The sequence below is a fragment of the Sphingopyxis sp. MWB1 genome (genome assembly GCF_000763945.1).
Lineage (GTDB): Bacteria > Pseudomonadota > Alphaproteobacteria > Sphingomonadales > Sphingomonadaceae > Sphingopyxis.
The window spans coordinates 905630-962518 of sequence record NZ_JQFJ01000002.1; the positions used below are offsets into that span (position 1 = coordinate 905630).

General features: G+C 63.2%; 52 protein-coding genes and 2 tRNA genes (2 of these 54 only partly in view). 16 read left to right on the forward strand and 38 right to left on the reverse strand.

Features of this window, described 5'->3' with window-relative positions:
* From JV18_RS0105165 to JV18_RS0105175, 3 genes are all read left to right on the forward strand, one after another.
* Positions 1-679 carry the final stretch of an FAD/NAD(P)-dependent oxidoreductase gene (locus JV18_RS0105165; protein ID WP_033073681.1) on the forward strand. Its footprint begins 704 nt before the window's first position, so only the last 679 of its 1383 coding nucleotides appear in the window; its start codon lies off the left edge, out of view; it ends in the stop codon at positions 677-679.
* Between the two features lie 81 nt (positions 680-760).
* Positions 761-1249 (forward strand): VOC family protein, encoded by a 489-nt coding sequence (locus tag JV18_RS0105170; protein WP_033073682.1) that lies wholly within the window; start codon positions 761-763, stop codon positions 1247-1249.
* 30 nt (positions 1250-1279) lie between these two features.
* On the forward strand, positions 1280-1684 hold the full coding sequence (locus tag JV18_RS0105175; protein WP_033073683.1) for a RidA family protein: 405 nt from the start codon (positions 1280-1282) through the stop codon (positions 1682-1684).
* A 91-nt stretch (positions 1685-1775) separates the two neighbouring features.
* On the opposite strand, the gene JV18_RS0105180 is transcribed toward JV18_RS0105175, so the two are convergent.
* The 19 genes from JV18_RS0105180 to JV18_RS0105270 form a co-directional block, all read right to left on the reverse strand.
* Positions 1776-1851, reverse strand: a tRNA-Phe gene (locus JV18_RS0105180).
* 121 nt (positions 1852-1972) lie between these two features.
* A complete protein-coding gene (locus tag JV18_RS0105185) occupies positions 1973-2167 on the reverse strand; it encodes a DNA gyrase inhibitor YacG (protein ID WP_033073684.1) in 195 nt (64 codons plus the stop codon).
* On the reverse strand, positions 2157-3134 hold the full coding sequence (locus JV18_RS0105190) for a ribonuclease (protein ID WP_033073685.1): 978 nt from the start codon (positions 3132-3134) through the stop codon (positions 2157-2159). The genes JV18_RS0105185 and JV18_RS0105190 overlap by 11 nt, the downstream gene beginning before the upstream one ends.
* Complete coding sequence (locus tag JV18_RS0105195; protein ID WP_081944686.1) at positions 3127-3729, reverse strand: Maf family protein; 603 nt, start codon at positions 3727-3729, stop codon at positions 3127-3129. The genes JV18_RS0105190 and JV18_RS0105195 overlap by 8 nt, the downstream gene beginning before the upstream one ends.
* Positions 3726-3944, reverse strand: coding sequence for a translation initiation factor IF-1 (infA, locus tag JV18_RS0105200; RefSeq protein ID WP_003049127.1), 219 nt, complete (start codon positions 3942-3944; stop codon positions 3726-3728). Before infA ends, JV18_RS0105195 begins: the two co-directional genes overlap by 4 nt.
* A 136-nt stretch (positions 3945-4080) precedes the next feature.
* The gene (locus tag JV18_RS0105205; RefSeq protein ID WP_033073686.1) at positions 4081-4947 is read right to left on the reverse strand and encodes a cupin-like domain-containing protein; all 867 of its coding nucleotides are present in this window, start codon (positions 4945-4947) and stop codon (positions 4081-4083) included.
* Positions 4944-6149, reverse strand: coding sequence for a GNAT family N-acetyltransferase (locus tag JV18_RS0105210; RefSeq protein ID WP_235302896.1), 1206 nt, complete (start codon positions 6147-6149; stop codon positions 4944-4946). The genes JV18_RS0105205 and JV18_RS0105210 overlap by 4 nt, the downstream gene beginning before the upstream one ends.
* A gap of 70 nt (positions 6150-6219) precedes the next feature.
* Positions 6220-8115 carry an XrtA/PEP-CTERM system amidotransferase gene (locus JV18_RS0105215; protein ID WP_033073687.1) on the reverse strand — a complete coding sequence of 632 codons (1896 nt, stop codon included), beginning with the start codon at positions 8113-8115 and terminating at the stop codon, positions 6220-6222.
* A gap of 12 nt (positions 8116-8127) precedes the next feature.
* Positions 8128-9645, reverse strand: coding sequence for an exosortase A (gene xrtA, locus JV18_RS0105220; protein WP_052071749.1), 1518 nt, complete (start codon positions 9643-9645; stop codon positions 8128-8130).
* Positions 9642-10847: a TIGR03087 family PEP-CTERM/XrtA system glycosyltransferase gene (locus JV18_RS0105225; protein WP_033073688.1), complete on the reverse strand. Its 1206-nt coding sequence runs from the start codon at positions 10845-10847 to the stop codon at positions 9642-9644. Before JV18_RS0105225 ends, xrtA begins: the two co-directional genes overlap by 4 nt.
* A gap of 103 nt (positions 10848-10950) precedes the next feature.
* A complete protein-coding gene (locus JV18_RS0105230) occupies positions 10951-12039 on the reverse strand; it encodes a FemAB family XrtA/PEP-CTERM system-associated protein (RefSeq protein WP_033073689.1) in 1089 nt (362 codons plus the stop codon).
* A complete protein-coding gene (locus JV18_RS0105235) occupies positions 12036-12896 on the reverse strand; it encodes an XrtA system polysaccharide deacetylase (RefSeq protein ID WP_033074974.1) in 861 nt (286 codons plus the stop codon). Before JV18_RS0105235 ends, JV18_RS0105230 begins: the two co-directional genes overlap by 4 nt.
* Positions 12897-12942: 46 nt before the next feature.
* On the reverse strand, positions 12943-14148 hold the full coding sequence (locus JV18_RS0105240; RefSeq protein WP_033073690.1) for an XrtA/PEP-CTERM system-associated ATPase: 1206 nt from the start codon (positions 14146-14148) through the stop codon (positions 12943-12945).
* A 27-nt stretch (positions 14149-14175) separates the two neighbouring features.
* Positions 14176-15888 (reverse strand): hypothetical protein, encoded by a 1713-nt coding sequence (locus JV18_RS0105245; RefSeq protein ID WP_033073691.1) that lies wholly within the window; start codon positions 15886-15888, stop codon positions 14176-14178.
* Complete coding sequence (locus JV18_RS0105250; RefSeq protein ID WP_033073692.1) at positions 15885-16910, reverse strand: AAA family ATPase; 1026 nt, start codon at positions 16908-16910, stop codon at positions 15885-15887. Before JV18_RS0105250 ends, JV18_RS0105245 begins: the two co-directional genes overlap by 4 nt.
* Before the next feature lie 14 nt (positions 16911-16924).
* Positions 16925-18469, reverse strand: coding sequence for an XrtA system polysaccharide chain length determinant (locus tag JV18_RS0105255; RefSeq protein WP_033073693.1), 1545 nt, complete (start codon positions 18467-18469; stop codon positions 16925-16927).
* A 58-nt stretch (positions 18470-18527) separates the two neighbouring features.
* On the reverse strand, positions 18528-19193 hold the full coding sequence (locus JV18_RS0105260; protein WP_033073694.1) for an XrtA/PEP-CTERM system exopolysaccharide export protein: 666 nt from the start codon (positions 19191-19193) through the stop codon (positions 18528-18530).
* Positions 19194-19361: 168 nt separating this feature from the next.
* A complete protein-coding gene (locus tag JV18_RS0105265) occupies positions 19362-20591 on the reverse strand; it encodes a pyridoxal-dependent decarboxylase, exosortase A system-associated (RefSeq protein WP_033073695.1) in 1230 nt (409 codons plus the stop codon).
* Positions 20588-22135, reverse strand: coding sequence for an acyl-CoA ligase (AMP-forming), exosortase A system-associated (locus tag JV18_RS0105270; protein ID WP_033073696.1), 1548 nt, complete (start codon positions 22133-22135; stop codon positions 20588-20590). The genes JV18_RS0105265 and JV18_RS0105270 overlap by 4 nt, the downstream gene beginning before the upstream one ends.
* Positions 22136-22170: 35 nt before the next feature.
* On the opposite strand from JV18_RS0105270, the gene JV18_RS0105275 reads away from it, so the two are divergent.
* From JV18_RS0105275 to JV18_RS0105290, 4 genes are read left to right on the forward strand one after another with little or no spacing between them, the layout of a single operon-like run.
* Positions 22171-23160: a GNAT family N-acetyltransferase gene (locus JV18_RS0105275; RefSeq protein ID WP_033073697.1), complete on the forward strand. Its 990-nt coding sequence runs from the start codon at positions 22171-22173 to the stop codon at positions 23158-23160.
* Positions 23157-23429 (forward strand): acyl carrier protein, encoded by a 273-nt coding sequence (locus JV18_RS0105280; protein WP_033073698.1) that lies wholly within the window; start codon positions 23157-23159, stop codon positions 23427-23429. Before JV18_RS0105275 ends, JV18_RS0105280 begins: the two co-directional genes overlap by 4 nt.
* 17 nt (positions 23430-23446) lie before the next feature.
* Entirely contained in the window at positions 23447-24121 is a 675-nt protein-coding gene (locus tag JV18_RS0105285) for a hypothetical protein (protein WP_033073699.1), read from the forward strand.
* Positions 24106-24921 (forward strand): hydrolase 1, exosortase A system-associated, encoded by an 816-nt coding sequence (locus JV18_RS0105290; protein ID WP_033073700.1) that lies wholly within the window; start codon positions 24106-24108, stop codon positions 24919-24921. Before JV18_RS0105285 ends, JV18_RS0105290 begins: the two co-directional genes overlap by 16 nt.
* Positions 24922-24945: 24 nt before the next feature.
* Here the strand turns inward: JV18_RS0105290 and trxB are convergent, their stop codons facing one another.
* From trxB to rpoB, 3 genes are all read right to left on the reverse strand, one after another.
* Positions 24946-25911: a thioredoxin-disulfide reductase gene (gene trxB, locus JV18_RS0105295; protein WP_033073701.1), complete on the reverse strand. Its 966-nt coding sequence runs from the start codon at positions 25909-25911 to the stop codon at positions 24946-24948.
* A 329-nt stretch (positions 25912-26240) separates the two neighbouring features.
* On the reverse strand, positions 26241-30476 hold the full coding sequence (gene rpoC / locus JV18_RS0105300; RefSeq protein WP_033073702.1) for a DNA-directed RNA polymerase subunit beta': 4236 nt from the start codon (positions 30474-30476) through the stop codon (positions 26241-26243).
* A gap of 52 nt (positions 30477-30528) precedes the next feature.
* The gene (rpoB, locus tag JV18_RS0105305; protein WP_033073703.1) at positions 30529-34707 is read right to left on the reverse strand and encodes a DNA-directed RNA polymerase subunit beta; all 4179 of its coding nucleotides are present in this window, start codon (positions 34705-34707) and stop codon (positions 30529-30531) included.
* A gap of 504 nt (positions 34708-35211) precedes the next feature.
* Here rpoB and JV18_RS0105310 point away from each other — a divergent pair.
* Complete coding sequence (locus JV18_RS0105310; protein ID WP_052071750.1) at positions 35212-36048, forward strand: hypothetical protein; 837 nt, start codon at positions 35212-35214, stop codon at positions 36046-36048.
* Between the two features lie 115 nt (positions 36049-36163).
* On the opposite strand, the gene JV18_RS0105315 is transcribed toward JV18_RS0105310, so the two are convergent.
* Positions 36164-37945, reverse strand: a complete 1782-nt coding sequence (locus JV18_RS0105315; RefSeq protein ID WP_033073704.1) for a sensor domain-containing diguanylate cyclase — start codon at positions 37943-37945, stop codon at positions 36164-36166.
* A 54-nt stretch (positions 37946-37999) separates the two neighbouring features.
* Complete coding sequence (locus tag JV18_RS0105320) at positions 38000-38725, reverse strand: TetR/AcrR family transcriptional regulator (RefSeq protein ID WP_081944688.1); 726 nt, start codon at positions 38723-38725, stop codon at positions 38000-38002.
* Positions 38726-38777: 52 nt separating this feature from the next.
* Between JV18_RS0105320 and JV18_RS0105325 the strand changes: the two genes are divergently transcribed.
* The gene (locus tag JV18_RS0105325) at positions 38778-40220 is read left to right on the forward strand and encodes an 8'-apo-carotenoid 13,14-cleaving dioxygenase (protein WP_033073705.1); all 1443 of its coding nucleotides are present in this window, start codon (positions 38778-38780) and stop codon (positions 40218-40220) included.
* On the opposite strand, the gene JV18_RS0105330 is transcribed toward JV18_RS0105325, so the two are convergent.
* The 4 genes from JV18_RS0105330 to rplJ form a co-directional block, all read right to left on the reverse strand.
* Complete coding sequence (locus JV18_RS0105330; RefSeq protein WP_081944689.1) at positions 40141-41004, reverse strand: NTP transferase domain-containing protein; 864 nt, start codon at positions 41002-41004, stop codon at positions 40141-40143. The genes JV18_RS0105325 and JV18_RS0105330 overlap by 80 nt on opposite strands.
* Positions 41001-42029, reverse strand: coding sequence for a D-alanine--D-alanine ligase family protein (locus JV18_RS0105335; RefSeq protein ID WP_052071751.1), 1029 nt, complete (start codon positions 42027-42029; stop codon positions 41001-41003). Before JV18_RS0105335 ends, JV18_RS0105330 begins: the two co-directional genes overlap by 4 nt.
* 190 nt (positions 42030-42219) lie before the next feature.
* A complete protein-coding gene (gene rplL, locus JV18_RS0105340; RefSeq protein ID WP_033074979.1) occupies positions 42220-42594 on the reverse strand; it encodes a 50S ribosomal protein L7/L12 in 375 nt (124 codons plus the stop codon).
* Between the two features lie 54 nt (positions 42595-42648).
* A complete protein-coding gene (rplJ, locus tag JV18_RS0105345; protein WP_033073706.1) occupies positions 42649-43164 on the reverse strand; it encodes a 50S ribosomal protein L10 in 516 nt (171 codons plus the stop codon).
* A 527-nt stretch (positions 43165-43691) separates the two neighbouring features.
* On the opposite strand from rplJ, the gene JV18_RS0105350 reads away from it, so the two are divergent.
* Both JV18_RS0105350 and JV18_RS0105355 read left to right on the forward strand, forming a co-directional pair.
* Complete coding sequence (locus JV18_RS0105350; protein ID WP_033074980.1) at positions 43692-44234, forward strand: PadR family transcriptional regulator; 543 nt, start codon at positions 43692-43694, stop codon at positions 44232-44234.
* Positions 44234-44566 carry a DUF2218 domain-containing protein gene (locus JV18_RS0105355; protein WP_033073707.1) on the forward strand — a complete coding sequence of 111 codons (333 nt, stop codon included), beginning with the start codon at positions 44234-44236 and terminating at the stop codon, positions 44564-44566. The genes JV18_RS0105350 and JV18_RS0105355 overlap by 1 nt, the downstream gene beginning before the upstream one ends.
* Before the next feature lie 223 nt (positions 44567-44789).
* Here the strand turns inward: JV18_RS0105355 and JV18_RS0105360 are convergent, their stop codons facing one another.
* Complete coding sequence (locus tag JV18_RS0105360) at positions 44790-46193, reverse strand: amino acid permease (RefSeq protein WP_033073708.1); 1404 nt, start codon at positions 46191-46193, stop codon at positions 44790-44792.
* A gap of 733 nt (positions 46194-46926) precedes the next feature.
* A complete protein-coding gene (locus JV18_RS0105365) occupies positions 46927-47214 on the reverse strand; it encodes a 4a-hydroxytetrahydrobiopterin dehydratase (protein ID WP_033073709.1) in 288 nt (95 codons plus the stop codon).
* Between the two features lie 53 nt (positions 47215-47267).
* Here JV18_RS0105365 and JV18_RS0105370 point away from each other — a divergent pair, with 53 nt between their 5' ends.
* The 4 genes from JV18_RS0105370 (at position 47268) to JV18_RS0105385 (ending at position 49610) form a co-directional block, all read left to right on the forward strand.
* On the forward strand, positions 47268-47717 hold the full coding sequence (locus JV18_RS0105370; protein ID WP_052071752.1) for a metallopeptidase family protein: 450 nt from the start codon (positions 47268-47270) through the stop codon (positions 47715-47717).
* The gene (gene ccmA, locus JV18_RS0105375) at positions 47714-48307 is read left to right on the forward strand and encodes a heme ABC exporter ATP-binding protein CcmA (RefSeq protein ID WP_033073710.1); all 594 of its coding nucleotides are present in this window, start codon (positions 47714-47716) and stop codon (positions 48305-48307) included. Before JV18_RS0105370 ends, ccmA begins: the two co-directional genes overlap by 4 nt.
* A 118-nt stretch (positions 48308-48425) precedes the next feature.
* On the forward strand, positions 48426-49073 hold the full coding sequence (locus tag JV18_RS0105380) for a heme exporter protein CcmB (protein ID WP_033073711.1): 648 nt from the start codon (positions 48426-48428) through the stop codon (positions 49071-49073).
* 300 nt (positions 49074-49373) lie between these two features.
* Positions 49374-49610 (forward strand): hypothetical protein, encoded by a 237-nt coding sequence (locus JV18_RS0105385; protein WP_033073712.1) that lies wholly within the window; start codon positions 49374-49376, stop codon positions 49608-49610.
* A gap of 499 nt (positions 49611-50109) precedes the next feature.
* Here the strand turns inward: JV18_RS0105385 and rplA are convergent, their stop codons facing one another.
* The 7 genes from rplA to JV18_RS0105420 all read right to left on the reverse strand — a co-directional run bounded on the left by rplA (position 50110) and on the right by JV18_RS0105420 (position 53967).
* Positions 50110-50805, reverse strand: a complete 696-nt coding sequence (gene rplA, locus JV18_RS0105390) for a 50S ribosomal protein L1 (protein ID WP_033073713.1) — start codon at positions 50803-50805, stop codon at positions 50110-50112.
* 4 nt (positions 50806-50809) lie between these two features.
* Positions 50810-51241 (reverse strand): 50S ribosomal protein L11, encoded by a 432-nt coding sequence (gene rplK / locus JV18_RS0105395; protein ID WP_033073714.1) that lies wholly within the window; start codon positions 51239-51241, stop codon positions 50810-50812.
* A gap of 200 nt (positions 51242-51441) precedes the next feature.
* Positions 51442-52374, reverse strand: coding sequence for an acyl-CoA thioesterase (locus JV18_RS0105400; protein WP_052071753.1), 933 nt, complete (start codon positions 52372-52374; stop codon positions 51442-51444).
* Between the two features lie 98 nt (positions 52375-52472).
* Positions 52473-53009 (reverse strand): transcription termination/antitermination protein NusG, encoded by a 537-nt coding sequence (gene nusG / locus JV18_RS0105405; protein WP_033073715.1) that lies wholly within the window; start codon positions 53007-53009, stop codon positions 52473-52475.
* Positions 53010-53047: 38 nt separating this feature from the next.
* Positions 53048-53245 carry a preprotein translocase subunit SecE gene (gene secE / locus JV18_RS0105410; protein ID WP_033073716.1) on the reverse strand — a complete coding sequence of 66 codons (198 nt, stop codon included), beginning with the start codon at positions 53243-53245 and terminating at the stop codon, positions 53048-53050.
* A 226-nt stretch (positions 53246-53471) separates the two neighbouring features.
* On the reverse strand, positions 53472-53792 hold the full coding sequence (locus JV18_RS0105415) for a DMT family transporter (protein ID WP_033073717.1): 321 nt from the start codon (positions 53790-53792) through the stop codon (positions 53472-53474).
* Positions 53793-53891: 99 nt separating this feature from the next.
* Positions 53892-53967, reverse strand: a tRNA-Trp gene (locus JV18_RS0105420).
* Between the two features lie 93 nt (positions 53968-54060).
* On the opposite strand from JV18_RS0105420, the gene JV18_RS0105425 reads away from it, so the two are divergent.
* On the forward strand, positions 54061-55056 hold the full coding sequence (locus JV18_RS0105425) for a DMT family transporter (protein WP_081944690.1): 996 nt from the start codon (positions 54061-54063) through the stop codon (positions 55054-55056).
* Positions 55057-55093: 37 nt separating this feature from the next.
* On the opposite strand, the gene JV18_RS0105430 is transcribed toward JV18_RS0105425, so the two are convergent.
* Positions 55094-56889, reverse strand: the 3' portion of a protein-coding gene (locus JV18_RS0105430) for a putative bifunctional diguanylate cyclase/phosphodiesterase (RefSeq protein WP_052071754.1). 280 nt of this gene lie beyond the right edge of the window; the window shows 1796 of its 2076 coding nt (coding positions 281-2076); its start codon lies beyond the right edge, outside the window; the stop codon is at positions 55094-55096.

Here is a 56889-nt window from a genome sequence, read left to right on the forward strand (position 1 = left end):
AAGCGGGGATGGCGACCATCTGGGCGCGGCTCTGACCGGCAAGGGGCGCGTCGAATGCGACGCCGCCGGGCTGTGCTTTGGCTTTGTGCCCCAATCGGCGCTGCCGCGCATGGCGGGGGCCGCGATGCGCCCTGCCGGTCCGGCGGGCGGCTGGGCGGTCATTCATGATGACTGGATGCGCACCAGTCTTCGCGGCCTTTATGCCGCGGGCGAAGCGGTCGGTGTGGCGGGTGCGGAGGCGGCGGCGGCAGGCGGCGCGCTCGCGGGCCTTGGCATAGCGCGCGACCTTGGCCTGATCACGCCGGTCGAGGCGGAACAAGCCGCGCAGAAAGCGCGCAAGGCCTTGGCCCGGCACCGCGCCTTTGCCGCCTTGCTGGACGCCATATCGGACCCGCGCCGCTATTTCCCGGCCATGGAGGACGATACGCTGGTCTGTCGCTGCGAGGATATCGACCGTCAGACCATCGACGCCGCGCTGACCGGATGCGGATCAGCCAACAGCGTAAAGCTTTTTACCCGCTGCGGAATGGGGGCCTGTCAGGGGCGTAATTGCGAACCGACGCTGCTGCGCTTGCTGGAGGCTGCGGGAAAAAGGGGCGATGGCGGGTTTACCGCGCGCTTTCCGGCCCGCCCCCTTCCCCTGGCGACGCTTGCGGCAGACGATTCATCCTTGCGATAAACGCAACGACCTTCCCATGACCCTTGCGTTGCGACGGCGCGGGGGGCGGGTCACTATGCCTTGCATCGCAAGGAGAAGATAATGAACGCAGCGCCTGAAAAGCCCCGTTTCCTGTCGGTCGATCATATTTCATGGACCGTGCCTGATCTCGACGAGGCGGTTGCTTTTTACCGCGATGTGCTGGGGGCCGAGGAATTGTTCCGCATGGGCCCGCTCGACGCCGCCGACATGCCGCGCGATGATCAGGGGCGTGACTGGATGGAAACCCATGTCGGGGTCGCCGGGGCGCGGCTGACTTTGGTGATGATGAAGCTCAGCGACAATATGAATTTCCAGCTTGTCCAATATGACAAGCCCGATGATCGCGCCCAGACCCTGCCCCGCAATTGTGATCGCGGCGGGCATCATCTGGGGCTGAAGGTCGATGATGTCGACAAGGCCATCGCCTATCTGGAAGCCCATGGCTGCCGCGCGCTGGAGGTGATCCATATCGACGCGGGGCCGCTCGCCGGAAAGAAGAATGTCTATGTGCTGGACCCTTTCGGGCACCAGCTCGAAATCGTCGACTGAACAGATTGAAGAACAAAGGGAGCAAGCCGCATGACCAATCGCCGGATCAACCCCGCCGCGCTTTATGACGCGCTGGGCTATGGATTTTCGCACGCTGCGATCCACCAGAGCGGACATATTCTGCAGCTCGCGGGCCAGGTGGCCTGGGACAAGGATTGCAATGTCGTGGGGGCGGGCGATGTCGCTGCGCAAACCCGGCAGGCACTTGCCAATCTTTCCGCCGTTCTCGCCGAAGCGGGGGCCACGCCCGCCGATGTCGTGCGGCTACGCACCTATGTCGTCGATCATCACCCCGACAAGCTGGGACCGATATTGGGAGAGATTGCGGCCTTCTATTGCGATGCGGTGCCCGCTCCGAACAGCTTCATCGGCGTTCAGGCGCTCGCGCTTCCCGATTTCCTGGTGGAAATAGAGGCAACAGCAGCGCTTCCCTGACGCTACCCAGCCCGCTTCAGACACTCTCTCAGCAGCCCCGTCGCTTTCCCGAGCGGCGGGGCGTTTCTATGCGTCTATCAAAGAAAGGAAATGGTGCCTGGGGACGGGATCGAACCGCCGACACTGCGATTTTCAGTCGCATGCTCTACCAACTGAGCTACCCAGGCGAGGCTCCGCCGGGTCGGGTGACCGGGCGGGCGAGCGGCGGCTATAGGCAGGCTATTCCGTCCTGTCCAGAGGCTATTGGGGGGTTTTTCGCGCTCTGTTTAATCTTTCTTTGTGCGGTGCTTAATCTTCCTCGCCCTGCTCGCCTGCCAGGCTGCCTTCGGGCGGTTCGACGGCGGGAACGCGATAGGTTTCGCCGAACCAGGAGAGGAGGTCGCGGTCGCGGCAGCCGCGGCTACAAAAGGGTTTGAACGCCTCTTCGCGGGGATCGCCGCACAGGGGGCAGGTGCGCCGGTCGGCCCTATTGTTATTGGGCATAGCCCGCTCCCTTCATCATTTCATCGCGTTCGATCATTACGGGGCGTCCCGTTCGCCGCTGAAGCAGGTCGATCCAGTCGGGCCTCTCGTCCAGCCGTGCAGCCACGGCGGGCCGTGCCCCGAGCCGGAGCGGCCCCGTCCCCTGCGCGCGTTCGGCCTGACGCAGCAAAAGCGCCGTATCGGTTGCGACGGGATCGAACAAGAGCTGCTCGATCAGCGAAGGGCGGCTGCGCCGCTGCACAATCTGCATGAAGCCGAACCCGTTGATCGCAGTGCGCTCATAGGGCTGCGGCAAATGAGCATCGAAGACTTCCGCAACGGCGACCCGGTCAGCGCGCCCCGCAAGCGAGGGAAAGTCGACGCCGCTGACGCCCCCGACGCCGCAGCAACGCAAAAGACGCGCAGCAGCGACGGCGCCCGCCCTGGCAAGCGAGAGCGCCTCCCCCTCCCCGTCGATGTCGATCACCAACATGGCAGGCGTCATGTCGAACCAGAGCTCGCCGCCCGCAAAGGGCCAGCGCCCGGCGCGCACCCGGTCGATCAGTTCGGACCAGCCCGCTTCCTCCAGCCGGTCGGGGCCGCGGGAATGAAGTTCGGTGACGGGATGGCCGGTGGATGTGATCTGGGCCCGCAAGTCCGGTCCGTCGGTGAGCGGCCTGTCGGTAAAAGCTGCCCGGGCGAGCTTGTCGCGGCCGCGTTCGCGCAGCGCCATGCGGGTGATTTCAACATGAAGCGAGGCGCCGATGGAGAGGCTGGGCGGAAGGGTCGCAAGCGTCGCCTCGGGCGCGCCGGACCAATCGAGCACGACGCGGGGACGCGCCCCGGCAGCGATCAGCTTGCCCGCCAGCACCGCCCCGAGGCGCGGGCCGTCGCTGTCGCGTTCGATCCGGGCTTCGACGATTTCGCCCCCCTCGACGAGCGCGGCGCGGTTTTCGCCGATCCCGGCTTCGAACAGCCACTCAGCCAAGCGGGACACCCACGCTGGTCAAAAGGGCGCGCGTTTCGAAAAGCGGCAGGCCGACGACATTCGAGTGGCTGCCCGACAGAAAGCGCACAAAGGTTTCGGCGCGCCCCTGAATGGCATAGCCGCCCGCCTTGCCCATGCCTTCGCCGCAGGCGACATAGGCGTCGATTTCCTCTGCGCTGAGCACCTTGAAAGCGACGATGGTGTCGACGATCCGCACGCGCACGCGGTCATCGCGTCCAATCACACAAATCCCCGACCAGACACGATGCCGTCGTCCCGACAGAAGCGCGAGCATATCCCGCAGATCGGCCTCATCAACCGGCTTTTCCAATATGCGCCGTCCGGCGGCGACCGTGGTGTCACCCGCCAGCACGACTTCATCGGACGCCCGGGAGACGGCCCGCGCCTTCCCTTCTGCCAGCCGCGCGACATAATCGCGCGGGCGTTCGCCTTTCAGCGGAGTTTCGTCGATGTCGGGGGCCGCAAGGCGCGCCGGAACAAGGCCGATACGGGCCAGAAGTTCACGCCGTCGCGGCGAGGTCGAGGCGAGGACCAATGCCGGCGCGGACGCAGGAGAGGTCGCCGCGCCGCTCACTTGAAGCGATAGGTGATCCGACCCTTGGTCAGGTCATAGGGGGTGAGTTCGACGAGCACTTCGTCGCCCACCAGAACGCGAATGCGGTTCTTGCGCATCTTGCCTGCGGTATGACCCAATATTTCATGGTCATTTTCCAGCCGGACACGGAACATCGCATTGGGGAGCAGTTCAACCACCTGCCCGCGCATTTCCAGAAGCTCTTCTTTTGCCATCAATCCTCTAAGCGATGAAATTAATCAATGCGCGCCCATAGCGGCAAATCTTGCCAAAAGAAAGCAATCTGTCGCTCCCCTGCCTTTCGCCGAAAATATCAGCAGGGATAAGGGATTGGCAAAGACGGCGCTGGTGTCAGGAAACGAGGCCGAGACGGCGCAAAATACGCCAGCCGATGGTGGTGGCGCGCGCATGGCGCGGCCAGCGCGGAGGCATGGAGGGATTGAAACCCAAGCGGCGCAGATGGGCATGGGCGGCATGCGCCTCGGACTCGCGATAGCTCCATTCGCTGCGCCAGGTGATCGACAGCGAAATGGAAGGCGCATCGCCATTGGTGACATAATGCGGCGCCATGACCGGAACGAGCACGGCGTCGCCGGGCGCCAGCGCAACCTTTTTCTGCGCGCCATCAAATGCGTCATCCCAGGGAAGATTACGGTGGCCGCCGGTGTGATAGCGTTCATGTTCGCGCCGATGGGCGAAGCGTTCGTCCCCGGCGGGCCAGACATTCATCACCTTGGTCCCGCGCAACTGGAGCAGAATATTATGCTCCGGATCGAAATGATAAGGGGTGATTGAGCCGGGCGAGGAAATGAAGATGAAGCCCTGCGGCGTCAGCATCGCGCCCGTGCGCGGTTCGACCACCTGTTTCAATTCGCCAAGCAAGTCCATCAGCAACTTTTCATAAGCCGGGACGGTTTCGATATTTTTGAGCACGGCCCAGCTGCCATTGCTGTCGATGGTGCGGATCGTTTCGCCGATCGAAAGGCCGTTGGTCGGCACATCTTCGGGCGCGATCCCCACGGGGAGATCGCCCGGATTATATTCGACCTGCGACGTCGGCAGCCCTTCAGCCAGGGTCGCCAGCGCTTCCAGCGAGAGCAGCGGATGATCGGGCAGATGATGGCGCAGCGGCCCTGCCTCGGCCGGATAGAGGGTCTTCATGGCGTCCAGCGTGTCAGCCGGAAAAACCGGCGCGCGGATGGGGTCGTGCAGGGTCATGATTGTTCCTGTTTATGAGAAGCGGTGAGGCGCTTCCAGCGCCGCCACCATCGTTCAATCTGCATAAGCCCCCCAAATCGGAGACGGTTCGACCGCCCAGCGAGCGGCGTGGCCACCCAGACAAGCTGGCGCCGTTCCCTCCAGACACTGTCGATCATCGGATGATCGGGCGCAGCGCAACTGTCCGTCCATTGAATCCGGGGATCGTCCAGCAGCGCGAGATTTTCCTGCTGAAGCAGCACTCCGGGTGAGTAGCGGGCAAAATCCTCATCAAAGGCAGTCTTGAACGAAAACGCGCCCGGCGGGGTAAGGAAATTGATCAATATCGCAAGCGGACGCCCGCCCAAGTCGAGCGCGCGCATATCGAGCCGTCCGGCCTCTGCCGCCGCGACAATGATCGCCCGAAACCAGGCGGCAGTGTCATTCTGGCTCGCGAGCGCGGATCCGGCGCGCCCTTTCCACCCGGCCGCTTCGAGCGCAAGGAAAGCCTCGGCCCATGGCTCCACCGGCTCCCCGGCCCGCCAATGGCGAAATTCGACCGTGCCCTGTTCGGCGAGGCGATTCGCCTGACGGCGCAATTCCTTGCGCTTTTTGGAACGCACCGAAGCCTCCCAATAGGCTTGAGGCGTGAAGTCGCTTTCCAGCAGCGCGCGTTCCTCGCGGTGGACAATCTCCAGACGGTCGCCGCGCATCCGCGCGACATCGACAAAAGCGCGGTGCAACGGGCCATTTTCGGTCAGGCGCCGCACAAGCAGCATGGTTTGCGCCCAAGCCGCCGCATCGCACCAGGCCAGCAGGATCGACCAGAAAAGATGTTCAAAGCCCGCGCGGACGAGCGGCGCGCCATGAAATTGATGATAATGGCTCCATCCGGCCACATGCCGCATCGGCAACCGCCCATAACGCAAGGCAAGCGCCAAAGGCATCACGCCGATCACCGGCCCGTCGGCTCCGTCGCGCACCAGCACGAGCCGGGTCTGCCGATCGGGGTCGAGCAGATGAAGCGCCGATTGCAGACACCAGCGTTCAGCGAAAGGATTGGGCTCACTGGCCTCATCGGCCAGCCGATCCCACGCCTCGGCAAGTGCAGGTGACAAAGCGAGCGGATCGACGATCCGTACCGTCAGCGGCGCAGGGCCCGATAGCGCGCGCGCGTCCGAAACATCGGCAGGAAAGGCAGGATGGAGCGTCATCGCCATCATTTTAGCCGCCAAGCGTTAAAAACGCGTGGCGTTCAAACGGCAAAGGAAGCGCGGAGGAATAGCTCACCCTTTACAGCCCGAAGAGCTTGGCCAGCGATTTTTCGAGCATGAAAAATTGCCAGATCAGCCGCCCATGGTCGCGCCGTCCCGACTGGTGCGCGGCGACGATGCGGTCGATTTCGGCCATGTCGAACCAGCCCGACCGCGCGAGCGTCGAAGAGGTGGCAAGGCCCCGCGCCTGTTCGGCGAGCGCGCCGCGAAACCATTGCGACACAGGCGTCACAAAGCCCATTTTGGGGCGGTAAAGAATGTCATGCGGCAGATAGCGTTCCATGGCGCGTTTCATCACCGCCTTGCCCGTGCTGCCCTTGACCCGCATCGACGCGGGCAGGCTCGCGGCAAATTCGACGAGGCGATAATCGAGCAAGGGCTCGCGCGCCTCCAGGCTGACCGCCATGCTCATCCGGTCGGTCTTGGTGAGAATGTCGCCGGGCAGCCAGATTTTGAGATCGGCATATTGCGCGCGGTCGAGCGGTTCGCGCGCCGGAGCCTCCGCCATGGCCTTCCAATAACGCGCCTCCGCAACATGATCGCCAAGGCCGCGCCGCGCCGCATCGTTGAACAGGCGCGCGCGCTGGCCGGGACCGGTGACGCCTACCGCCTCGGCATAGCCCTCCGCCCCGCTTTTCGACAGGCTGGCAAGCGTTGCGCGCGCGCGCAGCGGACGCGGCGCCCAGTCCATCTGCGGCCAGATTTTCGCGAGCGGCCCCAGAAGGTTGCGGCGCAGCGCCGCAGGGATCATGCCGCGCAGCCTTTCTTCCTGATGCTGGAACACCAGACGGCGATATCCGGCAAAGGCTTCATCCGCGCCGTCACCCGACAATGCCACCGTCACCTCTTCACGCGCCAGTTCGCACACGCGGTAGGTGGGGAGCGCGCTGGCATCGGCAAAGGGTTCGTCGAACATGTCGGCAATGCGATCGACCAACGCGAAATCTGACGCCGCGACGGTGCGGGTGCGATGATCGGTGGCGAAGCGTTCGGCAATCTGGCGCGCATAAGCGCTTTCGTCGAGCGCCGCCTGATCGAAACCGATGGTGCAGGTCTTGACCGCCTTTGCGCTCGCCTCCGCCATCAGCGCGACGACCGCGCTGGAATCGACCCCGCCCGACAGAAAGGCGCCGAGCGGCACATCGGCGACCATACGGTCGGTGACCGCGGTGCGCATCAAATGGGTGAGATGCTCCGCCGCCTCGCTTTCACTCGCGCGGATGCGGCGGGAGAAGTCGGGCGACCACCACTGGCTGGGCGCGGGCATCGGCTTGCCGCGTTCGCACAGCAGATAATGGCCCGCGGGAAGCTTCTGAACGCCCGCGACGATGCAATTATCGTCGGGGACATAGCCGAGCGCGAGAAAATCCTCGAGCGCGGTCAGATCAGCCTCGCGGCGCAGCAGCGGATGGCGCAGCAGCCCCTTGAGTTCGGAGGCAAAGGCGAGCGAGCCGTCGGAGAGGCGCGCATAATGCAGGGGCTTCACCCCCAGCCGGTCGCGCGCGAGGAAGAGGCAGCCGCGCCGATGATCATGGAGCGCAAAGGCGAACATGCCGTTGAGGCGCGAAAGACATTCCACGCCCCACTGGCGCCAGGCGGCGATGATCACCTCTGTATCGCCTTCGGTCCGGAAACGGTGACCACGTTCGGCGAGTTCGGCGCGCAAGGCGCGGAAATTATAGATTTCGCCATTATAGCTGAGCGTGATGGCTTCATCATCGCTCGCCATCGGCTGGGGGCTGCCGTCCAAGTCGATGATTGACAGGCGCAAATGGCCGAGCCCCACGCCGGGCGCGGTCCACACACCGCTTCCATCGGGGCCGCGATGCTGCATCGGATGAAGCATCGCGCGCACCCGCGCCGGATCGACGGGCTTTGCCGTTTCGAGATGGTAAAGACCTGCTATGCCGCACATATATCTGCGCGCTTAGCGGGTTTTGAGGGCGCGGTCAGCAATCGCCTGCGCTCCGCCCGCCGCAGACAGGAAAGCAGCGACCGCATCGCGGCCGCCCGCATCGGCTTCCGCCGAAACAATCAGGGAGAGCGCGCGCGGATCGCCGCCCAGCAGGCGCGCCCTGAGCTGCCCGAGCTTGGCGTGTCGGGCGCTGCCCGTCGCCTTGCCATTGACGACATAGAAGGTGGCGGCGTCGCGTAGCAGCGGGCCGGGGTGGAGCAGGCGCTCGGTCTTTGCACCATCAACCGGATCGAGCGTCGCGCTCCACGCCCAGCGGCTGTCGGGGTCGATGGCGCCCTGGCCGAATGCGGCGACCTCGCGCCCCTCGGCCTGCCGTTCATAGCCCGCGAGCGCGACGGTGACGCGCGCGCCGTCCGGTCCGGCGAAATGGCCGATGAAGCGCGCATCGGCACCGTCGAAGCGCGGGGTCCAGCCGGTCTGCGGCGGGGCGGTCACGCTCCACCCCGGCGGCGGTGCGACGCTGAAGGGATCGGCCAAGGGAGCGGCGCGCGCGCCGACGAGGGCGGACCAGCCCGTGAAGAAAAGCGGCACGGCAAAGGCGAGCGGGAGGATAATGCGCGCCGGGGCGGTGAAGCGCGGAGCGCTTTCCAGCCCGCTTGCATCCAAAGCGACATCATCGGCGGGGCGATCGAACCAGCGCCGCGCGACAAGCATCACGAGTAGGATGACAAGCCCGAAGAAGAACCAGCCATAGATGATATGATCCATGCCCCCGGCGCGCTCAATCCCCCAGATTTCGGCAGCGAGCATCGTGCCATAGGCGCGCAGCGCATTGGCAATAATGGTCGCCGCGAGCGCGCACAGGACAAAGATGACCCGGCGCCGCATCCCGCGAAAACAAAGATGCGCGGCAAACACCGCATAGGCGAGCATGGCGATAAGGAAATTCACCCCGGAGCATTCCTCCGCCACTTCGAAGAAACCCGCGCGGGTGGTGATGAACACCCCCTGCATGTCCGCCTCCAGCCCCGTCAGGTGGAGCAGCGCGACGCTGATATGCGCGGTAAAATTCTGGAGCAGCGGCACCAGCTCCTCGCCGAAAGGAACGAGGAGCAGCGCATAGGCCAGCGGAAAGAAGAGCCCGCGCACCAGCTTTTCGCCAAGGGTCGCCGCCACGGCGCCTTGCAGCATGAGGATAAGGCCAAGTTGGCGGAACAGTCCCACGCCCGCCGCCGCGCCGACCAGCCAGACCAGCCCCGCCCCCGCCATCCAGACAAGCGCGGGCCAGCACCAGCCCGGCGTCAGGCGGCGAAGCTGGGGCATGCGCTGATGCACCAGCCAACCGATCATCGGCAGCATGATCAGGCAATGAGTGAAGGTTGAACTGTCCCACCAGATGCCTGCCATATCGGTCGCATCACGCCAGAAGAGCAGCAGGATGAAGGCGGTGAGAAATACCAGCGCCGTCAGGTGACGCTGCCACAGGCTCCATGTCGCCGGAGCGCCGTGAGGGAGGGCGAAAGCCTTCACCCTGTCAGTCCAAGCAGGGCACCGAGCGGCGCAAGACGCGCATCCCAGCCATAACGCGCAATCATCCGTTCGCGCGCAGCCCGGCCCATTTGCGCGGCAGCAGCCGGATCGTCGAATATCGCCGCGACCGCAGCGGCCATGGCGGCGGCATCTTCGGCGACGCGCAAATGTGTGCCCTCCACCGCGTCAATGCCGGTGGCGGCGGCGCGGCTTGCGACCACGGGGCGGGCCATCGCCATCGCCTCGAGCAGCTTATTCTGTATCCCCCGCGCGAGCAGCAGCGGCGCGACCACCGCATCGGCGGCGGCAAGCCACGGACGCACATCGGGCACCTCGCCCGTGACATGGACGCCGGGAAGCGCGCCCAGCGCGCGCACCTCGTCGGTCGGGGCGCGGCCAACGATGGCAAAACGCGCCTGCGGATGACGTGCGCGGATGAGGGGCAGAATATCCCCGGCGAACCAGCGCACCGCGTCGATATTGGGGCGATAATCCATCTGCCCGGTGAAGATGGCGAGCGGTCCCTCCCCCTGCCCCACCGTCTCCAGCGGCTGGGCGGGATCGAAGCGCGCGGTGTCGATGCCATTTTCGACCGCATGGACTTTTGCCGCATCCAGCCCGCTGCGCGCGCGAAACAGCGCGGCTTCGGCCTCGCTGACAAACAACGATGCATCGACGGCGCGCGCGACTTTGGCCTCATAAGCGCCAAGCAATCGCGCCTCGCGGGCATGGACCCAGTTCAGCGGCTGGCGCTTGTCCTGCTCGGCATAAGTCGCAAATTTCGCCGAATCGACATCGACAAAATCCATGATCACCCGGCCATCGAAAGCCCCGGGCAGATATTGCGCCATCTGCCCCGAGAAGGCGATAATATGGCGGATTTCTCCGCCTGAGAGCAGCGCCTCGACATGGGCGCCAAGCGCCTTGCTGCGAAACAGAAGGTTAGAAACAGGCTCCCCACGCAAAAGCGCCCGTGCCAGCGCGGCTGGACGCGATGCCTTGCGAACTTCGACAACCAGGCTTTTGCAAAGCGGCTGCATTTTCTCGCGCGCCAACGCCGCGTCGGCGTCATTATCGGCGAGCGCGGCGACATGGACGGGAGCGAGCTTTGCCAGCGCCTCGAACATATGCCAGCTGCGGATACGGTCGCCGCGATCGGGCGGCCAGGGCGCGCGGTGGACGAGAAAAAGAATGTCGCTCATCGGGCGGCTTTCGCGGTGGCGCGCGGTGCCGGAGCGATGGCTGGAGATTGCTTCGTCTCCTTTGGCTCCTCGCAATGACCGGGGTGTTTGTGAACGGGGATCATCAGCCCAGCCCGCGCGCGATGAGGGGGCCGATGCGGTTGGCGGCCCAGAGCGGTAGCTTTTTCCACAAATCGACTTGCAGCCGATATTTGGCGCTGTCGGGATTGGTATCGCGCGGCTTCTCTCCCGGCGCGAGCCAGCGCGCATAGACGAGCGGACGCGGTTCGAATCCCCAATTTTTCTTGTAGGCGAAAGGCCCCGTGCCGCATTTGGAGCGCCCGAAGTCGAAACGGGTGCAGCCGCGCGCGCGGGCATGGTTCATCAGCGCATAATACATCAGCTCATTGGCGCGCAGCCGCCGCGCCTCGGCAAGGCCGCCGCCCCAATAGGGCATGACGGTGCCGCGCCAATAAAGGCTGAGCACGCTGGCCACTGCGCGTCCGCCTTCATCGCGCACGGTCAATATATCGGCATCATCGCCAAAGGCGTCGAGTACTGCGTCAAACAAGGCGCGCGGGAACACCGGCGTCCCCAGATTACGTACGCTGGTCGCATAGACGCGGTAATGGTCGCGGCGTTCATCCGCATCGCGGCCGGTTGTTACACGCAAACTGCTGGCGAGCGCCTTGCGCACCTCGGCGCGCTGCTTGCGCGGGATGGCGAGCAGTTCCGCCTCGTCATAGGCGGCAAGATCGCGCGCGAAACCGGCATAGACATCGCCCTCGGCGCGCCAGCCTTCATGCTGCGGGACAGTTCCGCCGCGGAGTTCCACCGAAGGTAGCTTGAGGTGGCGGGCAATATCCACCGCGTCCTTGGCGAGCGTCGCCGCAACCGCCGGATCATCGGCAAGCAGCCCGCCACCGACGGCGAAGCCGCTGCCTACCAGCGCCTCACCGAAAAGCGGCGAGCGGATATGGTGAAGCGGCAAAAGACCGGTAAGTTGCCCTGACCCATCGCGCGCCGACACGAGATGACATTGATGCCCCGTTGCCCGCGTGATCGCTTCGCACCAGGCGCGGCTGTGAAAAGGCGTCGCGTCGGGGTGCGCCGCGACATAGGCGTCCCAAGCCGCGCCATCGGAAAGCGGCGTCGCGCCCGCAGGGCCGGGCCGCGCCGAGACGGGCGCGTCGTCCGTCGGGGCGAGGATCATGCCGCTGCCTGCCAGGGCTGGGCGCGCTTTTTCTGGTCGGGCAGCAGGGCATCAGCGCGCGTCCACTCAAAATCGGCGAGCAATTGCCTGAGTTTCCCCGCCATGGCCGACAAGCCGCTGTAATGGCGGATTTTTGATTTGAGTGGCGCCTGATCGACCCGCGGCTGGCCGGGGTCGATTTCCCATGGATGGAAATAGAGGATAGCCGGATGGCCTTCGGCATTCATCCGCGCAATTGCCCAGCGGGTGAAGCCATAAGGCAGCATTCGCATGAAGCCCCCGCCCCCGGCCGCCAGCGTGCGCCCGGCGAGCCGCGCGGTGGTCACCGGCCACTCGATCAGGTCGCTGTCGGGTAAAGGCTTCCACACATGGCGCGGGCTTTGCGGCCAGCCATAATGATCGTGAACCACCGGCGCGACGCTGGAGGAATAGGCATAGCCCTGTTCGGCGAGCACCGCATGGGCCCAGGGGGTGCGGGTGTCGACCGAAAAGCTGGGCGCCCGATAGCCGCGCAGGCGCGCGCCACCGATATCCTCCAATATGGCTTGCGTTTTTTTAAGATCAGCGGCGAAGTCAGCGGCGCTCATCGTAAAGACGCGCTTGTGATCATAGCCATGGCTGGCAAGTTCATGCCCCGCCGCAACGATGCGGCGGATCAGCGCCGGATAGCGTTCGGCAATCCAGCCCAGAGTGAAGAAGGTGCCATGCACCCCGGCCTCGGCGAACAGTTGGAGGATGGCGTCGCAATTGGCCTCGACCCGGCATTCGAGCGCGGGCCAGTCGGCGCGGTCGATCGTGCGTTCAAAGGCGCCGACCTGAAACCAATCCTCGACATCGACCGACAGGCCGTTCTGCATCATCCCTCACCTTCCCCACCGCTATAGCATGGGATGCGCCGCTGCGTCAGGCCGCCCAGACTTCCGACGACGTCGGGTTGGGCGCATTGTCCGGATCACGCTCGACCCATTCGATGAGCAGATCGAGAATGCGGCGCAGCGCCGCATCCTGTTCGCTGATCCGCGCTTCCAGTCCTGCAATCTGGTCGCGCAGCGCCTGAAGGTCGGCTTCATTCGCAGCCGGCGCAGCGATAGCGCTGGCAGAAGTCGGCGCAGCGGTGGCAACAGCCGTGTCCGCGGTCAGTTCGAGCGTGTCGCCCAATTCTTCGGAGAAGGACGGCGCAGGGGTCGTTGCCTCGGCATAATCATTGTCGGCGCGCGGGCTGAGGGCGGGCTGCGGCGCCGGAGCGGACGCGGCCTGCTCAACCGGTGCGGGCGTCAGCGCCGCTTCGTCAATGCCGCGATCCGCCTCGATCTCGGCGATCACATTGCGGACATGCTGGCCGGTGATGCGGTTCAGTTCTTCAACCGCGCCGAACAGCAGCAGGCGGCTGACCAGCACGTTGAGCTTGCGCGGCACGCCTTCGCTATGTTCGAAAATCAGTTCGAAAGCATCGGGGCTGAAGCTGGGATTGCCGTCCCAGCCCACCTTGCCGAGACGATGGAGAATATAAGGCTCCACCTCTTCGGGCTCCATCGGGTCGAGATGATGGGTGGCAATCACGCGCTGGCGCAATTGCTCCAGCGTCGGCGAATGGAAAAGCGTCTGGCGAAATTCGGGCTGGCCCAGCAGGAAAATCTGCAGGAGCGAATGACCGCCAAGCTGGAAGTTGGAGAGCATCCGCAATTCTTCGAGCGCGGAAATCGCCAGATTCTGCCCTTCATCGACGATCAACAGGGTGCGCTTGCCCGCGCGCGCCTGTTCGCGCAGATACTGCTCCATCGCGCGCAGCAGCTCGGCCTTGCTTTCACCTTCCCATTCGATGCCAAATTGTTCGGCGACGAGGCGCAGGAGATCGTCGCCCTCGACCTGCGTCGACACCAGCTTCACCGCTGTCAGCCGATTGGGGTCGATGGTGTTCATCAAATGACCGACCAGCGTTGTCTTGCCCGCGCCGACGTCGCCGGTGATGACAATGAAGCCTTCGCCCTGTGCCAGCCCATAGCCGAGATAGGACATCGCCTTGCGATGCGTGCCGCTTTCAAAATAGAAATGCGGGTCCGGCGTTAGTTGGAAAGGGCGCCCGGTGAAGCCGTAAAATTGATCATACATCGCAATATTCCTGTTTCGGTTCCGGGATCAGAAGCTGTATCGCATGCCGACCATCGCCGATCCGATCAGCTGGCTGTTCAGCCCGTCCTGATCAAAGGCGTTGATGCTGGCCGCCGCGCTGCCGCTGAGCCCGCGCCAGAAGCGGCGCGAATAGGAAGCCGTCAGCCCCGCCGACTGGACATCGCCGACACCCGGCGCGCCATTGTCGAAATAATTGACATAGCCCGACAGAGTAACGTCCGAATCCGCGTCGAGGCGGCGACCGGCGGTTAGGAAGAGATAATAGCTTTCGTCGACAATGCCGTCGAGCGCAGCAATCGGCGAATTGGCCGGGATGAGCAGGCGGCGACGGTCATAGCCCACGCCCACACCATAACTCCAGCCGCCGAAGCGCGAGCTGAGCGTCGCCTGCACCCCGCGGTTGCGATATTGCGCCGCCGACAAATTGCCGAGACGGCTGGTGAGGCAGCTTCCGCCCTCCACGCCAAAGACACAGGGATCGATATCGCCGCCGAGCGGGTTGCGCGTCGGGTTAAACTGGGTCGGCAACGCCGCAAGGCCACCCGACAGGCCGCGCCCAAGGCTGGAGAGTCCATCATAGACGCCCACCTGAAGCTGGGTAGCGTGATGCGGACGATAGGTGAAGCTGCCCGTATAGATCATGTCGCCATAGCGGCGACCGACCTTGGCGGTGAGCGAAGTACGCTGGCTGGGCTGCCACATGACGCCCGCGTCCCAGATGAGGCCATCGACGTCAAAGGCAAGCTGGCGCGCGCTCGTGTGATCGGTGACATAGCGGCCATTGCCGTCGCGCACCGGAATCCCCTGATCATCGATCACGGGATCACGCTGGCTGATCTCGATATCCTCATAACCCACGCCGCCGAGCAGCGCGAGCGTCGGACCGACCGGCATGGTCACATCGGCGCGGGCATATTTGCCCTCATAGCGCTGATCGAGTTGGGTCGCATCTTCCCGCTCATAGCCGCCCGACACCTGCCAACCGAAGGGCAGATCGCCCGGACGCTGGCCGATGCTGCCCCAGGCGACATGATTGGTGGAGCTGTCGAAAATATCCTGCTGCACCGCGCCGGGCGCCAATATGGGCGGCGCATCGACATCGGCCTTGGTATAGCCGAAGCGATAGCCCGCGCCGACATCCAGCCCCGCAACCCGCTGCACGAGCGTCGGCCCGGCATAGACCGAGTAGAGATTGCCAACATTGGACGAACGGTCGTTGATGATGCCATTGTCAGCGCCTTGCCCATCGACGCGCGAGCGGGTGGCGAGCGCTCCGGCTTCGAGGTTGAGGCCGCGAGCAGCTTCCAGTCGTCCGCGCAGCAGGCCGCTGACGATATCCTGATCGCCAAGCCCGCCGTTCCAGCCGAACTGCCGCTCATAACGCACCGAGCCCGCCAACTCGACGCGGCGGGTGACGATGGCCGCATCTACGCCCGCGGCAACGGTCGTATAGGTCAGGACATCACCGCCATTTTTGAGGTCGGCGCTGAGCACCTGACCAACCTCAAGATAGGGTGTAATGTCGGCGCGGCGCTGCGAGCGTTCACCGTTACGCGCGGCGCTCGCGGTGGCTTCGGCGCCGGGCGTGCGGGCGCTACCCTCCCCCGGTCCGCTATCGGATGATCCTGACCATTGGGCCTGTGCGATGCCCGCGGTCCCGGCGAGCAGCAGCGCGGCGAGCGAAGCTGCCGCGCGCATTGATGTCGTGATGCGCTTCATGTCGCGCCCCCCTGTCCATAATAGGTGCCAAAACGGCGTCCGCCCGGCGAGAATTTCACTCCGTTGAGCAACAATTGAATATGCGGGCAGCCGCCCATCAGCCCGATGGCGTCGCGCAGCGACGATTCGAGTGTTTCGTCGGCGCGGACCACCATGATGAGCTGTCCCACATGGCCAGCCAGCACGCTTGCGGGCGAAGCGGCAAGCACAGGCGGCGAATCGAGGATCAAGATGCGCCCCGGCACGCCCTGTTCCAGCCGGGCGAGCAGGTTTTCGGTGCGCGCCGACGCCAGCAATTCGGTGTCGTGCATATGCTGGGTGCCAGCGGGCATGACCTTCAGCCCCGGAATATCGGTCTGGATCATGCATTCACCGAGCGGCAGATGCGGATCGGCAAGTGCATCCATCAAACCCGGCCCATCTTCCAGCCCCAGCGTGGCAACGACGCCCGGCTTGGCAATATCGGCGTCGATCAACAGCACGTCGTGATCCGCCTCGGTCGAAAGGCTGAGCGCCAGATTGACCGCCGAGAAAGTCTTGCCCTCGCCCGGATTGGCCGACGCGATCAGCACACGGTGCCCCCGCGGCACGACCGGACGGCTGGCGGCACCAGCCCCGGCGAAATTGCGGATCAGTTCGCGCTTTACGATGCGATATTCTTCCGAGATCCCCGTCACCGGCGCGCCCGGAACGATCATTCCGGCGGCGGCGAGACGGTCGCGGTCAATGCTGCCCTGGCGCTGCGGCACAATCGCCGGTTCGGCGCGGGCGATATCCTTGCGCGCCGAGATTTTCAGCGCAGGTTCCACCGCAGCGGCGGTTTCGACGGGGACGTCTTCGAGACTTTCCACATCCGCTGGCGCGGCTTTTGCGGCCTTTGCTTTCCTCCTTTTGCGTTCCGGCTCGGGGGGCAGCTGGGAAATGTCGATTGTCGGCGTCTTGCCCGCAGGGTCAAGGCCGAACATATCGGCGGCGCGCTCAAGCAGCGAGGGCTGGCGTTTCACGGGGCGCTTGTCTTTCATCTTCTTCTCCCCCGTCACGCGACCATGCCGCGCTGAACAAATTCAGCAATCAGCAGCAAGGCATAGAGTCCCACCAGCGCGGCCGCGCCGCTTCCCAGCCAGACCAGCTTCTTTCGGCGGTCGACCTGGCGTTCGGGCGTCACAATTTCGGTGATCGAGCCGATAACAGGCAGGCCGCTGGCGCGTTCGAGCTTGGCGGCGGTGGCATAGCTGGGGCGCACCTGTGACAAGGCAAAAGCGGTGCCCACCCCGGCACCAAGGCCGACGAACAGCACCAGCGTCAGGAACAACGGGCGGTTGGGCGCGGCGGGAGTGGTGGGTTTGGTTGGCGGATTGAGTAGCTCAACCCGGATAGCGTCGGCTTCGGTCTGCACCTCGCCGCGCAGCCGCACCTGTTCACGCTGTGTCAGCAGCTTGTCATATTGCGCCTTCAGCGCATTATATTCGCCGTTGATGCGGTCATACTCAGCAGCGATGCCTGGATTTTCAATCTGTTGCGCAGTGATCTTTGAAATTTCCTGCATCAGCTGCGCTTTGCGGGCCGTGAGCGCACTGACGGTCGCCTGACGCTCCGCGCGCATTGCGGCGAGTGAAGCATAAGCGGGGTTTTGAGCCGTGCCGCCACCGCCGCCGCCCGAGCCCTCACGCGAGGCCTGAGCCTGCAAGGAAGCGATCTGGCTTTTGATCGCGATCATGTCGGGATGGGCATCGGTCAGCCCGCGCGCGCGCATCGCCGACAATTCAGCCTGCGCCCCGGCAAGTTGTTGCCGAGCCACACCGCCTCCCGTCGCACTGATGCCGGGAATGGCGATTGTCGCCGGAGTGGAACCCAGCTGGCTGTTCGCCGCCGACAAGGCGGCTTGCGCAGCGACAAGCTGCGAATCAATCTGATTGACTTCCGCTCGAGCGGCTTCGACCCGCTGCGCCGGGGAACCGGAACCTGCGGGAACAAGGCCGACATTTTTTGCTTCAAAAGCAGCGCGCCGCGCCTCCACTTCGCGCAGCGCCTTTTCCCGGTCAGCAATTTGAGCATCGAGAAATTTGATCCCCTGCCGCGCATCAAGCCGCCCGCTGCGAAGCTGGTCATCGCGGAATACGGTGATCAGACTGTCGAGCACGCCTGAGGCAAGCTTTGCATTATCGGCGTCCGACAGGCTGGAAATGCCGATGCTCGACGTGATCTCGAAAATATTATCCTGCTGCGGCTCTACCTTTATGCTGGTACGCAAGGTCGCCACCGCTCCCGCCTTTTCCCGGTCGCTTGCCCCGGCGGGGATCAGCCCGGTGGTCACAGCAACCTTTTCCAGATTGCTGGCGCTGGTCAGCGTTTCGCGAATCTGGTCAATCTGGCGCCGCCCGCCAAAGCCGGACTGGGTTTCATCAGACAAAAGCTGATTGACGTCGACGAGCAGGCGCGCCTGGGAGTCATAGCGATTGGGAATGGACGCAATCGCCAGCCAGCCAAGGATGCACACGCCCCATGCCACCGCCAGAACCAGCCAGCGGCGGGTCCACACGCTGTGCAGCATCACACGGATTTCGTCGTAAAGACCGTTCATCGTCTGCTTTAGTCCCTGGCTGTCATGCGAGCGTTTGAAGAAATGGCATCAGGCGGTGTTAGAACATGCTTTCGGGAATGATGATCACGTCGCCCGGTTGCAGGCGGACATTGGCCTTTACATCCCCTCTTTTGATCAAATCGTTGAGGCGAAGCCCATATTCGCGCTGTTTGCCCGTCCCCTTGTCGAACCGGACGAGCCGAGCCTTGTTCCCTGCGGCAAATTCCCCCAGGCCGCCCACCGCGATCATCGCATCAAGCACCGTCATATTGGCGCGATAAGGAATGGACGCAGGCTTTTCGGTTGCCCCCACGATCCGCACCTGTTGAGAGAAGGTGCTGTTGAAGCTGGTCACGATCACGCTGACGATCGGATCATTGATATATTGGCCGAGCTGAAGCTTGATATCCTGTTGGAGCATGGTCGGCGTCTTGCCGACCGCTGGCATATCAGTGATCAGCGGCGTAGTGATGCGGCCATCGGGGCGCACCTGAACCTTGCCGCCTAGCTCGGGGTTGCGCCAGACGAAAATCTGCAACTCATCGAGCGGGCCGATGATATATTCCTCACCCGGGCCTTCACGATTTTCCACGAAATTGGCGCTGGGGAGTTCCGGGGCATTACCGCCCACACCTGCACAGCCGGCAAGCGCGGTCGCGGCAATGCCAGCAACCAATGCGGCGCGGGCGACACCAAGGGCGCGGGGCGAAGCAGAGGAAATCATAATCCATCAAACCTTTCGAGCGGCCGGCGGGGCGCGTCCGACCATCGGCACGCCCTTTAATTTGCGTCAGGATCGCCATTGCTCGAAAAGGGTGAACATAATGTTAGTCGTGGGGCTCGACTCGGCCCATCGAACGCCATTTGTCCCATCACGGGACAGGGCGCAGCCTTAAACGAGCATTTCCTTGGCCGGGCCCTGCCCCAGGAATGTGGCCGGACTGGCGGAGGCTCCATAGGCGCCCGCCTGAAAAATCGCAACCAGATCGCCGACATCGGCGCGGGGCAGCGCGACCTGATCGCCCAGACGGTCGAGCGGCGTGCAAAGGCAGCCCACGACGCTGACGCTTTCGGCGGGCTCGCGTCCGAAGGCATGAGCGACGGCGATGGGATAGTTGCGGCGGATCACCGTGCCGAAGTTGCCGCTCGCGGCCAGCTGATGATGAAGCCCGCCGTCGGTGACCAGAAAAGTCTCGCCATGGCTGACCTTCCGGTCGACGATCCGCGTCAGATAGACCCCCGCTTCGGCGACGAGCCAGCGGCCCAGTTCCATGGCGAAATGGCTGTTCTTCAGAACCGGCGCGCGCGCTTCGAGCGTTGCCCCCAGCGCCTGCCCCACAGCGGGAGCGTCAACCGCCTGATCGCCGGGGAAATAGGGCACGCCCATGCCCCCGCCCAGATTGACGAGCGGCGGCGTTGCCCCCGCTTCCTCTGCAAGCTCTCCCGCCAGTGCCACCGTCTGCGCCTGTGTCTCGGCAATGGCATCGGCGGAGAGCGCCTGCGATCCGGCGAAAATATGAAAGCCCTGCCAATCGGCGCCCGCATCGATCAGGCGGCGGACGAGCGCCGGAACCGCGCGCGCATCGACGCCAAAAGGCTTGGCGCCGCCGCCCATTTTCATCCCTGACCCTTTCAGGTCGAAATCGGGATTGACCCGCACGGCAAGGCGCGGGCGAACGCCCAGCCTGTCGGCGATCGCCAGTGCCCGCTCGGCCTCGCCCGTTGATTCAAGGTTGAGCGTGACGCCCGCCGCGATGGCGGCTTCCAGTTCGCGGTCACGCTTGCCCGGCCCGGCAAAGCTGATGTGAGCAGCATCCATGCCGCTTGCCAGCGCCATCTCCAATTCGCCGCCCGAAGCAACGTCGAGGCCATCGACCAGCCCCGCCATATGCGCGAGCAAGGGGCCAAAGGGATTGGCCTTCATCGCATAATGAAGCTGTACCATGTCGGGCATCGCCACGCGCCATTCGGCGACGCGCGCGCCAAGCATGGCGGCGTTATAGAGAAAGAGCGGCGTGTCGCCTGCCTGCTCGACCAGCGCATCGACGCGCTGGCCGCCCACGAGCAACATGCCCTCGCTGTCGCTGGAATAAGCGGGCGGGATCGGGCCATGGGGTTTCATGCGGCGATCTCCTTTGCTTTCCATTCACGTTCGATGGCGACACGATCGAGCTTGCCATTGGGGTTGCGCGGCAGCGCGTCCTGCCAGACAATTTCCTTGGGCTGCATGAAGTTCGGCAAATTCTGGCGCAGATATTTGGCCAGACCCTCGGCATCGCCCGCCCCTTGCTCGCCGCCACGCACGATCAGGATGATCGCCGCGCCCAGCCGATCGTCGGGAACGCCAAAAGCCACGGCTTCCTGCACCAGATCCGACTGAGTGGCGGCATCCTCTATCTCGGTGGGGCTGACACGGTTGCCCGCCGTCTTGATCATCGCATCGTCGCGGCCCACAAAATAGAGAAGGCCGTCGGCGTCGCGGCGCACCGTATCGCCCGACCAGACCGCCATGCCGCCATAGCGCGACGCGGGCGGTGCAGGCTTGAAACGCTGCGCCGTGCGTTGGGCATCCTGCCAATAGCCCTGCGCGACGAGCGGGCCGCAATGAACGAGCTCCCCCGCTTCGCCATCATCGGCGAGGCTGCCATCGGGGCGGGAGACCAATATTTCGGCATGGGGAATAGCGCGCCCCATCGAAGTGGGATGATCGGCAACCAGCGCGGGATCGAGAAAAGTCGAACGAAATGCCTCGGTCAGCCCATACATGGGATAAATATCCGCCCCCGCAAAGGTCGCGCGCATCGCCTCGATCAGCGCAGGCGTCAGCGCGCCGCCGCTGTTGGTCAGCCGCCGCAGCGAAGTCGACGCGTCGGCGGGCCAGTCGATTTCGGTCAATTGCACCCAGAGCGGAGGAACGCCCGCCAGGGTGGTGGCCCGGTGACGCGCCACCGCCTTTACCACATCGCGCGGGGTGAGATAGTCGAGCGGCGCCACCGCCGCGCCCGCATACCAGGTTGATAACAGCTGATTCTGTCCATAGTCGAAGCTGAGCGGCAGCACCCCCAGCACGCGATCATCGGCCGCGATTTTCAAATAGGTGGCAACGCTTTCCGCCCCCAGCCAGAGATTGGCGTGGCTCAGCATCACGCCCTTGGGGCGTCCCGTCGAGCCGCTGGTATAAAGAATGGCCACCAGATCGTCGGGCGCGGCATCGGATGGCGGGAGCGCGGCATCATCAGCGCCCATGTCGTCAATCGCCGCTTCCGCCGTCTGTAAATCAGCAAAGGCGCAATCGGGAGGGCGCTCTCCCGCCAGCATATCGGCGCGCGCCTTGTTGGTGATCAAGAGCCGCGCGCCGCTGTCGGCTAATATATGCGCGGCCTGCGGCGCTTTCAGCAGCGGGTTGATGGGCACATGCACCAGCCCGGCGCGCGCCGCCGCCAAGGGCATCAGGCAGGCAAGCCGCGTCTTCCCGCTCCAGCTTGCGACCCTTTCGCCCTTTCCGCCCACTTGCGCGCGGAGCCAGGCGGCAAGGCGGGATACGCCCGCGTCGAGATCGGCAAAGCTGATGACAGCATCGCCGATCAGCAGGGCGGGTGCGTCGGCCGCGCCGCGCAGGGTCAGATGGTCGATCGGATGCGACATAGGTTTTTCGGCTTTGGTCATTGGCTGTTAGGAGAGTGGTGATAGAGGGCCGCACCATGCAAGGGAACGGTGAACATCACGCTAATGATCGCGTCTGGCGCGCAGAGGGCTTTGCCTCGCCCTTTGACCAGCCCGCATGGTTCGATTTGCTCACCGCCCATGGCTTTGCGGGTGAAGGCCGCGCCGATGCCTATGGGGAGGCCGAGGACACAAGCGCCTGGTTGCCGCTCAAGGCGGAAAAGGCCGGGCAGGTTACGGGGCTGACCAACTGGTATAGTTTTTCCATCCGCCCCCTGTTCAGCGGGGGCGACCGGCAGGATGCCGCGCTTGATGATCTTTTTCACCGTTTGCGGACACAGGCTGCACGGCTCAGCCTTTATCCCGTGCCCGATGCCGAACGCGAAATATTGGCCGCCGCCCTGCGCGCCGCGGGATGGTGGGTCGATGCCCTTCCCAAAGGGGACCGGCACTGGCTCGACCTGGGCGGCATGAGCCATGATGAGTGGTGGCAAAGCCGCCCCGGTGCGCTTCGCAGCACGGTGAAGCGCAAGGCGAAGAAAGGCGTTGTCGATCTGGAGATTATCACCCGCTTCGACCCGGCGCATTGGGCGGCTTATGAAACCATTTATGCCGCGAGCTGGAAACCCGAAGAGGGAGACCCCGCCCTCCTCCGGGCTTTTGCCGAGCAGGAAAGCACCCGCGGAAGCTTTCGCATGGGACTGGCGCGCATTGCCGGTGAGGCGGTCGCGGCGCAATATTGGACGGTGGAAGATGGCACCGCCTTCATTCACAAGCTCGCCCATGTCGAGGACAAGGTGAAAGCATCGCCGGGCACGCTATTGTCGGCGGCGCTGTTTCGTCATGTCATCGAGGTGGACGGGGTGCGCCGGGTCGATTTCGGGACAGGAAATGACGCCTATAAACGCGATTGGATGAACCGGCATGAGCCGCTTTGGCATATCGAGGCTTTTAATCCGGCGCGCATCGCGGCATGGAGCCCCGCATTGAAAGCCTTTGTGCGCCCCGCTTTGAGGAAAATTTCGTGACCGAAACGCCTGCAACCGCCGCCGATACGACCCTGCGCGCCCTGCTCGCCGATATTCTCGGCCTTGGCGAAGAGCGCGCTGCCGAGCTGACCCCCGACAGCGGATTGTTCGGCGAACTTCCCGAATTTGACTCGATGGCGGTCGCCACGGTACTCACCGAAATGGAAGACCGGCTCGGGATCATTATCGACGATGATGAAGTCGAGGGCGAGATTTTCGAAACCTATGGCAAGCTTCTCGCCTTCGCGCAGAGCAAGCTCAACGGCTGAGCCTGCAGCGCGGACGCATGGACGAACATCGCCTCTCGATCCTGCCGCCTGACGGAAACGCGCCGCGCGCCACCATATTATTCGTTCCGCCCCTGTTCGAGGAAGCGAACCGGATGCGGCGGACGCTGGTGCTGGCGATGCGCGCGCTGGCGCGCGAAGGTTTCGCCGCCCAGCTCCCCGATCTGCCCGGACAGAATGAGAGCCTGACGCCGCTGTCCGGCGTCGATCTGGTCATCTGGCAGGAAGCGCTCGCGGAAACGGCGCGCAGCATCGACGGCCCGCTGATCATCGCCTCCTTACGGGGCGGCTGCCTGATCGACCATGCAGCGCGGGCCGATGGCTGGTGGCGGCTCGCCCCTGTCAAGGGCGCTTCGCTGCTTCGCACCCTGCTGCGCGCGCGCGTGGCCGCTGACCGCGAAGCGGGGGGGGAGAGCAGCCCGGAGATGTTACAGGCGCGCGGAGAAAAGGAAGCCCTGCTCCTCGCTGGCAATCTTCTGTCGCCCGCCATGCTGGCGCAGCTCGGCCAGGCGAGTGAACAGCAAGTGGCGCCGCTCCGCAGCCTCTCGCTGGGGGCCAATGGGCTGAAGGGCAGCGCCTTGTGGCTGCGCGCCGAGCCGGGAGAAGATCGGGCGATGGCCGATGCCATCGCCGCCGATATTGCCGCATGGGGGGCCGAATGCGGCGTCATCTGACCTTTGCCTGCGAGGGCGCCGAACTCGCCGGGACGCTTGACGCGGCAGCGGGCGCCACCGGCCTGTTGATCCTGTCGGGCGGCAATGAAATACGCAGCGGCGCGCATCGCGGCATGGCGATGCTGGCGGCGCGCGTAGCGGCGGCGGGCTACCCCGTCTTCCGCTTTGACCGGCGGGGTATCGGCGACAGCGAAGGCGAAAACAGCGGCTTTGAAAGCAGCGCCCCTGATATTGCCGCGGCTATCGCGACCTTTCGCGCGGCCGCCCCGCAAGTCGCGCGCATGGCCGCTTTTGGCAATTGCGACGCGGCCAGCGCGCTGTTGCTGCACCAGCCGCTGGCGCTGGACGCGCTGATCCTTGCCAATCCCTGGACCTATGAGACGGCGGAGAGCGAAGCCGAAGGGGAAGAGGAAGCCCCTGACCTGCCCCCCGCTTCAGCCATTCGGGCGCGCTATATGGCGCGGCTGAAAGATCCCAAAAGCCTGTTGCGGCTGCTGAAGGGCGAGGTTGATCTGGGCAAGCTGCTGCGCGGGCTTTCCGCGCTTGGCAAAGGCAGCGCGGCAGCATCGCCCGACAGTCTGGCCGCACGGCTCGACGCCGCCATGGCCGCGCTCGCTTGCCCCGCCCATATCCTGCTGGCCACCGGCGACCGCACCGCGCAGGCCTTTGTGGATCGCTGCAACCCCGGCGCGCTGCCCGTCACGCGCGTCGACAGCAGCTCACACAGCTTTGCGGGCGAAGATGCCATATGGCTTGAACGCCAGATATTGGACCTGTTGGCCCGCCTCCCTTCCCGTTGAGGAAGGAAGGCAAGTGCATTTGTCTCAGGCGTCGGCCATCGCGTGAAATTCGGCTTCGGCAAGGAAGCGTTCAGCATCGAGCGCCGCCATGCAGCCCATGCCCGCCGCGGTCACCGCCTGGCGATAGACTTTGTCAGTCACATCGCCTGCCGCAAAAACGCCGGGAATCGCCGTCAGCGAGGTTCCGGGCGTGACCTCAAGATAGCCGCCGTCATCGAGCGGCAGCTTGCCCTTGAACAATTCGGTCGAGGGGCTGTGGCCGATGGCGACGAAACCGCCGTCGGTCGCGATATGGCTCGCCTCACCCGTCACCGTATCGACCAGATCGACGCCGACGAGGCCCGCCGCGCCTTCACCGCCGACGAAGCGTTCCACCTTCTTGTTCCACAAGATGCTGATCTTCGGATTGGCAAAAAGGCGGTCCTGCAGGATTTTTTCCGCGCGCAGGCTGTCGCGGCGGTGGATCAGCGTCACGTCATTGCTGTGATTGGTAAGGTAGAGCGCTTCCTCGACCGCCGTATTGCCGCCGCCGATTACGACGACTTTCTTGCCGCGATAGAAAAAACCGTCGCAGGTCGCGCAGGCCGAAACGCCCTTGCCGCCCAATTCCTGTTCACCGGGAACGCCAAGCCATTTCGCTTGCGCCCCGGTCGCGATCACCAGCGTTTCGGCGATATAGACATCGCCGCCGTCGCCCGTCAGCTTGAAGGGACGCTCTGACAGATCGACATCGACGATCGTGTCCCAGATCATGCTGGTGCCGACATGCGTCGCCTGCGCCGTCATCTGCTCCATCAGCCAGGGGCCCTGAATGACTTCGGCAAAGCCGGGGTAGTTTTCGACATCGGTGGTGATGGTCAGCTGTCCGCCCGGCTGAAGCCCCTGCACGACGATCGGCTGCATCCCCGCCCGCGCGGCGTAAATGGCGGCGGACAGGCCCGCCGGACCCGAGCCGAGAATGAGCATTTTGGTGTGATGGGTAGTGGGCATGACGATCCTTCGCTGGGGCCGCGGCGGCCGGGGAGACAGAAGATGGGTGTTACCCAGTCCGCTAGCAAGGGACAGGCGATGCGCCAAGGGAGTTGGCACGAATGTGCATCTGGTGGAACCGGCATAGCGCGCCGCGCTGGACCCGATGTGCTGATTTGCGGGTTGGTTGGGAAGGGTTGGCGACCCGCATCAGGGCACGGGGGGCATGAGCGCAAATCGGGCGCGGTTAGCGAATGGCAGCCGGTTCGCTTCTCCACCCCCTACGAAGAAGCCCCGCCGGATCGCTCCGACGGGGCTTCTTTGTTGCCTTTATGGCCGTGGACGGCGTCTCAGGCTTCGCCCTCGGGACGTTCTTCCACGATCACATCGTCGCTGGCGACAGCCTCCGCAACAGGAGCGGGTTCAGCCGCCGCTGCCTGCTTGACGCTTTCGGACGCGGCGAGTTGCGCATCGCTTGCGGCGCGCATCGCTGCACGAAGCGCGGCATCCTTCGATGAAGCGGTGACACGCACGCGGTTCATCGCCGCGCCCGTACCTGCCGGGATCAGGCGGCCGACGATGACATTTTCCTTGAGGCCCTGCAGCGAGTCGACCTTGCCCTGTACCGAAGCTTCGGTGAGAACGCGGGTCGTTTCCTGGAAGGACGCCGCCGAAACGAAGCTGCGGGTTTGCAGCGACGCCTTGGTGATGCCGAGGAGGACCGGACGGCCTTCCGCGGGCTTGCCATTTTTCGGCAGTTTGGCGTTATATTCCATCATCTCCAGATAATCGAGCTGTTCGCCCGGCAGCAGCGTGGTGTCGCCGCCGTTGGTGATCTCGACTTTTTGCAGCATCTGGCGAACGATCACCTCGATGTGCTTGTCGTTGATCTTCACGCCCTGCAGTCGATAGACTTCCTGGATTTCGGCGACGAGGAATTCGGCGAGAGCCTCAACCCCCATGACGTCCAGAATGTCGTGCGGGTTCGGCGAGCCCGAGATCAGCGCGTCGCCGCGCTTCACCTGGTCGCCTTCCTGAACCTCAAGCACCTTGGACTTGGGGATGAGATATTCGACCGGATCACCTTCCTCGGGAACGATCGCAATCTTGCGCTTCGCCTTGTAATCCTTGACGAATTCAATGCGACCGCTGATCTTTGCGATGACGCTGTTGTCCTTTGGAATGCGCGCTTCGAATAATTCGGCAACGCGCGGCAGACCGCCGGTGATGTCGCGCGTTTTCGAAGCTTCGCGGCTGACACGTGCCAGTACGTCGCCGGCCTGCACTTCCTGGCCGTCCTCGACCGAGATCATCGTGCCCACCGCTAGCAGATAACGCGCGGCTTCGCCGCTCGCATCGTCAAGCAGGGTCAGACGCGGCTGGAGGTCTTCCTTCTTGCCGCGTCCGGTGACGCGATATTCGGTGACGACGCGCTGGGCGATGCCCGTTGCCTCGTCAACCTGTTCGGTCAGCGTCTTGGTGTCGATCAAATCCTGATATTTAACGACACCCTGCTTTTCGGTGATCAGCGGCATGGTGAACGGATCCCATTCGGCAATCCGGTCGCCCTTCTTCACCTTTTCGCCGTCCTTGTGCATGATCTGCGCACCATAGGGCAGCTTGTGCGAAGCGCGTTCGCGGCCTTCGCTGTCGATGATCGCGATCTCGCCCGAACGCGAGAGCGCCAAACGGCGGCCTCGCTGATCGACGATGGTTTCCATCTCGCGATACTCGATTGTACCGTCCGAAATCGCTTCCAGGTTCGACTGCTCGTTAACCTGCGCCGCACCGCCGATGTGGAAGGTACGCATCGTCAGCTGCGTACCCGGCTCCCCGATCGACTGCGCCGCGATGACGCCGACCGCTTCGCCGATATTCACCGGCGTGCCGCGCGCAAGGTCGCGGCCATAGCATTTGCCGCAAACGCCCAGCGAGGCTTCGCAAACCAAGGGCGAACGGATCTTGACCGCCTGCACTTCGGCTTCCTCGATCTGGGCCACCGTGGGCTCGTCGAGCAAGGTGCCGACCGGCGCCAAGACGTTGCCCTCGGCGTCGGTGACATCTTCCAGCGTCGTGCGGCCCAAAATACGCTCGCCCAGCGACGCGATCACCGCGCCCCCTTGAACGATGGCGCGCATTTCCATGCCGCGGGTGGTGCCGCAATCTTCCTCGATCACGACGCAGTCCTGCGACACGTCGACCAGACGGCGGGTCAGATAACCCGAGTTCGCCGTCTTGAGCGCCGTATCGGCCAGACCCTTACGCGCACCGTGGGTCGAGTTGAAATATTCAAGGACGGTCAGGCCTTCCTTGAAGTTCGAGATAATCGGGGTTTCGATGATCTCGCCCGACGGCTTGGCCATCAGGCCGCGCATGCCTGCAAGCTGCTTCATCTGCGCCTGCGAACCACGCGCACCCGAATGCGCCATCATATAGATGGAGTTGATCGGGGCGAGACGGCCATCGTCCAGCTTCGGCGTCGCGCGGATTTCGTCCATCATCGCGTTCGCGACCTTGTCGCCGCACTGCGACCACGCATCAATGGCCTTATTGTATTTTTCCTGCTGCGTGATCAGGCCGTCCTGATACTGCTGCTCGAAATCCTTCACCAGCGCGCGCGTGTCGTCGACCAGCTTTTCCTTGGCCGCCGGAATGATCATATCATCCTTGCCAAAGCTGATGCCCGCCTTGAACGCATTGCGGAAGCCCAGCGCCATGATGGCGTCGGCGAACAGCACCGTCTCTTTCTGGCCGGTATGGCGATAGACTTGATCGATCACGTCGCCGATTTCCTTCTTGGTGAGAAGGCGGTTGACGATCTCGAACGGCACCTTGTGCGACTTCGGCAGGCATTCGCCGATCAGCATGCGGCCCGGCGTGGTTTCGAAGCGCTTCAGATATTGATTGCCCTGCTCGTCGGTCTGCGGAACGCGGCTGATAATCTTCGAGTGCAGCGTGACGGCACCCGTGTAGAGCGCCTGATGCACCTCGGCCATATCGGCAAGAAGCATACCCTCGCCCGGTTCGCCTTCGCGTTCGAGTGACAGGTAATAGAGACCCAGCACCATGTCCTGCGAAGGAACGATGATCGGCTTACCGTTCGCGGGGCTCAGGATGTTGTTGGTCGACATCATCAGCACGCGCGCTTCCAGCTGCGCTTCAAGGCTGAGCGGCACGTGGACCGCCATTTGGTCACCGTCGAAGTCGGCATTGAACGCGGCGCAAACCAGCGGGTGAAGCTGGATCGCCTTGCCTTCGATCAGCACCGGCTCGAACGCCTGGATGCCGAGGCGGTGGAGCGTCGGCGCGCGGTTCAGGAGGACCGGGTGCTCGCGAATGACTTCGTCGAGGATGTCCCAGACTTCCTTGCGTTCCTTTTCGACCCACTTCTTCGCCTGTTTCAGGGTCATCGACAGACCCTTGGCGTCGAGGCGGGCGTAGATGAACGGCTTGAACAGCTCGAGCGCCATCTTCTTGGGCAGGCCGCACTGGTGCAGCTTGAGTTCGGGACCGGTCACGATGACCGAACGGCCCGAATAGTCGACGCGCTTGCCGAGCAGGTTCTGACGGAAGCGACCCTGCTTGCCCTTGAGCATGTCCGACAGCGACTTCAGCGGACGCTTGTTGGCGCCAGTGATCGTGCGGCCGCGGCGGCCGTTGTCGAACAGCGCGTCCACGGCTTCCTGCAGCATGCGCTTCTCGTTACGGACGATAATGTCCGGCGCGCGCAGTTCCATCAGGCGCTTCAAACGATTGTTACGGTTGATCACGCGGCGATAGAGGTCGTTGAGGTCCGACGTCGCGAAGCGGCCGCCGTCGAGCGGCACCAACGGGCGCAGTTCGGGCGGGATCACGGGCACGACTTCGAGGATCATCCATTCGGGGCGGTTGCCGGAATCGATGAAGGATTCCACAACCTTCAGGCGCTTGATGATCTTCTTGGGCTTGAGCTCCGACTTGGTCGTCGCCAGCTCTTCCATCAAGTCAACGCGCTCTTGCTCCAGATCGAGATTTTCGAGGAGCACGCGGATCGCTTCGGCACCGATGCCGGCCGAGAAGGCGTCTTCGCCATATTCGTCCTGCGCGTCGAGCAGTTCGTCTTCGGTCAGAAGCTGGAACTTTTCGAGCGGCGTCAGGCCGGGCTCAAGAACGATATAGGCTTCAAAATAAAGGACGCGCTCGAGCTGCTTCAGCTGCATGTCGAGCAACAGGCCGATGCGCGACGGCAGCGATTTCAGGAACCAGATGTGCGCGACCGGCGCGGCGAGCTCGATATGGCCCATCCGCTCGCGGCGCACCTTCGTGACCGTGACTTCGACACCGCATTTTTCGCAGACGATGCCCTTGTATTTCATGCGCTTATACTTGCCGCACAGGCATTCATAATCTTTGATCGGACCAAAGATGCGTGCGCAGAACAGGCCGTCACGCTCGGGCTTGAACGTACGGTAGTTGATCGTTTCGGGCTTCTTGATCTCGCCGAACGACCAGGAACGAATGCGCTCGGGGCTCGCGATGCCGATCTTGATCATGTCGAAGGTTTCGGGCTTCGCGACCGGGTTCATGAAGTTGGTAAGCTGGTTCATTTATCTGCTCCATCTTCCCCTCTCGCGCGGGCGAGAGGGGTGAGGAAAAATCTTATTCGGCGGCTTCGGGAAGGGCGTCCGGTCCCTGATCATCGTCTTCGTCGGCATAGGACGAAAGTTCGACGTTGAGGCCCAGCGAGCGCATTTCCTTGACGAGCACGTTGAAGCTTTCGGGAATGCCGGCTTCGAAGGTGTCGTCGCCCTTGACGATCGCTTCGTAAACCTTGGTACGGCCGATCACGTCATCGGACTTCACCGTCAGCATTTCCTGCAGGGTATAGGCCGCGCCATAGGCCTGGAGTGCCCAGACCTCCATCTCACCGAAGCGCTGGCCACCGAACTGCGCCTTACCGCCCAGCGGCTGCTGGGTGACGAGGCTGTAGGGGCCGATCGAACGCGCGTGGATCTTGTCGTCGACCAGGTGGTGAAGCTTGAGCATATAGATATAGCCCACAGTCACCTTGCGGTCGAAGCGGTCGCCGGTACGGCCGTCGTAAAGGTCCGACTGCCCCGAGTCATGCAGACCCGCGAGGGTGAGCATGTTGGTGACGTCGGCTTCCTTCGCACCATCGAACACCGGCGTTGCAAAGGGCACGCCGACCTTCAGATTTTCAGCCAGTTCGACGATATTATCGGCATCGCGCGACTTGATGTCCGCGACATATTCCTCGCCATAGACATTTTCCAATGCCTCGCGCACCGCTTCGGGCATCTGCCCTCCAGTCGCGTCGGGGTTGGCATCGCGCCATTCCTCGAGCGCGTGGGTCACCTTTTGCCCCAGCCCACGCGAGGCCCAGCCAAGGTGGGTTTCGAGGATCTGCCCGACGTTCATACGCGATGGCACGCCCAGCGGGTTGAGCACGATGTCGACATGGGTGCCGTCCTCGAGGAAGGGCATGTCTTCGATCGGCAGGATGCGCGAAATGACACCCTTGTTCCCGTGACGGCCGGCCATCTTGTCGCCCGGCTGCAGCTTGCGCTTCACCGCGACGAAGACCTTGACCATCTTGAGCACGCCCGGCGCCAGTTCATCGCCGCGCTGCAGCTTTTCGACGCGATCTTCATACTTCGCGTTGATGCGCTTGATCGCTTCGTCATATTGCGCCTTGATCGCTTCAAGCGCGGTCTGCGCATTATCGTCGACCACCGCGAGCTTCCACCAGTCGGCACGGTCGAGCGAGATCAACGCGTCTTCGGTCAGGACCTCGCCCTTCTTCATGCCCTTCGGCACCGCGCTGGTCGTCTGACCGATGAGCAGTTCCTTGAGGCTGGAGAAGGTCGCGCGGTTGAGGATGGCGCGCTCGTCATCGGCGTCCTGCTTCAGCCGCTCGATTTCCTCGCGTTCGATCGCAATCGCACGTTCGTCCTTGTCGATACCGTGACGGTTGAAGACGCGGACTTCGACGACCGTGCCCGACACGCCGGGCGGCAGACGGAGCGAGGTGTCGCGCACGTCGCTGGCCTTTTCGCCGAAGATGGCGCGCAGCAGCTTTTCTTCCGGCGTCATCGGGCTTTCGCCCTTCGGCGTGATTTTGCCGGCGAGAATGTCGCCGGGGCCGACCTCGGCACCGATATAGACGATGCCCGCTTCGTCGAGATTGCGCAGCGCTTCCTCGCCGACGTTCGGGATGTCGCGCGTGATGTCTTCGGGGCCAAGGCGCGTGTCGCGCGCAGTGACTTCAAATTCCTCGATATGGACCGAGGTGAAGACGTCGTCCTTCACGATGCGTTCGGAAATGAGGATCGAGTCCTCATAATTGTAGCCGTTCCACGGCATGAAGGCGACGAGCACATTCTTGCCGAGCGCCAGTTCGCCAAGTTCGGTCGACGGACCGTCGGCAATGATGTCGCCGGCGTTCACGACGTCGCCCACCTTCACCAGCGGACGCTGGTTGATGCAAGTCGACTGGTTCGAACGCTGGAACTTCTGCAGGCGATAGATGTCGACGCCCGACTTGCCGGGTTCGATCATATCGGTAGCGCGGATGACGATACGCGTTGCGTCGACCTGATCGATCACGCCGCCACGACGCGCCGCAATGGCGGCGCCCGAGTCGCGTGCAACCGTGCCTTCCATGCCGGTACCGACGACAGGCGCTTCGGCCCGCAGCAGCGGCACAGCCTGACGTTGCATGTTCGATCCCATGAGCGCGCGGTTGGCGTCATCGTTTTCGAGGAAGGGAATGAGCGAGGCCGCAACCGAAACAAGCTGTTTCGGCGATACGTCCATCAGCGTGATCTGCTCACGCGGCGCCATCAGAAACTCGCCGCCCTCACGCGCCGAGATCAGCTCCTCGACAAAACTGCCGTCGGGATTGAGATCAGCGTTCGCCTGCGCAACCGTATGCTTCTGCTCTTCCATCGCCGACAGATAGACGACTTCATTCGTCACCTTTCCATCCACGATCCGGCGATAAGGCGTTTCAATAAAGCCATATTTGTTGACGCGCGCAAATGTCGCGAGGCTGTTGATCAGACCAATGTTCGGGCCTTCGGGCGTTTCAATCGGACAGATGCGGCCATAGTGGGTCGGATGAACGTCGCGGACTTCAAAGCCTGCGCGCTCGCGGGTCAGGCCGCCCGGCCCAAGCGCCGACACGCGGCGCTTGTGCGTGACTTCCGACAGCGGATTGGTCTGGTCCATGAACTGCGAGAGCTGCGACGAGCCAAAGAATTCGCGCACCGCGGCAACCGCGGGCTTCGCGTTGATCAGATCGTTCGGCATGACGGTCGACACGTCGACCGAGCTCATCCGCTCCTTCACCGCGCGCTCCATGCGCAGCAAGCCGACGCGATACTGGTTTTCCAGCAATTCGCCGACCGAACGGACACGGCGGTTACCAAGGTTATCGATATCGTCGATTTCGCCCTTGCCGTCCTTCAGATTCACCAGCTCCTTGACGACGGCGAGAATGTCTTCGCTGCGCAGGGTGGTGACCGTGTCCTCGCAATCGAGGCCCAGACGCATGTTGAGCTTCACACGCCCCACCGCCGACAGGTCGTAACGCTCTGCGTCAAAGAAGAGGCCCGCGAAAAGCGCTTCGGCGGTTTCGCGCGTCGGCGGCTCGCCGGGGCGCATCACGCGATAAATATCGGACAACGCCTGATCGCGATCCTCAGCCTTGTCAGCTTTCAGCGTGTTGCGGATCCAGGGGCCGGTATTATTATGGTCGATATCGAGCAGCACCAGCTTGTCGATGCCCGCCGCGTCCATCTTTTCGAGGTTTTCGGCGGTCACTTCATCGCCAGCCTCGATATAAATCTCGCCGGTCGCTTCATTGACGAGATCATAAGCCGAATAGCGACCGAAGATTTCCTCGGTCGGTATCAGCAGCGTTTCCAGGCCATCTTTTGCCGCCTTGTTTGCCAGACGCGGGCTGATCTTGTGCCCCGCCGCAAAAACAACTTCGCCGGTTTTGGCATCAACCACATCAAAGGCCGGCTTCGACCCGCGCCAGTTTTCGGCGACAAAAGGCACTCTCCAGCCATCTTCGGCGCGCTCGAAAACCAGGCGGTCATAGAAATGGTTGAGAATTTCCTCCGCGCTCAGTCCCAGCGCATAGAGCAGCGAGGTGACCGGAAGCTTGCGCTTGCGGTCGATACGAACGTTGACGATATCCTTGGCGTCGAATTCGAAATCGAGCCACGAACCGCGATAGGGAATGACGCGCGCAGCAAAGAGATATTTGCCCGACGAATGGGTCTTGCCGCGATCATGGTCAAAGAGCACACCCGGCGAACGGTGCATCTGCGACACGATCACGCGCTCGGTGCCGTTGACAAAGAAAGTGCCATTCTCGGTCATGAGCGGCATGTCGCCCATATAGACGTCCTGCTCCTTGATATCGAGAACCGAACGGGTGTCGGCTTCGCTGTCGACTTCAAAGACGATCAGGCGCAGCGTGACCTTCATCGGCGCCGCATAGGTGATCCCGCGCTGACGGCATTCATCAACGTCATATTTGGGCTCTTCCAGTTCGTAATGAACAAAGTCGAGCTCGGCAGTGCCGGCGAAATCGCGGATCGGAAAAACGCTGCGCAGCGTCTTTTCAAGGCCCGAAACATAGCCGACCGAAGGGTCGGACCGCAAAAACTGCTCATAAGATTCGCGCTGAACCTCGATCAGGTTGGGCATTTCCACGGCCTCGTGGATGTTGCCGAACAATTTGCGGATACGCTTGCTAGCGGTTGCTTCGAGGGCCTTGCCCACCGACTTCGCCTTGGTCGCCATAAGTGATTGTCTCGCCTGTCAAAAAATCAAATCGCCGGCGCGATCGACGCGAAAAAAGCCGCAGGCAACCGTCGCCGGTTTACCGCAGCTTTCCTACGCTTGTCGAAATCCCACCGCCCTATTCCTATGGCCTGCTGCGCAAAGACAGACCCTATCCCGGACGCTGAGGTGAGAGGCGCCTATACCGCCGGAAACAAGCGGTGTCAAACGGCGCGCGCCCTTCTTCCGCCTAATTTTCCCGCCTCCGCTTCTAATAGGGCGCAGAGAAAAACAGCCAACCGCACGGCCAGCTATGGTCGCGCGAGGAACAGGAATCCGTCCGCTCCCCCCTCATTTTCAACCAAATGGGCGTTTTTTGCGCTCACATGACGTCATAAATGCACGGCGCGCCTCAACTCACCCCGCATAGAACACGGCTGGTCACCATTATCATGGCCATCGCCCGTTCAGACGCGTTCAGCCCCTACCCGTTTGAAAGAGATTCATTTTAGGAGACCAGTTTCGATGCGGAAATTCGCAGCCCTGATTACAACGCTTTCCCTCGGCACCGCTGCCCTCAGCGCAGCCCCCGCGCTGGCACAAGATGCGGCCGCAACTGCCGAAACCAAGCTGGCGGTCGGCACAAAGGTTTTTGATTCCGAAAAGGCTGAGCTTGGCACTATCTCTGCCGTTCAGGGTGCCAATGTTGTGGTCGACCTCGGCGCAGGCAAGCAGGTAACCGTTCCCGGCAATGCCTTCGGCATGCTGGAGCAAGGACCGACCATTGGCGCCACCAAGGCGCAGGTTCTCGCAGCTGTCGACCAGGCCGCCGCCGCCAATGACGCCAAGCTGAACAGCGTGCTGGTGGTTGGGGCCGATGTCCTTAGCGCCCAGGGCGCCGCTGTGATCGGCCAGGTCAAGCTTGTCGAAGCCGATGGCGCGGTGCTCACCACGCCCCAAGGCGATATCAAGCTTCCCCGTAATGCGTTGTTCGTCAACGCGCAGGGCGCGCTCGCGACCAGCTTCACCGCTGATCAGTTCAACGAAGCCATGGCGCAGGCCAGTCAGGCTGCTGCCGCCGATGATGCGGCCGTAGCCGCGGCGCTGACCGCCGGAGCGGAAATTCGGGACATCAACGGCACTGCCGTCCTCGGCACCGTCAAATCCTTTGACGCGGCCAATGTCGTTGTCGCCACCAGCGAAGGCGATGTTTCGCTGCCGCGCAGTGCTTTCGACATGAACGGCAATACACTGGCCGCAGCCTATACGGTTGAGCAGTTCGCCGAGGCCGTCACGCAGGCGACGGGCTCCACCCCGGATATCGCCGAAGTCGCCGTCGAAGGCGAAGTCGTCGCTGATTAACACGGAATGACGGGTGGTGGGCCCTCCCGCCCTCTCTTTAAAAGAGCACGGAAGCATCTGTTTCCGTGCTCTTTTTGCGATCTCGTCCCGACTTAAGTAAAAAGGCCGGGCCTCGTCACGCCGCGAGGCCTGTACGGTTTCGACCGGCGCGTTTGGCGGAGTAAAGCGCTTTGTCGGCGCGGTGGAGCAGTTCTTCGACGCTGTCTTCCCCGGCGTAGACGGCCAGACCGACACTGACGGTCACAGCAGGAAGATCATCTGCGTCATCGTCATTCTTGATGGCGCGGCGGACGCGCTCCGCGGCCAGTTCGGCGGCCAAGGCGCTTGTGCCCTGAAAGACGCAAACATATTCTTCGCCGCCGAAACGGCCAACCATATCATCCTTGCGCAGGGCCGCGCGCGCGCGCTCCCCGACACGGCGGATGACATCGTCACCGGTGGCGTGACCATATCGGTCATTCACCTGTTTGAAATGGTCGATGTCGAGAATCGCGACGGCAAGCGGGGCGCCATCTTCCTGTGCCGCGCGCAGCGCCTGATCGAGAAAGCCAAGCATATGACGACGGTTGGGCAATCCGGTTAGCATGTCGGTGTTGGCCGCCTGCTCTGCCGTGTGCCGCGCCTGTTCGAGCATCCGCGCATTTTCTACGGTCTGGGTCACATCCTGCGCCGTGCCGAAGACGCCGATGGCCCGGCCGTCGGCATCGCGCTCGATCGAACCATGCGATTTGACATGACGCACGCTGCCGTCCGGACGACGAATCCGGCCCTGATATTCAAAGGGGCGCCCTTCTTTTGCTGCGCGCGCGAGGGTGCGTTGGACGCGGATCGCATCTTCCGGAAAATAGCAGGCAAGGCTCGACTGGATCGTAACGGGCGTTCCCTGCTCTACTCCGTGAATGCGATAGGTCTGATCCGACCATTGGATCGTGGAACGCAGCAAATCGACACGCCAATGGCCGACATGCGCCGCCGCCTGCGCCTCCACCAGCCAGCGATTGCTCTGCGCGAGGTGCTTGGCGAGACGTTGGCGCAGAACGAGCAGCGCCGCCAAAGGCAAGACCATGAAAAGCATGGCTACCAGGTAAAATTGCAGGAAGAAGACGCGGGCCGTCGGCGAAGCTTCGATTTCGGGAATGGGACCGAGCCCCTGAGCGGTGAGCATAGCCGCAATCAGCGCGACGACTAAAATACCCGATGCCGCGCCAAATGGTCCCAATCGATAAGCAGCGAACACCACTGCCATATAGGGCAGGAAGCTGAGCGGAAAATGGTCCTGCGAGAAGCTGATGACGGCAGCAAGCGCCGTGAGGACAATGAGGCCTGCCGCTTCCAGTTTGGATCGAAAGTCGATCCGCGCCATCGCACGCGACTGTATCATGCGCGTCAATATAATGATGGGCGGGGTTATGATGAGAAGGCCCAAGGCGACGGTTGTGGTCCATGACAAGAAAAAGCCCAACCCCGCGCCGGTAAGAAGCGTCGCGAGGACACCGCTGAGGAAGCTGCCGCTGAGCGCAGCGAAACAGAAATTGCCGACTGCGCGCGGCGCCATGAAAGACAGCCCATCGGGTTCCCGCCGACGCAGCAACCAGAGGGCAAATGCGGCTTCACTCCCATTGGCGAAAGCATAGCTGCATGCGACAAGCGGCGGAGCGCCGCTCATCATGTTGACGGCAATGCCCGTCACCCCCATCGCCGCGAAAGAAGCGATATGATGGCGCGCAGGCATGAGCAAAAGCAGGGCGAGAAAATAGCCGCTCGATGGCCAGATAGTGGCGATATTCTCTGGCCCCTTGGTCGCGATCAGCGACAAATGAGCCAGCAGGGAATAGCCGGTGGCAGTCAGCAATGGCCAGGCGATGGCTCCGGCCCGAATCTTGAGCGACCCGATCATGGTGCCATTATGACGAAATCTGGCGAAGAAACTGCTAACAAACCCAAGAAGAAGCTAATTTAGCGGCGAAGGATGGAGCTGGTCGATCCCCCCGAAGGTCATGCCGACAACATCGGCGACCAGCGCCTCGTCCCAGCCAATCCGTTTGTCGAGGATCAACATGGCGAGGCCATGCACCAAGGACCAGGCGTGAAGTGCCGCCCGTTCCAGATCCTCCCCTTGCGGAAACACCTCTCCGACCCCCGCGCGCAACAGATTATAGGCCACCTCGCTGCCATCCTCCGCCCCTTCGGCACGTTCGGGCATCTGCCGTGTAAAGCTGAGGCGAAATAACGCCGGCTGATCATGCGCGAAGCGCACATAGGCAATGCCCGTGGCGCGGAAACCGGCGCGCCCGCCGCCGGCTTTCAGCCATGCCTGCGCCTGAAGCGCGCCCAGCCGCCGCAATCCTTCATCGGCGAGCGCGTCGAGCAAGGCTTCCTTGTCCGGAAAATGGCGATAGAGCGCCGTGGCGCTGACCCCGACATCGCGCGCCAAAGCCCGCAGCCCCAAGTCGCGAGCGTCGCCCCCCGCCAGTCGCGCAAGCCCCGCCGCAATCACTGCGGCGCGCAAATCGCCATGATGATAGCCGCCCTTGGTCGCCTGAGTGGGCGCTTTTCCAGACAGGGCGCTCCCGTCATCATCACGCCCGCCCTTATGGGATTCTGCCCTATCCGCCACGATATCCGTTTCGAACGGCGGAGAATTCTCGATGTTGACGTCGTTATCTTGATGATCCATGTTTTCACCGTAAACATAGCGAGTCGGTCGCGCAAGCAAAAGGAATAGCCTGATGGGGAGCAAAGTCGAAACGCTGATCCGCGGAGCGGTTACCAAAGGCATTGGTAAAGTCGCCAATTTCAACCGCCGCCGCCTTCCGCAGCCTGCCGACGCCCACCCTTTTCTGACCGGTCTTCATGCACCGATGACCGAGGAAGTGACGCTGGAGAATCTGCGCATCGAAGGCGAAATTCCGCCCGGCCTGTCGGGACGTTATCTGCGCAATGGACCGAACCCTGCGCTGCCTCCCGATCCGGCGAGCTATCACTGGTTTACCGGGGCCGGAATGGTGCATGGCCTGCGTATCGCAAGAGGCGGTGCGCAATGGTATCGCAATCGCTGGGTGCGGGGAAGCGAAGCCTGCGAAGCACTGAACGAACCCCTGCCCCCGGGCCCGCGATTGGAGCGGTTCGATGCGCCCAATACCAATGTCGTCGGATTGGCCGGGCGCACCTTTGCCATCGTCGAAGCAGGGGGAAAGCCCGTCGAGTTGTCAGACGAGCTCGATACGCTGGCCCACAATCCTTTCGACGGCACGTTAAAGGGAAGCTACTCCGCTCATCCCCATTATGATCCCAAGACCGGAGAAACCCACGCGATCACCTATAAAGGCGACCGCCCTGACCGGCTGTGGCACGTCGTGCTGGACGCGCGGGCGCAGGCGATCCGCGAGGAACCAATCCGCGTCAGCGACGGGCCTTCCGTGCATGATTGCGCGATCACTGACAAATATGTGCTGATCTTTGATCTGCCGGTCACTTTCTCGATGAAGGCGCTGCTCGCGGGATATAGTTTTCCCTATGCTTGGAATGCGGCGCATCCCGCGCGTGTGGGGCTCTTGCCGCGAGAGGGGAGCGATGCGGATGTTATCTGGGTGCCGGTCGATCCCTGCTACGTCTTTCACACTGCCAATGCCTTTGACACCGACGGTGGCCAAGTGATTGTCGATGTGGTGGCGCATGACACGATGTTCGCGCGGTCGACCCGGGGGCCGGACAGCGAACGGTCTCGGCTCGAACGCTGGACGATTGATCCGGCGGCGGGATTCACCCGCCGCACGATATTACACGATCATCCGCAGGAATTTCCGCGCTATGATGAACGGCGCACGACCCAGCCCTACCGTTTTATCTACAGCGTTGCGCTGCCCGATTATGATACAGGAGAGATGGCCGTGGCCGATAGCCGATTGTTTCGCTACGACCTCGGCAAGGGAGAAACGCTAGCGCGTGACTTTGGCCCCGGACGCTATCCCGGTGAATTTGTCTTTGTCCCGCGCGGCAAGACCGGAGCAGAGGATGATGGCTGGCTGGTTGGGCTGGTGGCCGACATGACAGACGAGCATAGCGAGTTGGTCATCCTCAACGCCGATGATTTCACCGGATCAGCGCAAGCGGCAATCCATCTTCCACACCGTGTTCCACCGGGGTTTCATGGCAATTGGCTGTCTGACTGACCAGCGGCGATGCAGCCATGATCTGCTCCGTGACGCGCAGTGAGCGGTCGTGATCGACGTCGATCGCCGCGCGCCCGTCGCTGATGATCAGCGGCGCAACCTTCACCCCCAGCTTCTTCGATAGGCGCTGGAAAATATGGTGGATCGGGCCCATTCCAAAGCGGAAGCGCAGCAGGTTGATAAAGCCAAAGGCGCGTAGCACCCGCAGCGGCTTTTTGACGAACTGCCCGCCGCCGCGAAACGCCTCCGCCGCGCGCAGCGCACTTGCATTGCCGATCCAATAGGCGTTGCAGTTGGAGACAGCGACGTCCGAAAATTCATAGAAACGCCGCTGCCCAGCGGGATGGACGGCGAGCACATCCTCACGCCGGGCAAAGGCGACCCCTCCCCCCGCGCCCAGCCGCAGCGCTTCGTCGCCAATTTTGGCGATGCTGGCTGCGCTGAGCAGGCAATTATCGGCGGTGGTGATCAACAGCGGAAAATCGGCATGCTCCGCCACCGCGAGGACCGAGTCCGCCAGATTGTCCGCTGCCTCGAGCAGGCTGAGCCGGGCCTCCAGCCGTTCAATCACCGGGTCAGCCATATGGCTCAGCAAATCCGGGGCATGCGAAGAGATAAAGATGCGCGCAGCGCCGCTTCGCTCCGCAGCTTCCAATATATGGGCGATCATCGGGCGCCCGGCGACGGGGACCAGGCATTTGTCGGCTACACCATGCGCGGCAGCGAGTGGATCAATCGCGCCTTCGCGGCGCCCCGCGAGGATGAGGATGGAGCCCAGGGTCATGCCGCATCCCGCTGTGCCGCATTGCTACCTATCTGGCGCGACATGCTTTCGGCGACGATGGTTTCGACAAGGTCGGTGTGGGAAAATCCCGCTGCGGCGGCGGAACGCGCAAACAGCTTCTGCGACCAGAGGTTGCAGTTGAGATTAACCTCGAGCAGGCGCACATCGCCCGTCGCGACATCGACGCGAAATTCGAAACGGCCATAGTCGAAGGGACGGAAAATCCCGACCATGCGCTGCGTATAATCTGCGATGCGCTGGCGAAGCGCGGCATCGTCAAGCGGCTTGATCGCATAGCCCACATGATGGGCAAGATCGCGCTTTTCCTGATAGGTGCGCAGCTCTGCCGGATCATCCTGTTCAAAAACCATCATCGGCAACATCGCGGGTTCGCCATCCAAAGTGATCACTGGCACCTCGACATCGCTACCCTCGATAAAGGGCTCGACGATCGCATCATGGTCGAGCGCATGGATTTCAGCGACGGCGCGGGCGAGGTCCGCGCGGTCGTGGGCGTCTCGCACGCCCCAGGAGGCCGAACTGTTATTGGGTTTGATCACCCATCGCCGCGCAGGGGGGCATTGACCAACATCGGCGGGAGCACCGCGGCGGAAGAGCGACCAGGGGGCGGTGGGCACGCCGCGGGCGGCGGCTTCGAGCTTGGTGAGATGTTTGTCATCCGACAGGCCGCGAACAATGGGCGACGCCCCGATATAAGGCAGGCCAAGCCGGTTGCAGAGCAAAGGCACCAGCATTTCAGAGTTGAAGAAGCCGCCCCGATTGAGCAGCGGAAAGACAAAATCGGCCGCAGGCTGGTCGAACAGCGCCGCATAATCATCAGCGACGAGCAGCGGCATCCCGAGCGACTCAAGCGCTTCGCGCATTTCGCAATGATAGACGGCATGATTACCATCCTCCGGGTGCAGGCCGCCGGTCCAGCGCGCATGCTTGGCGATGAAGAGAAGGCGCTGCGTATCGCGTAAATGCGCGGGCAGGCGCGTGGGCGCAAGATTGGTGGTTCGCATGACGCTGCTTTGAGCAGATCAAGGTTTCACGGCCATGTCGGGTTGATGACGCGGCTGCCATGGAAATGCAGCCATTCTGCAACAAGGCCAAAGGCCCGCCCTCCCCCGCGCACGAAAAAGGGCGGCGCCGTGCGGCACCGCCCTTCTGTTCGCAGGCACCCGGAAAATCACCGGGCCTGTTCAAACCGAATTACTTCAGTTCGACAGTCGCGCCGGCAGCTTCGAGCTTCTTCTTGATCTCTTCAGCTTCGGCCTTGTTCGCGCCTTCCTTGATCGGCTTCGGAGCGCCTTCGACCAGCGCCTTGGCTTCGCCGAGGCCCAGACCGGTGATCGCGCGGACTTCCTTAATGACGTTGATCTTGTTGCCACCGTCGCCGGTGAGGATCACGTCGAACTCGTCCTTTTCTTCAGCAGCCGGGGCAGCAGCGCCGCCAGCAGCCGGGGCAGCAGCGACAGCCGCAGCAGCCGAAACGCCCCACTTTTCTTCGAGCATCTTCGAAAGTTCAGCAGCTTCCAAAACGGTCAGCGCCGACAGGTCTTCAACGATCTTTTCAAGATCAGCCATTTTCATTCTCCATCATGTCCGGGAAAGCCCGGAAAATTTCAGTTCAACAAAAGATTATGCGGCTTCCTTGGCGCCATAAGCACCAAATACCCGCGCCAGCTGACCCGCCGGAGCCGCAGCGATCTGCGCGACCTTGGTGGCCGGAGCCTGCACCAGACCAATGATCTTGGCGCGCAGCTCGTCGAGCGAGGGAAGCGAAGCCAGCGCCTTCACGCCGTCGACGTCGAGGACCACATCCCCCATGCCGCCGCCAACGATTTCAAGCTTGTCGTTGGTCTTGGCAAATTCCACCGCAATCTTTGCAGCCGCGACCGGGTCGGTCGAAGCGGCAATGGCGGTGGGGCCGGTCAGCAGGTCGCTGATCCCGCCATAGGGCGTGCCATCGAGCGCGATTTTGGCAAGGCGGTTCTTCGTGACCTTGAAGCTCGCACCCGCATCGCGCATCTGCTGGCGCAGCACCGTCGACTGGGCGACGGTAAGGCCAAGGTTGCGAACAATCACAACCGCAGCCGCTGATGACAGCGTAGCGTTCAGTTCGGATACGGCTTGGGCCTTTTCAGTACGATCCATGCCTGTTCTCCACTCTATGCCCGGTGCCGTACCCCCCGAAAGGAAGGCGCGTCGCCGGGCGGCTTACAGATGCAAGCGCGTTTCCGGCAGAGCCAGATCCGCATTTGCACGACGATGTCCGAAGGGGTCGGTCAAGCCGCGAACGCCGGTGAAGGCGGGCGACCGAAAAAGACTGTTCCCCGTCTAGGCTGGAAATTAAGAAGGGCAAATCCCCTTCACCAACTGTCTCGGACGGAGCTGTCGCGGCCGGGGCCGGACAACTTGGAGGCCGCGAATAGCCGAAATTGCCGCCGAGTCAAGGCGAGAGGCGGGAGTTGGCGAAAGTGCCACGCAGCGTCACTTGCAAAAAGCGCGTCAAGATATATCTTAGTTATATCTTTAAGTGGTTGGGTGACGATATGCGACAGGACCAAAAAGGATATGGGTGCCACCGGCGCCCGGCAATCGACCGCTCCAGGCCCCGCGCCATGCGGCAGGCCATGCGCGGCGGGATGGAACGTTTTGCGGGTCGCGCGCGCCACCGGAAAATGCATCTCGGCGGGCATGATCTTGACCGCGACTTCGACGCAAGTTTTCACGATGCGGGCGACGGACATGGCCGGCGGAGGCGCAGACGCATGTTCGACGGCGGCGAATTGCGGTTGGTGCTGCTCAAACTGATCGCCGATGAACCCCGGCACGGCTATGACCTGATCCGCCGGATCGAGGAGCTGACCGGGGGCGCCTACACCCCCAGCCCCGGCATCATCTATCCCACGCTGACCTTGCTTGACGACATGGGTCAGATTGCCGCCGCCGACAGCGACGGCGCGAAAAGGCTGTTTTCCATTACCGATCCGGGCCGCGAAGAGCTGGTGGCGCATGCGGAACGGGTCGCGCGGCTGATGACGCGGCTGGCCGAAGTCGGCGCGACCCGTCAGCGCAGCGACTGCGCGCCCATACGCCGCGCCATGGGCAATTTGAAAGCGGTGCTGGTCAACCGGTTGCGCGATGGCAATCTGGACGAAGCGACCCGGCAGCTTATCGTCGCGTTGATCGACGAAACCGCGCAAAAGATTGAGCGGCTGTGATGACCGGAACCGCAAGCAGCACGGCGAAAGTGCCCACCGCCCATGCGAGCAAGTATCTGCAACAGCTGTGCAAGCATTGGCAGCATAATCTGGCGGTCGAATATAGCGCCGACGAAGGGCGCGTGACCTTCCCCAAAAATGTGCGCGGCGCCGACTGGCCGGACGATGCCATCGTGCATTTTCGCGCCGAGGCCGAGGCCCTAAACGTCCGCATCGAGGCCAGTATTGATGCGCAGCGCGACGGGCTGAAAGAGGTGGTGGCGCGGCACTTGGACCGTTTTGCCTTTCGCGAGGCGCCGCTGGCCTTTGCCTGGGAAGATGCGGCGACCTAGGCCTGCGGGGGGCGGCAACTCTTCCGTGCCTTGGGGCAGGCCCCTTCCCGGCTGCAGCTGGCTGCATGGCTTACAGGGGAGCCGCTTTGCGGTAAGACGCGATCTTTGTGGCTTTGTGCGAGCAATCACCTGCGCGGGGGCTGCGAGCCGACGCACAGCCCGCGGGGTTGCGTCGCCCGGCGTTCGCCGAACGACGCAATGACGGTTGGGGTGAATTCCTTCCTTACACTTCGCCTGCCACCGCGCGTTTGCGGGCGTATAGGAAATAGATGGCGAGACCCGCGATGTTCCACATCAGGAACCAGAATTGCGTCTGGCTGGGCAAGCTGAAGAACAGATAGAGGCAGCCGAGGATCGCGATCCCGCCGACCAGATTGGGTAGCGGGGCGCGGAAGGTGCGCGGGGCATCGGGAGCGCGGCGGCGCATGATGAGCATGCACAGCGCCACGGCGGAGAAAGCCGCGAGCGTCCCGGCATTGGCGAGCGCCGCCAGTTCGCCCAGCGGAATGAAGCCCGCAAGCACTGCGACAATCGCCGCCGTGAACAGCGTGATGCGCACCGGCGTCCCACGCGACGAAAGCCGGGCGAGGCTTTCGGGCAACATACCGTCGCGCGCCATCGTGTAGAAAATACGGCTTTGCCCATAAAAGAAGGCAAGGATCACCGTCGGCAGCGCGATAACCGCCGAAACGCCGAGATATTGCGCGACCAGCGGCTGGCCGAGTTCGCGCAGGATCAGCGCCAGCGGTTCCGGGCTGTTGGCAAAGCGAGTATAGGCAATGGCGCCGACCGCCGCGACCGCCACGGCGATATAGATGGCGACACAGGCAACCATCGAGCCGATGATGCCGATTTTAAGGTCGCGGTCGGGATTTTTGGTTTCCTCTGCCGCCGTCGCAATGGCGTCGAAGCCGTAAAAGGCGAAGAAGATGATCGCAGCAGCCGCCATCACCCCGCGCTCGACCCCGTCGGGGCCCATATGCTTGGCAAAGCCATAGGGGCTGAAGGGTTCCATATTGGCGGCGTTAAAAGCAGGCAGCGCCACCGCGACAAAAACGATGAGCGCAAGAATCTTGACGATCACCAACACTGCGTTGACCGTCGCGCTTTCGCGTGTGCCATAAAGCAGCATGGCGGCAACGACGCCAATGATGCCGATAGCGGGCAGGTTGACGATCCCGCCCAGTTCCGGCCCCTGCATCAGCGCCATGGGCACGCCCGCCCATGCTTCCAGCAAGGGGGCGGCATAGCCGGACCAGCCGACCGCGACCGCGCTGACGACGAGCGAATATTCGAGGATGAGGCTCCACCCGACGACCCAGGCGATAATCTCCCCTATCACCACATAGCTGTAGGTATAGGCGCTGCCCGAAGCAGGGATCATCGTCGCCATTTCGGCATAAGCCAGCGCGGCGCAGGCGCAGATCAGCCCGGCAATCAGAAAGGAAAGAATGACCGCCGGTCCCGCCTTGTCCGCCCCGACGCCGATCAAGGTCAAAATGCCGGTGCCGACAATCGCCCCGACGCCCAGCGCGATCAGATGCGGCCAGCTCAAACTGCGGACGAGTCCCTGGCCTTCGCGACTTTCCGGAACAATCACCTTACGGCGCATCAAACTGTCGGTCATTCCTCGCTCCCCTGACATTTGCGATGCTTGTGAAACGCAATTGTCGCAATGGCAACCGCCGACTGCATGCGTAGGCGAAAAAGCATAATGGGCCGGGAGACCTGCGTTTCCGCAGCGTCAAATTGGAGAAATGGGTGAGGTCAACTCTATTTCACGCGATTTTTCGTTGAAAATTGGAGGATTTATAGACGACGTTGCAGGCGGCGTTCGCGTCAGGACGTGATGGTGGATGGGGCTTTGGCGCTGCTTCTTTTTTGGTTCGCACAAAGCCACGAAGGCACAAAGAAGCGTTCATGGGCGACAGGATTCCTTCCTCTCCCATGTTATCGCGGGAGCCAGTCATCTTTGATTGAACACCCTATGTGCTCCCGCGAAGGCGGTAGGCTATTTCCCTTTGGGTGCCATTCCGACCCGGTCGGAGATGGGCCCCCGCGTTCGGGGGCACAGATTTTTTCCAGCGCACTTCCCTCAGAGCGATCCCTCGAACGACATGGGGGGCCTGAGGCATCCGTTTCGCGGCTCTGACCTTCTTCGTGGCTTGGTGGCTTGGTGGCTTTGTGCGAAAATACTGCCGCCGCGCTGGCAGGAAAGCCCCGGGCTTTAACGCTGGGGCGTCCCCACGGGCGATACCAAGGAAGGCGGGTCCCAGGGTCCAGCCCGGGATGACGCTGGGGCGTGACGATGACCCGTGACGAGGGGGAGTGAGGCTGGGCGCCGCCCCCCTTAGCGCGATTCAGAGGAGCGCTTCGATGGCTTCGGCCAGCTTGGCGTCGCGCTCGGAGAGACCGTTGGCGTCGTGGGTCGTCAGCAATATGTCGACGCGGTTATAAACGTTCGACCATTCGGGATGATGGTCCATTTTTTCAGCGATGATCGCGACGCTGGCCATAAAGCCGAACGCCTGCGCGAAATCGGCGAAGGTGAAGCTGCGGGTGATGGTGTCGCGTCCAGGCTCGTGGGTCCATTGCGGAAAGCGGACGAGGAGCGCGGCGCGCGCGGCGTCATCGAGTTTCTGGACCATCTGTTGTTTCTCCCGCTGGTAATGACCGGAGCCTCGCCATAAGGAAGGGCGCGATGAGCGACAAGCCCGGCCCTTTATCTTCGCCCTCGCCTGCGCGGTCCCTGCCCTCCGGATGGGCGGGCGGCGCGCCCGATGCCGATGCCTTTTACCAGATGGCCGAGGCTGCGCTGGCAGCGCTGCCCGCGCCTTTTCATCCGCATATCAAGGGGCTGTTGATCACAATTGAGGATGTGGCCGACGAAGCGACGCTGGACGCGCTGGAAATCGACCATCCCTATGAGCTGACCGGCCTGTATGAAGGGCGGCCGCTCACCGAGCGGAGCATTGATGTGAGCGGCGCCATGCCCGACCGGGTGACGCTGTACCGCGTACCGATATTGGTCGAATGGATCGAGGGTGGCGAGCGGCTCGACTGGTTGATCCATCACGTGCTGATCCATGAAATCGGCCATCATTTCGGCTTTTCGGACGACGATATCCACGCGCTGGAGGATATGGCGTGAGCGGCGGCGACTGGCTACTGCGGCTGGAGCAGATTGCCTCTATTCGCGGCGAGCGGTTGTTGTTCGAAGGCGTGTCGCTGTCGCTGGCGCGCGGCGAGGCGCTATGGCTGCGCGGGCCCAATGGCGCGGGCAAGTCGAGCTTGATCCGCATTATCGCGGGGCTGCTCCGCCCCGCCGCCGGGGAGGTCGAGCGGCGCGGGCGCATGGCGATGATCGACGAGGTGAACGCGCTTGACGGCGAGCGCCCCTTGCGCCGCGCGCTCGATTTCTGGGCGCGGATCGACGGCATCGACGGGCCGATGGTCGCGCGGGCGATGGGGGCAATGGGGCTGGAAGCGCTGGCCGACGTGCCGGTCGCGATGCTGTCGACCGGACAGCGCAAGCGCGCAGCGATGGCACGGGTGATCGCATCGAGCGCGCCGCTCTGGCTGCTCGACGAACCCGGCAATGGCATGGACGAGCGCGCGCAGGCGCGGCTGGTGGCGGCGATTGCGGCGCACCGCGCGGGCGGCGGCGCGGTGGTGCTGGCGTCGCATTTTGCGCTGGGGCTGCCCGATGTGGCCGAACTGGATATGGGGGTTTTGGCGTGACCGAAGCCCCGCCCTTGCGAGGGACCACGCGCGACGCGGCGATCTCCCCCCAGCGGCAAAGCCCTCTCTCCTGCTGGGGATTGCTTCGCTACGCTCGCAATGACCTAGAGAGGGAAGAGTGACCGCGCTTATCGCCCTGTTCTGGCGCGACCTGCTCCGCGCGTGGGGGAGCGGGGCGTTGTGGTTGCCGGTTCTTTTCTTTCTGCTTGTCGCTACCGCCTTTCCCTTTGCGGTGGGGCCTGATGCGCCGCTGCTTGCGCGGACGGGGGGCGGGATGATGTGGGTGGCGGCGCTGCTTGCGGCCTTGCTGCCCATCGACCGGCTGGTGCGTCCCGACCGGGAGGCGGGGGTGCTCGACCAGCTGGCGCTGCGCGGTTTTGCCGACGAGACGGTGGCGGCGGTCAAGATCGCGGCGCACGCCGTGGGGTTCGGCCTGCCCCTGCTCGCCGCGCTGTTTCCCGCCGCCGCCCTGCTCGCGCAGGATGCGGCGCGGGTGGAAATACTGGCGACGGGGCTGATCATCGCCGTCCCCGCCTTTGCCTCGCTCGCGGTGCTGAGCGCAGCACTGACCGCCAATATGAAGGGCGGAAGCGCGATTGGCGGGCTGCTCGTGCTGCCGCTGGCGGTGCCACTGTTGATATTCGGCGCAGGGATGCTCGATCCGTCCGGGCGCGGGGCGATGAAGCTGCTCGCCGCAGCGAGCCTGCTGCTGACGGTGGTGGGGCCTTTTGCGGCGGGCGCGGCGCTCAGGGGGCTGCGCGAATGAGGGATATAGGTTGGGTGCGTGATGCCGGTCTGGCGGGCTTGAGGCGCGGGGGTGTCTCGACTTCGCTCGACACGAACGGGGTTTCGCCCGACACGAACGGTGAATCGTAGAGGCGCTGGTCTTTGTTTGCTTACCAAAGGTTGTAATGCGCTTCTGCCGTTGCCATCTCTAGCTTAGCTACCAGTCGCAATCGACGGTCCCGAGGGCCAGTTTCGACCCTCCCTTCTTTCTTTTTCGTCTCTTAGCCCGCGCATAAGCGGTCGATGATGATTGCCTGCGCCGCAAAGAAGGAATGTTATCATGACATATTTCGGCAAGATACATAGCTATGACAGTGGCAAGGGCGCGGGAACCATCACCCCTGAAAAGGGCGGTGAAAATCTGGCGTTCGTCAAAGCCGACCTGCACCAGGAAGCGGCCGAACCCAAGGCTGGTCAGCGCTTTGGTTACGAAACGCGCCAGGCCGGGGACGGCAAGGCCCAGGCAATAAATCTCCAGCAGGAACAGGGCCAGTCGGCTGAAAAACAGCAAAGCTGACCATAGTTTGGCCGGGAGCGCGCCGACCCCGACGCTCCCGGCCGATCACCTGGCTTCGCTCATTACCCGAGGATCAAGGCGATGGATCTCAATGAACTCCTGTCCGCCCATCAGCTCGCGCTGATGAGAGCGAGCGCATCCGGTGGCGGCGCGGCCCGTGAAGGCCATTTCGCCCAGGTCGCATTTTATGCCAAGAGCATCCGGAAATTGAGAGCTTCCTATCTGAAGCCGCGCCCTCCAGCATCGTCCGCATTGCCCCCGACGATCATCTACGGAACATATGTCCGGGCTTCATCGCCAAATCTCGACACTGCCACATTGGAATGTTGGGAAAGCGAAGGTGGAGCCCTTCATTCCCCGGACTCGAAGCCCCTCCTCCGATAGCCCGCTGACCTCACGAAAATGCGGGGGCGCGTGCGCGCCCCCCGATCCAGGCTCGGCATAAGAAAAGGGCCGGAGGTTTCCCTCCGGCCCCTTGTCTTTATCCTGCGCGGGTCGATCAGGCGCCGATTTCGGCGATGTCGACCTTGACGCCCGGGCCCATCGACGAGGACAGGGCGATCTTGCGGACATATTTGCCCTTTGCGCCAGCGGGCTTCGCCTTGACGATGGCGTCGACGAAAGCGTCGAAATTCTGGCGCAGCTTTTCTTCGCCAAACGACAGCTTGCCGAGGCCGGCGTGGATGATGCCTGCCTTTTCAACGCGGAATTCGATCTGGCCGCCCTTGGCTGCCTTGACCGCTTCGGTGACATTGGGGGTCACGGTGCCGAGCTTCGGGTTCGGCATCAGGCCCTTGGGACCCAGCACCTTGCCGAGACGGCCGACGATGCCCATCATGTCCGGCGTCGCGATGACGCGGCCATAGTCGAGGTTACCCGCCTGCATATCTTCCATCAGGTCTTCGGCCCCGACCTTGTCGGCGCCAGCCTTCAGCGCTTCCTCGGCCTTGTCACCGCGCGCGAAAACGGCAACCTTGACGTCCTTGCCCGTGCCGGCCGGCAGGGTGACGACGCCGCGGACCATCTGGTCGGCGTGGCGGGGGTCAACGCCCAGGTTCATCGCGATTTCGAGCGTTTCGTCGAACTTTGCCGAAGCGAGGTCGCGAACGGTCTTCAGCGCTTCATCGACGCTGTGGAGCTTCATCGCGTCAACCTTGCCTTCAAGGGCCTTTTGCTTCTTGGTCAGCTTTGCCATCGGTTCAGCCCTCCGTCACTTCGAGGCCCATCGAGCGGGCGCTGCCTTCGATGATCTTCGTCGCCTGCTCGATATCGTTGGCGTTGAGATCCTTCATCTTGAGCTCGGCGATTTCGGCAAGCTGCGAACGCTTGATCGTGCCCGCGCTGATCTTGCCCGGCTCTTTCGAACCCGACTTCAGCTTGGCCGCCTTTTTGATGAAATAGGTCGCCGGCGCGCTCTTGGTGACAAAGGAAAAGCTCTTGTCGGCATAAACGGTGATGATCGTCGGCGTGGGCGTGCCCTTTTCAATGCCGTCGGTCGCCGCGTTGAACGCCTTGCAGAATTCCATGATGTTGACGCCGCGCTGACCCAGTGCCGGGCCGAGCGGCGGCGAGGGGTTTGCGGTCCCCGCCGGAACTTGCAGCTTGATGTAGCCGCTAATCTTCTTGGCCATGATGGCCTCCTTTCTTTCTGTTGCCGCGGACGGGTCCGGGGCTCAAAATAAGCGGTCCAGCAGAGGGCATCACCCCTCCTCCCGCACGGAATCGCACCCTTTTGCGATGCGAAGCGGCGCGGTTAGACGGAAAGGCGCAGAAATGCAAGGGCTGTACGGGCGGAAAGCTGCGTTGCTTCGGGACCCGGACGGATCATCATTCAGCCCTGCGGGCGGTAGCGGACGAGGCCTTCCTGCGCGGCATTGGCGATAAGGCGCCCGTCGCGGCTGTAGATGGAGCCGCGGCACAGGCCCCGGTCGCCGCCGGTCCACGGGCTGTCCATCACAAAGACGAACCATTCATCGACGCGCACATCCCCGTGAAACCACATGGCATGATCAAGGCTGGTCGATACCATGCCCGGCGTCCAGAAATTCACGCCATGCGGCAGCATCGCCGAGGACAAAAGCCCCATGTCGGAGGCGAAGGCGAGAAAGCCCTGATGCACCATCGGATCATCGCCAATCGGCGCGGCGACACGAAACCATTGATAATGGCGCGAATCCCCCGAATCGGCGGGCGGGCGGTGGCTTCGCACCTCAAAGGGGCGCTGGCGCGCGATATGCGCAAGATGCCGGTCGGAGATATTGGGATCGGCGGCGATGATGTCGGTGAAATCGCCGCATTCCTCGGGCGGCAAGAGATCGGGCATCGGCGCCTGATGCGACAGGCCTTCGGCCGGGATCTGGAAAGAGGCGGTCAGGTTGAAAATGACCTTGCCATCCTGGCGCACGACAACGCGGCGGTTCGAAAAGCTGCGCCCGTCGAAATCGCGGTGGATGCGGAAATGGAGCGGCTTGGTCTCGTCGCCGCCGCGCAGAAAATAGGCGTGGAGCGAATGGACCTTTTTCTGTTCATCGACGGTGCGCGCCGCCGCCATCATCGCCTGGGCGATGACCTGTCCGCCGAAAATCCGATCACGCGCGGTGGTTGGGAGCGCGGGGAAGGTAAATTCATCCTCCACCCCCGGCACGGGATCGAGATCGAACAGCCGCGCGACCGCCGCAACCACTTTTTCCGGCGTCACGCGCGCGTTGATTTCGCGTGCACGGGCAATGCGGGCTTCAATGTCGGCGGGAGAGAGGGAGTTCATTCGATGCTATATCCTTGCCCGTCGCCCCCCAAATCCGGGGGCAGCAGTCGGTTGGGGCGCAAGGCTGCCAACGGCCCCCGCCTTCGCGGGGGCGACGCTTATTTGACGCGCTCGACCTGTTCGAAATCAAGCTCGACCGGCGTGGCCCGGCCAAAGATCGACACGCTGACCTTGACGCGCGCCTTGTCGAAATCCAGTTCCTCGACAACGCCGTTGAAGCTGGCGAAGGGCCCTTCGAGCACCTTGACCTGATCGCCGATTTCATAATCGACGCGAATTTCGGTCTTGGGACGCGCGGCGGCTTCTTCCTTGCTGTTGAGGATGCGCGCAGCTTCGGCTTCGCTGATCGCCTGCGGCTTGCCCGACGAACCCAGGAAGCCCGTGACCTTGGGCGTATTCTTGACGAGGTGATAAACATCGTCGGTCATCGTCAGCTTGGCGAGGACATAGCCGGGGAAAAATTTGCGTTCGGCCTGAACCTTCTTGCCGCGCTTGACCTCGGTGACCGTTTCGACCGGCACTTCGACCGCCTCGACCAGTTCCGTCAACCCCATGCGCTCTGCCTCGGCAAGCACCGAATCGCGAACCTTATTCTCGAAACCCGAATAGGCGTGAATAATGTACCAGCGCGCCATATGTCCCGTCCTGTCTCTTGATTACAAGCGCGGCTTGATCAGCGCGCGAGCGACGTCAGCCAGCTGACGATCGCGTTGAAAACCGTGTCGATGCCCAGAAAGAACAGGGCGAGCAGCGTCGTCATGATCAGGACCATGATCGTCGTCTGCACCGTTTCGCGGCCCGTGGGCCACACGATCTTGCCGGCTTCCGTCTTCACCTGGTTGACGAATTCGCCGATGCTGGGCTTTGCCATTTCGATCGTCCTGTCTTTTAAGCGTCCAATGTCCAGTCAGATGGGTCGCCTTCCCCGGCGCGTCAAGCGTGCTTTGGGCAAGTGTCCGCCCACCCTCCCCGACCATGTCGGCGAAAGGCGGAAAGGAACGGCGCATCTGTCCGAATGGGCGGCCTTTAAACCCGCCATCCGCCAATGGCAAGCGCTTGCAACATGAGGGCGGCGCGGAAGAGCGGCAAAGAGCCGGTCAGGCGGGCGAGGAGAGTTTCATCAGCACCAGCCCGGACATGATCAGCAGCGCCGCGGTAATCCGCATCGCGCTGGCCTGCTCACCCAGCACCATGATGCCGACCAGAAAGGCGCCGACCGCGCCGATGCCGGTCCAGATGGTATAGGCGGTGCCCAGCGGCAGGCTGCGCATGGCCAGCGCGAGCAGGCCAAAGCTGCCGATCATCGCGATCAGGGTCACGGCGGACGGAAGGGGCCGGGTAAAGCCGTCCGACAGCTTCATCGCATAGGCCCAGACAATTTCGAGCAAACCGGCAAGGCCGAGGTAAATCCAGGCCATGGGCGCCTCCTTCAACAGGGCGCCGGGCCGTCCCGGACCTGACACCCGCCGCGGACGGGCGCGACGGGCGGGGACGTGGCCCCTTGTTCATCGACGGCCTGGCAGGGGCAGCAGGATTCGAACCCGCGACCCTCGGTTTTGGAGACCGATGCTCTACCAGCTGAGCTATACCCCTAGGCCGGATTGCGCCCCTAGCCCGATTGCAAGAGCGGGGCAAGAGGGATGACGACGGGTTGCGCGGTGCAACGGGCCTGTTATGCGCCAAGCCATGCCTTCGCAGCCGCCCTCCCCCGCACCCGCACCGCCTGCCACTGCGGCTGCCCCTGCGCTGTCTGGCGCCGCCCCAGCCTCTGCGCCGCAAAATTATCTGGGCGGCATTGCGCTGCGCCTGCTGGCGATGATCGCGCTGGCGCTGATGTTCGTGCTGGTGAAATATATTGATGCGGCGGGCATCCACATATTGGAAAGCCTGTTCTGGCGGCAGGCGCTGGTCCTGCCTTTCCTGCTGCTGTGGATTTTCGCATCGGGCGCGGGGCTCGCTTCGCTGCGCACCCGGCGGATCGGCGCGCACGCCCGGCGGGCGATGATGGGGCTGTTCGGCATGGCCTGTAATTTCGGCGGGATGATCTTCTTGCCGATGGCTGAGGCGACAACGATCAGCCTGTCGGTGCCGATCTTCGCAGTGATTTTCGCCGCCCTGCTGCTCGGCGAACCGACGGGGTGGCAGCGGTGGAGCGCGGTGATCATCGGCTTTGTCGGCGTGCTGATCGTGCTCGCGCCCGGCGCGGGCGTTGCGGGCGGCTTTTCCGGCGAGCATGGGATGGGGGTCGCCATAGCGCTCGGCGGCGCGCTGATGACCGCGCTGATCACCATTGCCGTGCGTGACCTCGGGCGGACCGAAAATTCGACGACCATCGTTTTCTGGTTCAGCCTGATTTCACTGGTGCCGCTGGGCATCGCCCTGCCCTTTGTCTTTACGCCGCACAGCTTTGGCGAGTGGATGCTGCTGATCGGGCTCGGCCTGTCGGGGGCGGTGGTGCAGATGGCGCTAACCGGGGCGCTGCGCCTCGCCCCCGTCGCGGTGGTGATCCCGATCGACTATAGTTCTTTGCTCTGGTCCATAGCCGCGGGCTGGTGGTTTTTCGGCACCCTGCCCAGCGAAACGACGTGGATCGGCGCGCCGCTGATCGTCGCCAGCGGGCTGTTCATCGCCTGGCGCGAACATCGCCTGCATCTGGAACGCGGCAAGGAGGTCGCCGCCTGATCGGCGCGCGCCGAGAGTGACCGGAACACCCCGCGGGTCAGGCGACCTTGCGGTCCCCCGCAAGCGGCGGCGCGGCGCTGGAACGGGGGCGATTGGCAAGCGGCGATTCGCCCGAGACCGGACCAAGCGCGGGATAGCCGAGCAAATAGCCCTGCGCCTCGTCGCACCCTTCGCGTAGCAGCACCTCAAGCTGGCTGTCGGTTTCAATCCCTTCGGCCAGCACGGGGATCGACAGGCTTTTGCCGAGCGCGAGCACGGCGCGGACGATCGCGGTCGCTTCCTGCGAGGATTCCAGCTCGGTCGCGAAAATGCGGTCGATCTTGATCTTGTCGAAGGGAAAGGCGCGCAAGGTTTCGAGCGAGGAATAGCCGGTGCCAAAATCGTCGAGCGCGACCCCCACGCCCAGCGCCTTGATCTGGCGCAGCACATGCAGCGCGCGGTCGCGGTCGGCCATGATCGCGGTTTCGGTGAGTTCAATTTCCAGCCGGCGCGGCGGCAGGCCGGTGTCGAGCATCACCTGGTGGAAAAGCTGTGGCAGGCCCGCGTGCGCCAGCTGGACCGGCGAGACGTTGATCGCGACCTTTGCGTCATGGCTCCAGCTTGCCGCATCGGCGCAAGCGCGGCGCAGCACCCATTCGCCGAGCGCGAGGATCAAGCCATTTTCTTCGGCAATGGCGATGAAGCTTTCGGGCGGAACCGGGCCGCGTTCGGGATGGGTCCAGCGCAGCAGCGCTTCATAGCCGGTGACATCACCGGTCGTGACCGACGCCTGTACCTGATAATGAACCTCCAGCTCGTCATTGTCGATCGCGCGGCGCAGGTCATTGGCCAGTTCGCGGCGTTCGCGCACCGCCTCGTCATGGACGGCATCATAGAAACAGGGGCCAAGCGAGCGCATATTCTTGGCCCGATACATGGCAAGATCGGCGTTGTTGGTCAGCCCCTCTGCCGTGGTTGCATCGCCGGGATAGCAGGCAACGCCGATGCTGGCGCCCAGATGCGCGTCGAAATCGCCCAGCCGCAGCGGGGCCTTCATCACCTCGTCGAGCTTGTCGATCCGTTCGCGCAGCTCTGCACCATCGTGCCAATCGATCAGCGCGACAAATTCATCGCCGCCAAGCCGCGCGACAAACACCCGCTCGCCCAATTCATGCTGCATCCGGCGCGACAGGGCGATGAGCACTTCATCGCCCGCCTTGTGCCCGTGAATATCGTTGATTTCCTTGAACCGGTCGAGGTCGATGGCGACCACGGCCAGCTTGCGGTCCTGCGCCTCTGCCAGCCGCAGGCGGCGTGCGAGTTCGACCTGAAAGCTGCTGCGGTTGGGAAGGCCGGTCAGCGCGTCGTTCATCGCCATATAGTGGAGCCGCTCCATCGCGTCGCTGCGCGTCTGGCGGTCGATCAGCGCCGCCGAGACCCCGGCGGCGATCACAACAAGGCCGACGAGGCCTGTTGCCAGACCCAGCGCGCGGAAACCGGCGCTGCCCAGCGGAGCTTCGCTGAGCGCCAGCGGCGTGATGCGCAGGGCGGTCATCGCAACGAAATGCAGCGAAGCGATGGCAATGACCAGCAGCGCCGCGCCGATCCAGCGGCGATGGCGGATGCGCCCCTCTGCCCCCAGCGCCGCGAGCGCCGCGCCCGAAAAGGCGGCGGAACAGATGAGCGAGGCGAAGACATAACCCCAGCGCCATTCGATGATACCATCGACCCGGTAAGCCGCCATGCCCGTATAATGCATCGCCGAAATCGCCGCGCCGACGATCAGACCGCCGCCCAGGCGCCAGCCCCAATGATCGCGCATCGCCGCCACCGAAAAGCCGAGGCCCGTCCCCG

Excerpts from the sequence above, each read along its gene's own strand:
- JV18_RS0105265 (WP_033073695.1), bottom strand. The coding sequence starts at position 20,591 with ATGAAACCCCATGGCCCGATCCCGCCCGCTTATTCCAGCGACAGCGAG.
- JV18_RS0105330 (WP_081944689.1), bottom strand. The coding sequence starts at position 41,004 with ATGACCCTGGGCTCCATCCTCATCCTCGCGGGGCGCCGCGAAGGCGCG.
- rpoC (WP_033073702.1), bottom strand. The coding sequence starts at position 30,476 with ATGAACCAGCTTACCAACTTCATGAACCCGGTCGCGAAGCCCGAAACC.
- nusG (WP_033073715.1), bottom strand. The coding sequence starts at position 53,009 with ATGGCGCGCTGGTACATTATTCACGCCTATTCGGGTTTCGAGAATAAG.
- JV18_RS0105385 (WP_033073712.1), top strand. The coding sequence starts at position 49,374 with ATGACATATTTCGGCAAGATACATAGCTATGACAGTGGCAAGGGCGCG.
- JV18_RS0105350 (WP_033074980.1), top strand. The coding sequence starts at position 43,692 with ATGCATCTCGGCGGGCATGATCTTGACCGCGACTTCGACGCAAGTTTT.
- JV18_RS0105425 (WP_081944690.1), top strand. The coding sequence starts at position 54,061 with ATGCCTTCGCAGCCGCCCTCCCCCGCACCCGCACCGCCTGCCACTGCG.
- rplK (WP_033073714.1), bottom strand. The coding sequence starts at position 51,241 with ATGGCCAAGAAGATTAGCGGCTACATCAAGCTGCAAGTTCCGGCGGGG.
- rpoB (WP_033073703.1), bottom strand. The coding sequence starts at position 34,707 with ATGGCGACCAAGGCGAAGTCGGTGGGCAAGGCCCTCGAAGCAACCGCT.
- rplJ (WP_033073706.1), bottom strand. The coding sequence starts at position 43,164 with ATGGATCGTACTGAAAAGGCCCAAGCCGTATCCGAACTGAACGCTACG.
- infA (WP_003049127.1), bottom strand. The coding sequence starts at position 3,944 with ATGGCAAAAGAAGAGCTTCTGGAAATGCGCGGGCAGGTGGTTGAACTG.
- JV18_RS0105170 (WP_033073682.1), top strand. The coding sequence starts at position 761 with ATGAACGCAGCGCCTGAAAAGCCCCGTTTCCTGTCGGTCGATCATATT.
- JV18_RS0105175 (WP_033073683.1), top strand. The coding sequence starts at position 1,280 with ATGACCAATCGCCGGATCAACCCCGCCGCGCTTTATGACGCGCTGGGC.
- JV18_RS0105325 (WP_033073705.1), top strand. The coding sequence starts at position 38,778 with ATGGGGAGCAAAGTCGAAACGCTGATCCGCGGAGCGGTTACCAAAGGC.
- JV18_RS0105315 (WP_033073704.1), bottom strand. The coding sequence starts at position 37,945 with ATGATCGGGTCGCTCAAGATTCGGGCCGGAGCCATCGCCTGGCCATTG.
- JV18_RS0105245 (WP_033073691.1), bottom strand. The coding sequence starts at position 15,888 with ATGAAGCGCATCACGACATCAATGCGCGCGGCAGCTTCGCTCGCCGCG.
- rplA (WP_033073713.1), bottom strand. The coding sequence starts at position 50,805 with ATGGCAAAGCTGACCAAGAAGCAAAAGGCCCTTGAAGGCAAGGTTGAC.
- JV18_RS0105270 (WP_033073696.1), bottom strand. The coding sequence starts at position 22,135 with ATGACCAAAGCCGAAAAACCTATGTCGCATCCGATCGACCATCTGACC.
- JV18_RS0105400 (WP_052071753.1), bottom strand. The coding sequence starts at position 52,374 with ATGAACTCCCTCTCTCCCGCCGACATTGAAGCCCGCATTGCCCGTGCA.
- JV18_RS0105355 (WP_033073707.1), top strand. The coding sequence starts at position 44,234 with ATGACCGGAACCGCAAGCAGCACGGCGAAAGTGCCCACCGCCCATGCG.
- JV18_RS0105240 (WP_033073690.1), bottom strand. The coding sequence starts at position 14,148 with ATGTATGATCAATTTTACGGCTTCACCGGGCGCCCTTTCCAACTAACG.
- JV18_RS0105260 (WP_033073694.1), bottom strand. The coding sequence starts at position 19,193 with ATGATTTCCTCTGCTTCGCCCCGCGCCCTTGGTGTCGCCCGCGCCGCA.
- JV18_RS0105185 (WP_033073684.1), bottom strand. The coding sequence starts at position 2,167 with ATGCCCAATAACAATAGGGCCGACCGGCGCACCTGCCCCCTGTGCGGC.
- JV18_RS0105250 (WP_033073692.1), bottom strand. The coding sequence starts at position 16,910 with ATGAAAGACAAGCGCCCCGTGAAACGCCAGCCCTCGCTGCTTGAGCGC.
- JV18_RS0105335 (WP_052071751.1), bottom strand. The coding sequence starts at position 42,029 with ATGCGAACCACCAATCTTGCGCCCACGCGCCTGCCCGCGCATTTACGC.
- JV18_RS0105215 (WP_033073687.1), bottom strand. The coding sequence starts at position 8,115 with ATGTGCGGCATAGCAGGTCTTTACCATCTCGAAACGGCAAAGCCCGTC.
- JV18_RS0105235 (WP_033074974.1), bottom strand. The coding sequence starts at position 12,896 with ATGCAGAACGGCCTGTCGGTCGATGTCGAGGATTGGTTTCAGGTCGGC.
- secE (WP_033073716.1), bottom strand. The coding sequence starts at position 53,245 with ATGGCAAAGCCCAGCATCGGCGAATTCGTCAACCAGGTGAAGACGGAA.
- JV18_RS0105230 (WP_033073689.1), bottom strand. The coding sequence starts at position 12,039 with ATGATCCTCGCCCCGACGGACGACGCGCCCGTCTCGGCGCGGCCCGGC.
- JV18_RS0105360 (WP_033073708.1), bottom strand. The coding sequence starts at position 46,193 with ATGACCGACAGTTTGATGCGCCGTAAGGTGATTGTTCCGGAAAGTCGC.
- JV18_RS0105365 (WP_033073709.1), bottom strand. The coding sequence starts at position 47,214 with ATGGTCCAGAAACTCGATGACGCCGCGCGCGCCGCGCTCCTCGTCCGC.
- trxB (WP_033073701.1), bottom strand. The coding sequence starts at position 25,911 with ATGCCCACTACCCATCACACCAAAATGCTCATTCTCGGCTCGGGTCCG.
- JV18_RS0105275 (WP_033073697.1), top strand. The coding sequence starts at position 22,171 with ATGCAAGGGAACGGTGAACATCACGCTAATGATCGCGTCTGGCGCGCA.
- rplL (WP_033074979.1), bottom strand. The coding sequence starts at position 42,594 with ATGGCTGATCTTGAAAAGATCGTTGAAGACCTGTCGGCGCTGACCGTT.
- JV18_RS0105285 (WP_033073699.1), top strand. The coding sequence starts at position 23,447 with ATGGACGAACATCGCCTCTCGATCCTGCCGCCTGACGGAAACGCGCCG.
- JV18_RS0105320 (WP_081944688.1), bottom strand. The coding sequence starts at position 38,725 with ATGGATCATCAAGATAACGACGTCAACATCGAGAATTCTCCGCCGTTC.
- JV18_RS0105225 (WP_033073688.1), bottom strand. The coding sequence starts at position 10,847 with ATGAGCGACATTCTTTTTCTCGTCCACCGCGCGCCCTGGCCGCCCGAT.
- JV18_RS0105255 (WP_033073693.1), bottom strand. The coding sequence starts at position 18,469 with ATGAACGGTCTTTACGACGAAATCCGTGTGATGCTGCACAGCGTGTGG.
- JV18_RS0105290 (WP_033073700.1), top strand. The coding sequence starts at position 24,106 with ATGCGGCGTCATCTGACCTTTGCCTGCGAGGGCGCCGAACTCGCCGGG.
- JV18_RS0105415 (WP_033073717.1), bottom strand. The coding sequence starts at position 53,792 with ATGGCCTGGATTTACCTCGGCCTTGCCGGTTTGCTCGAAATTGTCTGG.
- JV18_RS0105210 (WP_235302896.1), bottom strand. The coding sequence starts at position 6,149 with ATGATGGCGATGACGCTCCATCCTGCCTTTCCTGCCGATGTTTCGGAC.
- JV18_RS0105310 (WP_052071750.1), top strand. The coding sequence starts at position 35,212 with ATGCGGAAATTCGCAGCCCTGATTACAACGCTTTCCCTCGGCACCGCT.
- JV18_RS0105205 (WP_033073686.1), bottom strand. The coding sequence starts at position 4,947 with ATGACCCTGCACGACCCCATCCGCGCGCCGGTTTTTCCGGCTGACACG.
- JV18_RS0105370 (WP_052071752.1), top strand. The coding sequence starts at position 47,268 with ATGAGCGACAAGCCCGGCCCTTTATCTTCGCCCTCGCCTGCGCGGTCC.